This is a genomic window from Streptomyces sp. NPDC003379, from assembly GCF_053589195.1.
In genome coordinates this window covers 1-56,973 of the sequence record NZ_JBSFRK010000016.1, presented here as the reverse complement: position 1 = coordinate 56,973, position 56,973 = coordinate 1, and the positions used below count along the sequence as shown (strand labels likewise).

47 protein-coding genes and 4 pseudogenes are annotated in these 56,973 nt (G+C 69.8%); 22 read left to right on the top strand and 29 right to left on the bottom strand.

Features of this window, described 5'->3' with window-relative positions:
* Positions 1-223: 223 nt before the first annotated feature.
* A complete protein-coding gene (locus tag ACWDVB_RS17700; protein WP_451515980.1) occupies positions 224-904 on the top strand; it encodes an adenylate kinase in 681 nt (226 codons plus the stop codon).
* Between the two features lie 612 nt (positions 905-1,516).
* On the opposite strand, the gene ACWDVB_RS17695 is transcribed toward ACWDVB_RS17700, so the two are convergent.
* On the bottom strand, positions 1,517-2,179 hold the full coding sequence (locus ACWDVB_RS17695) for a TetR/AcrR family transcriptional regulator (protein ID WP_451515981.1): 663 nt from the start codon (positions 2,177-2,179) through the stop codon (positions 1,517-1,519).
* A 183-nt stretch (positions 2,180-2,362) separates the two neighbouring features.
* Between ACWDVB_RS17695 and ACWDVB_RS17690 the strand changes: the two genes are divergently transcribed.
* Complete coding sequence (locus ACWDVB_RS17690; protein ID WP_451515982.1) at positions 2,363-3,481, top strand: serine hydrolase domain-containing protein; 1,119 nt, start codon at positions 2,363-2,365, stop codon at positions 3,479-3,481.
* A gap of 28 nt (positions 3,482-3,509) precedes the next feature.
* Here ACWDVB_RS17690 and ACWDVB_RS17685 read toward each other — a convergent pair whose 3' ends face one another.
* Positions 3,510-3,746 carry a hypothetical protein gene (locus ACWDVB_RS17685; RefSeq protein ID WP_451515983.1) on the bottom strand — a complete coding sequence of 79 codons (237 nt, stop codon included), beginning with the start codon at positions 3,744-3,746 and terminating at the stop codon, positions 3,510-3,512.
* A 480-nt stretch (positions 3,747-4,226) separates the two neighbouring features.
* On the opposite strand from ACWDVB_RS17685, the gene ACWDVB_RS17680 reads away from it, so the two are divergent.
* The 4 genes from ACWDVB_RS17680 (at position 4,227) to ACWDVB_RS17665 (ending at position 10,505) form a co-directional block, all read left to right on the top strand.
* Positions 4,227-5,411, top strand: coding sequence for an FAD-dependent monooxygenase (locus ACWDVB_RS17680; protein WP_451515984.1), 1,185 nt, complete (start codon positions 4,227-4,229; stop codon positions 5,409-5,411).
* Positions 5,411-6,934, top strand: coding sequence for a hypothetical protein (locus tag ACWDVB_RS17675; RefSeq protein ID WP_451515985.1), 1,524 nt, complete (start codon positions 5,411-5,413; stop codon positions 6,932-6,934). The genes ACWDVB_RS17680 and ACWDVB_RS17675 overlap by 1 nt, the downstream gene beginning before the upstream one ends.
* 972 nt (positions 6,935-7,906) lie before the next feature.
* Complete coding sequence (locus ACWDVB_RS17670) at positions 7,907-9,148, top strand: cytochrome P450 family protein (protein WP_451515986.1); 1,242 nt, start codon at positions 7,907-7,909, stop codon at positions 9,146-9,148.
* 634 nt (positions 9,149-9,782) lie between these two features.
* Positions 9,783-10,505 carry a L,D-transpeptidase family protein gene (locus ACWDVB_RS17665; protein WP_451515987.1) on the top strand — a complete coding sequence of 241 codons (723 nt, stop codon included), beginning with the start codon at positions 9,783-9,785 and terminating at the stop codon, positions 10,503-10,505.
* A 139-nt stretch (positions 10,506-10,644) separates the two neighbouring features.
* Here ACWDVB_RS17665 and ACWDVB_RS17660 read toward each other — a convergent pair whose 3' ends face one another.
* Together ACWDVB_RS17660 and ACWDVB_RS17655 are read right to left on the bottom strand one after the other, a co-directional pair.
* Entirely contained in the window at positions 10,645-10,803 is a 159-nt protein-coding gene (locus tag ACWDVB_RS17660) for a hypothetical protein (protein ID WP_451515988.1), read from the bottom strand.
* Between the two features lie 618 nt (positions 10,804-11,421).
* The gene (locus ACWDVB_RS17655; RefSeq protein ID WP_451515989.1) at positions 11,422-12,645 is read right to left on the bottom strand and encodes a hypothetical protein; all 1,224 of its coding nucleotides are present in this window, start codon (positions 12,643-12,645) and stop codon (positions 11,422-11,424) included.
* A 546-nt stretch (positions 12,646-13,191) separates the two neighbouring features.
* Between ACWDVB_RS17655 and ACWDVB_RS17650 the strand changes: the two genes are divergently transcribed.
* The gene (locus ACWDVB_RS17650; RefSeq protein ID WP_451515990.1) at positions 13,192-14,439 is read left to right on the top strand and encodes a hypothetical protein; all 1,248 of its coding nucleotides are present in this window, start codon (positions 13,192-13,194) and stop codon (positions 14,437-14,439) included.
* Between the two features lie 54 nt (positions 14,440-14,493).
* Here ACWDVB_RS17650 and ACWDVB_RS17645 read toward each other — a convergent pair whose 3' ends face one another.
* Entirely contained in the window at positions 14,494-16,611 is a 2,118-nt protein-coding gene (locus tag ACWDVB_RS17645) for a transglycosylase domain-containing protein (protein WP_451515991.1), read from the bottom strand.
* A 203-nt stretch (positions 16,612-16,814) separates the two neighbouring features.
* Between ACWDVB_RS17645 and ACWDVB_RS17640 the strand changes: the two genes are divergently transcribed.
* Entirely contained in the window at positions 16,815-17,066 is a 252-nt protein-coding gene (locus tag ACWDVB_RS17640) for a hypothetical protein (protein ID WP_451515992.1), read from the top strand.
* Positions 17,067-17,356: 290 nt separating this feature from the next.
* Here the strand turns inward: ACWDVB_RS17640 and ACWDVB_RS17635 are convergent, their stop codons facing one another.
* The 3 genes from ACWDVB_RS17635 to ACWDVB_RS17625 all read right to left on the bottom strand — a co-directional run bounded on the left by ACWDVB_RS17635 (position 17,357) and on the right by ACWDVB_RS17625 (position 19,325).
* Positions 17,357-17,635, bottom strand: a complete 279-nt coding sequence (locus ACWDVB_RS17635; RefSeq protein WP_451516026.1) for a hypothetical protein — start codon at positions 17,633-17,635, stop codon at positions 17,357-17,359.
* Positions 17,636-18,358: 723 nt separating this feature from the next.
* The gene (locus ACWDVB_RS17630) at positions 18,359-18,760 is read right to left on the bottom strand and encodes a hypothetical protein (protein ID WP_451515993.1); all 402 of its coding nucleotides are present in this window, start codon (positions 18,758-18,760) and stop codon (positions 18,359-18,361) included.
* On the bottom strand, positions 18,717-19,325 hold the full coding sequence (locus ACWDVB_RS17625; protein WP_451515994.1) for a TetR/AcrR family transcriptional regulator: 609 nt from the start codon (positions 19,323-19,325) through the stop codon (positions 18,717-18,719). Before ACWDVB_RS17625 ends, ACWDVB_RS17630 begins: the two co-directional genes overlap by 44 nt.
* Before the next feature lie 171 nt (positions 19,326-19,496).
* Here ACWDVB_RS17625 and ACWDVB_RS17620 point away from each other — a divergent pair, with 171 nt between their 5' ends.
* The 4 genes and pseudogenes from ACWDVB_RS17620 to ACWDVB_RS17605 form a co-directional block, all read left to right on the top strand.
* Complete coding sequence (locus ACWDVB_RS17620; RefSeq protein WP_451515995.1) at positions 19,497-20,306, top strand: alpha/beta fold hydrolase; 810 nt, start codon at positions 19,497-19,499, stop codon at positions 20,304-20,306.
* Positions 20,303-21,013, top strand: a complete 711-nt coding sequence (locus tag ACWDVB_RS17615) for a dihydrofolate reductase family protein (protein ID WP_451515996.1) — start codon at positions 20,303-20,305, stop codon at positions 21,011-21,013. Before ACWDVB_RS17620 ends, ACWDVB_RS17615 begins: the two co-directional genes overlap by 4 nt.
* A complete protein-coding gene (locus tag ACWDVB_RS17610) occupies positions 21,010-21,222 on the top strand; it encodes a DUF4287 domain-containing protein (RefSeq protein ID WP_451515997.1) in 213 nt (70 codons plus the stop codon). The genes ACWDVB_RS17615 and ACWDVB_RS17610 overlap by 4 nt, the downstream gene beginning before the upstream one ends.
* A gap of 56 nt (positions 21,223-21,278) precedes the next feature.
* Positions 21,279-21,470, top strand: a pseudogene (locus ACWDVB_RS17605) (transposase); the annotation flags it as partial.
* 420 nt (positions 21,471-21,890) lie between these two features.
* On the opposite strand, the gene ACWDVB_RS17600 reads toward ACWDVB_RS17605, so the two are convergent.
* Positions 21,891-22,493 carry a CGNR zinc finger domain-containing protein gene (locus ACWDVB_RS17600; protein WP_451515998.1) on the bottom strand — a complete coding sequence of 201 codons (603 nt, stop codon included), beginning with the start codon at positions 22,491-22,493 and terminating at the stop codon, positions 21,891-21,893.
* 82 nt (positions 22,494-22,575) lie between these two features.
* On the opposite strand from ACWDVB_RS17600, the gene ACWDVB_RS17595 reads away from it, so the two are divergent.
* The 3 genes and pseudogenes from ACWDVB_RS17595 (at position 22,576) to ACWDVB_RS17585 (ending at position 24,626) form a co-directional block, all read left to right on the top strand.
* Positions 22,576-23,370 (top strand): MBL fold metallo-hydrolase, encoded by a 795-nt coding sequence (locus tag ACWDVB_RS17595; RefSeq protein WP_451515999.1) that lies wholly within the window; start codon positions 22,576-22,578, stop codon positions 23,368-23,370.
* A 273-nt stretch (positions 23,371-23,643) separates the two neighbouring features.
* A pseudogene (locus tag ACWDVB_RS17590) lies at positions 23,644-24,138 on the top strand (LLM class flavin-dependent oxidoreductase); the annotation flags it as partial.
* Positions 24,069-24,626 (top strand): LLM class flavin-dependent oxidoreductase, encoded by a 558-nt coding sequence (locus tag ACWDVB_RS17585; protein ID WP_451516000.1) that lies wholly within the window; start codon positions 24,069-24,071, stop codon positions 24,624-24,626. The pseudogene ACWDVB_RS17590 and the gene ACWDVB_RS17585, both read left to right, overlap by 70 nt.
* Positions 24,627-24,668: 42 nt before the next feature.
* Here ACWDVB_RS17585 and ACWDVB_RS17580 read toward each other — a convergent pair whose 3' ends face one another.
* A complete protein-coding gene (locus ACWDVB_RS17580; RefSeq protein WP_451516001.1) occupies positions 24,669-25,052 on the bottom strand; it encodes a hypothetical protein in 384 nt (127 codons plus the stop codon).
* Positions 25,053-25,066: 14 nt separating this feature from the next.
* Here ACWDVB_RS17580 and ACWDVB_RS17575 point away from each other — a divergent pair.
* A pseudogene (locus ACWDVB_RS17575) lies at positions 25,067-25,363 on the top strand (helix-turn-helix domain-containing protein); the annotation flags it as partial.
* Positions 25,364-25,695: 332 nt separating this feature from the next.
* On the opposite strand, the gene ACWDVB_RS17570 reads toward ACWDVB_RS17575, so the two are convergent.
* The 4 genes from ACWDVB_RS17570 to ACWDVB_RS17555 all read right to left on the bottom strand — a co-directional run bounded on the left by ACWDVB_RS17570 (position 25,696) and on the right by ACWDVB_RS17555 (position 31,940).
* Complete coding sequence (locus ACWDVB_RS17570) at positions 25,696-27,078, bottom strand: MFS transporter (protein WP_451516002.1); 1,383 nt, start codon at positions 27,076-27,078, stop codon at positions 25,696-25,698.
* 149 nt (positions 27,079-27,227) lie between these two features.
* Positions 27,228-28,910: a tannase/feruloyl esterase family alpha/beta hydrolase gene (locus ACWDVB_RS17565; protein ID WP_451516003.1), complete on the bottom strand. Its 1,683-nt coding sequence runs from the start codon at positions 28,908-28,910 to the stop codon at positions 27,228-27,230.
* Positions 28,911-29,060: 150 nt separating this feature from the next.
* Positions 29,061-30,938 carry a helix-turn-helix domain-containing protein gene (locus tag ACWDVB_RS17560; RefSeq protein ID WP_451516004.1) on the bottom strand — a complete coding sequence of 626 codons (1,878 nt, stop codon included), beginning with the start codon at positions 30,936-30,938 and terminating at the stop codon, positions 29,061-29,063.
* A 93-nt stretch (positions 30,939-31,031) separates the two neighbouring features.
* A complete protein-coding gene (locus ACWDVB_RS17555; RefSeq protein ID WP_451516005.1) occupies positions 31,032-31,940 on the bottom strand; it encodes a 3-hydroxyacyl-CoA dehydrogenase family protein in 909 nt (302 codons plus the stop codon).
* Between the two features lie 527 nt (positions 31,941-32,467).
* Between ACWDVB_RS17555 and ACWDVB_RS17550 the strand changes: the two genes are divergently transcribed.
* From ACWDVB_RS17550 to ACWDVB_RS17535, 4 genes are all read left to right on the top strand, one after another.
* Entirely contained in the window at positions 32,468-33,274 is an 807-nt protein-coding gene (locus tag ACWDVB_RS17550; protein ID WP_451516006.1) for an esterase/lipase family protein, read from the top strand.
* 96 nt (positions 33,275-33,370) lie between these two features.
* A complete protein-coding gene (locus ACWDVB_RS17545) occupies positions 33,371-34,126 on the top strand; it encodes a CoA transferase subunit A (RefSeq protein WP_451516007.1) in 756 nt (251 codons plus the stop codon).
* A complete protein-coding gene (locus tag ACWDVB_RS17540) occupies positions 34,126-34,776 on the top strand; it encodes a CoA transferase subunit B (RefSeq protein ID WP_451516008.1) in 651 nt (216 codons plus the stop codon). Before ACWDVB_RS17545 ends, ACWDVB_RS17540 begins: the two co-directional genes overlap by 1 nt.
* Before the next feature lie 85 nt (positions 34,777-34,861).
* The gene (locus ACWDVB_RS17535) at positions 34,862-35,737 is read left to right on the top strand and encodes a poly(ethylene terephthalate) hydrolase family protein (protein ID WP_451516009.1); all 876 of its coding nucleotides are present in this window, start codon (positions 34,862-34,864) and stop codon (positions 35,735-35,737) included.
* A gap of 146 nt (positions 35,738-35,883) precedes the next feature.
* On the opposite strand, the pseudogene ACWDVB_RS17530 reads toward ACWDVB_RS17535, so the two are convergent.
* The 7 genes and pseudogenes from ACWDVB_RS17530 to ACWDVB_RS17500 form a co-directional block, all read right to left on the bottom strand.
* Positions 35,884-36,927, bottom strand: a pseudogene (locus ACWDVB_RS17530) (endo-1,4-beta-xylanase); the annotation flags it as partial.
* A 170-nt stretch (positions 36,928-37,097) separates the two neighbouring features.
* Positions 37,098-39,329 carry a glycoside hydrolase family 3 N-terminal domain-containing protein gene (locus ACWDVB_RS17525; protein WP_451516010.1) on the bottom strand — a complete coding sequence of 744 codons (2,232 nt, stop codon included), beginning with the start codon at positions 39,327-39,329 and terminating at the stop codon, positions 37,098-37,100.
* Positions 39,330-39,378: 49 nt separating this feature from the next.
* Positions 39,379-40,167 (bottom strand): carbohydrate ABC transporter permease, encoded by a 789-nt coding sequence (locus tag ACWDVB_RS17520; protein ID WP_451516024.1) that lies wholly within the window; start codon positions 40,165-40,167, stop codon positions 39,379-39,381.
* 62 nt (positions 40,168-40,229) lie between these two features.
* On the bottom strand, positions 40,230-41,216 hold the full coding sequence (locus ACWDVB_RS17515) for a carbohydrate ABC transporter permease (RefSeq protein WP_451516011.1): 987 nt from the start codon (positions 41,214-41,216) through the stop codon (positions 40,230-40,232).
* A 5-nt stretch (positions 41,217-41,221) separates the two neighbouring features.
* On the bottom strand, positions 41,222-42,556 hold the full coding sequence (locus ACWDVB_RS17510; RefSeq protein ID WP_451516012.1) for an extracellular solute-binding protein: 1,335 nt from the start codon (positions 42,554-42,556) through the stop codon (positions 41,222-41,224).
* Positions 42,557-42,722: 166 nt separating this feature from the next.
* Positions 42,723-43,781 (bottom strand): LacI family DNA-binding transcriptional regulator, encoded by a 1,059-nt coding sequence (locus ACWDVB_RS17505; RefSeq protein WP_451516013.1) that lies wholly within the window; start codon positions 43,779-43,781, stop codon positions 42,723-42,725.
* 157 nt (positions 43,782-43,938) lie between these two features.
* Positions 43,939-45,486: a carboxylesterase/lipase family protein gene (locus ACWDVB_RS17500; RefSeq protein ID WP_451516014.1), complete on the bottom strand. Its 1,548-nt coding sequence runs from the start codon at positions 45,484-45,486 to the stop codon at positions 43,939-43,941.
* A 161-nt stretch (positions 45,487-45,647) separates the two neighbouring features.
* Between ACWDVB_RS17500 and ACWDVB_RS17495 the strand changes: the two genes are divergently transcribed.
* Positions 45,648-46,199 carry a PadR family transcriptional regulator gene (locus ACWDVB_RS17495; protein WP_451516015.1) on the top strand — a complete coding sequence of 184 codons (552 nt, stop codon included), beginning with the start codon at positions 45,648-45,650 and terminating at the stop codon, positions 46,197-46,199.
* A gap of 401 nt (positions 46,200-46,600) precedes the next feature.
* Here ACWDVB_RS17495 and ACWDVB_RS17490 read toward each other — a convergent pair whose 3' ends face one another.
* On the bottom strand, positions 46,601-46,972 hold the full coding sequence (locus ACWDVB_RS17490; RefSeq protein WP_451516016.1) for a hypothetical protein: 372 nt from the start codon (positions 46,970-46,972) through the stop codon (positions 46,601-46,603).
* A 214-nt stretch (positions 46,973-47,186) separates the two neighbouring features.
* Here ACWDVB_RS17490 and ACWDVB_RS17485 point away from each other — a divergent pair, with 214 nt between their 5' ends.
* Positions 47,187-47,405 (top strand): hypothetical protein, encoded by a 219-nt coding sequence (locus tag ACWDVB_RS17485; RefSeq protein WP_451516017.1) that lies wholly within the window; start codon positions 47,187-47,189, stop codon positions 47,403-47,405.
* Positions 47,406-47,780: 375 nt separating this feature from the next.
* Here the strand turns inward: ACWDVB_RS17485 and ACWDVB_RS17480 are convergent, their stop codons facing one another.
* From ACWDVB_RS17480 to ACWDVB_RS17450, 7 genes are all read right to left on the bottom strand, one after another.
* Positions 47,781-48,518 (bottom strand): VOC family protein, encoded by a 738-nt coding sequence (locus ACWDVB_RS17480; RefSeq protein WP_451516018.1) that lies wholly within the window; start codon positions 48,516-48,518, stop codon positions 47,781-47,783.
* A gap of 248 nt (positions 48,519-48,766) precedes the next feature.
* Entirely contained in the window at positions 48,767-51,025 is a 2,259-nt protein-coding gene (locus ACWDVB_RS17475) for an ATP-binding protein (RefSeq protein ID WP_451611971.1), read from the bottom strand.
* A gap of 271 nt (positions 51,026-51,296) precedes the next feature.
* Positions 51,297-51,755, bottom strand: a complete 459-nt coding sequence (locus ACWDVB_RS17470) for a hypothetical protein (RefSeq protein WP_451516521.1) — start codon at positions 51,753-51,755, stop codon at positions 51,297-51,299.
* Positions 51,727-51,915, bottom strand: a complete 189-nt coding sequence (locus ACWDVB_RS17465; protein WP_451516522.1) for a hypothetical protein — start codon at positions 51,913-51,915, stop codon at positions 51,727-51,729. Before ACWDVB_RS17465 ends, ACWDVB_RS17470 begins: the two co-directional genes overlap by 29 nt.
* A gap of 209 nt (positions 51,916-52,124) precedes the next feature.
* Positions 52,125-53,381, bottom strand: a complete 1,257-nt coding sequence (locus ACWDVB_RS17460) for a Kelch repeat-containing protein (protein WP_451516523.1) — start codon at positions 53,379-53,381, stop codon at positions 52,125-52,127.
* A 20-nt stretch (positions 53,382-53,401) separates the two neighbouring features.
* Positions 53,402-54,610 (bottom strand): Kelch repeat-containing protein, encoded by a 1,209-nt coding sequence (locus ACWDVB_RS17455; RefSeq protein WP_451516524.1) that lies wholly within the window; start codon positions 54,608-54,610, stop codon positions 53,402-53,404.
* Between the two features lie 16 nt (positions 54,611-54,626).
* The coding region (locus ACWDVB_RS17450) for a Tc toxin subunit A-related protein (protein WP_451611970.1) at positions 54,627-56,973 on the bottom strand (2,347 nt) is incomplete at its 5' end.

Here is a 56,973-nt window from a genome sequence, read left to right as displayed (position 1 = left end):
CGATCTCCTGCTCAGACAGTCACCCGTGACCAGCGTGAGCACCTCGAGAGCCGAACACACCAGCCCCTTGACCTGCGACTTCAAGTTGGCGGAGGCTCGGTGCATATCATCTGCTGGATGCCCAAGGGCCGTCTGCGCAAGGGCCCTCTGCGCAGTCACGACGCCCAGCTGCTTCGAATCCCGGGATTGACCCTGGCACGCATGACGAAGGGAAACCTCATCGATGCGCATCCTCCTGATCGGGCCGCCCGGAGCCGGCAAGGGCACGCAGGCAGTGCTCCTTGCCGCGCATCTGTCGATTCAGCACGTCTCCGCCGGTGACTTGTTCCGTGAGCACATCGACCGGGGCACCGAGCTCGGGCAGAATGCCCACACGCACATGCGCGCCGGCCTTCTGGTACCGGACGAGGTCACGATCGGGGTGACCAAAGAGCGCCTTGCCCGCCCGGACACCGAGCGCGGATTCCTACTGGACGGCTTCCCGCGCAATCGTGCCCAGGCGCAGGCGCTGGACGGCATCCTGGCCGACTCCGAGTCGAGGCTGGATGCCGTGCTCGACCTGGAGATTCCCGAGGCCGAAGTGGTCCGGCGGATCGCTGGGCGATGGCTGTGCCGTCAGGACCGCGAACACATCTTCCACGTCCACTACAGCCCGCCTGAAGTGGCAGGCGCCTGCGACGTCTGCGGCGGTGAGCTGTACCAGCGCGACGACGACCGCGAGGCAACCGTTCGTAGGCGGCTGGAGGTCTATCGCAGCCAGACGGCGCCGGTCATCGACCACTATCAGGCCCAGGGTCTGGTGACCACGATCTCGGCCCTCGGCCAGGTACAGGAGGTCCTGGACCGCGCGCTGGCCGCGATCGGCCAGGGCCAAGTCGAGGCCCCGGGCGCGTCGAGCTGTTGACCCTGCGCTGGGTGTGGTTATGAGGCGTCACCGGGAAACCGACGTCGCCGCCACCCTGCGATCCGATCTGTTCGGGCGGCCACCACACTGGCGGCTTGGCCCCCGCCAGGGCGCGGCGCGCGCGGAGCGAGCCGTTGGGCGAGCTTGGCCTGCTTGGGCCGGGCGCCCGCGCGCGTACAGCGGCTGCATCGGCGGACGCGGCTGGGTAGCGGTTCCGGCCACCATTGCGGGCGATCTCGCGGGAGACGGTCGAAGGGGACCTGCCCAGCCGCCTGGCCAACTGCCGAGCTGATTCTCCGGCCGCGATACCGCGGGATATCTCCTCGCGCTCGCTGCCGGTCGGATGCCGCTCGGGCGCTGCTGCGGGGTGAGGCGGATGCCGCCGCTCCGGTACAGGAACCGGCGGACGTGATGCATCGGCGCGCCCCCGGGCGCCCGATCAGTCCGGCTGAACGACTGCCCTCCGCGCCGACGGCTCCCAGCCTCGTCCTGCTGAGCCGACGAGAACCCATAGTCACGCACCTGCCCCTCCACGATCACGTGATCATCCGCGGGTGGTGCGTTGGTCACCTGAGGGTGCCATCGGCTGCCGGCACTTTCCGGGCCGGTCGGCTAGCTCGGACAGATCGCGGTCTCGATGTCGGCGAGTTGGGCGGCGAGGATCTCTTCGAACGCGGCGCGGCGATCCACCCCGAGGGGACGGATGTCGCGGGCGAAGTGGGCCAGGGCCGGGAAGCGTTCGGGGTCGGCGCCCAGAACCGCCACGCGGAACAGCTCCATGCCCTGTTCGTACTCCTCCGGGGTGACGGTGCTGACCCCGGCCTCGGAGGCGATCAACGCGGCGATGAGAACCACGATCCGGTGATAGCGCGCCGGGATCTGCTCGTCGGGCAGCCCCGACGCGCGCAGGGCCTGCAGCACCTCTTCCATGACCAGCCGGGAACCGGTGCCGCTTGATGCGTAGCGTCCCCAGACCGCGGCGAGCTGAGGCTGCCGCCCGAATGCCTCTCTCACATGCAGAGCCAGGGACGTGATGCGCTGCTTCCAGTCGCCCTCGGGGCGGTAGCCGTCCATCGCGGCCAGCAGAATCCGGTCGGCGACCGCGCGCAGCAGTTCGGTCTTGCTGCGGAAGTGCCGGTAGAGGCTGGAGGAATCGGTCCCGAGGGCCGCGGCCAGCTTGCGCACACTGAACGAATCCGCGTCGCTCGTGCGCAGCAGCTCCGCCGCCGCCGCATCCAGGATCTCTTCGGTCGTCCAACGCCTTCGACCTGCCATCTTGCTCCTCTCGCCAGCTCTCATCCTATCTGTGCACTTGGTGGTGCACGCACCGCGTGCATAATGGGGACATGAATGAGGACATGAAGGATGCCGGCGGGCCGGCATGCCACTCGTGCCCTGTTGTCCGGGTCAAGCGACCGATGCGGAGCTCACCCGGGAGACGACGAAAGGACGCATGTCGTGACGGACCCACTGGATCCCACTGAGCTGAATGCCGCCCTGGAAAACGTGCACCGCGCCGGGATACCGGGCCTGTTCGCCGAGGTACGCGACGGCGCCCACGTCTGGCGCGGCGCCGCCGGGGTCGCCGATGTCGACACCGGCCGCCCCGTCACCGCCGACATGCGCCACCGCGTCGGCAGCATCAACAAGACCTTCACCGCCGCCGCGGTTCTGCAGCAGGTCGAGAGCGGTCAGATCGGCCTGGACACACCGATCGGCCGGTACCTTCCGAAGCTGGTTCCAGGAGAACGCGGTGACGCGATCACGGTCCGGATGCTGATCAACCACACCAGCGGCCTCGCCGAGTACCTCCCGTACGCCTACCCCTCCCTCAAGGCGTTCCCCGCGCTCGCGGACACCAGGCCCCAGAGCCTGGACGACCACCGGCTCACGCGGTTCGATCCCGCTGAACTGATCGAGATGGGGGTCACCGCACCTGCCGTCGGCACCCCGGGCGGCACTCCGGGGGTGTACTCCAATACCAACTACATGCTCCTGGGCGAACTCCTGGAACAGGTGACCGGCACCACGGTCGAGCAGTACATCACCCGGAACGTCATCGAGCGCGCCGGGCTCCGTGACACCGAGCTCCCTCTCGGTCCGTACGTCAACGGGCCGCACTCGCAGCTCTACGAGGCATGGTTCGGCATGATCGACCCGCCGCGCGACTACAGCGTCTACGACATGTCATTCGCGGGGCCGGCGGCCTCGCTGATATCGACCGTCACGGACCTCAACCGCTTCTTCGGCATGCTGCTGGCCGGGGAGATCGTCAGTCCGTCGTCGCTGGCGCAGATGCAGCGCACCGTCCCGGTCATCTCGCAAGAGGGAAGGACGATCGACTACGGCCTCGGCCTGCACCCGATGGAGGGTCCCGGTCAGGGCACCTTCTGGGGCCATGGCGGCACGGTCTGGGGTGGTGGAGCGCTGGCCATGGTCCGCGCCGACGGCAAGCGGCAGATGTCCGTCGCGGTGAACCTGCAGAGGTGGAACAGGTTCGACTCCTCCGGCAAGCCGCAGCCCCATCCCATTGACGACGCGCTTGCGGCTCTCTACCGCGTGGCGATGTACGGCTGACCGGCCCCCGGGCCGGTGTTCTGCTGCATCAGGCGGCTGCACCGAAGCCGGAGGCGGTCGGCGCTTGTTCGCAGAGCTGGGTGAAGTCGACGTCGGGTTTCGGGTCCAACGCCTCTGGTCGGATGCCGAGTTCGTGGAGGCAGTACTGGCCGTTGTTGTCGGCGAGGACGCCCTGGTTGCCGCAGCCGACCCACTGGGAGTACCGGTTGAACGACTCGGCGTCGAGGAGGAGACGGCGCCCTCGATGATGTAGACGGCCTCCCACAAATCATCGCGTCGGCCAATGTGTGCACCGCCCTCTTCGCCGAACCGGGCCCGACCGGAACCGGACCCGACCGGAACCGGACCCGACCGTGATCAAGGGGGTACTGCATGCTTAGGAACGGATTCCCAGCCCCGCCGTCCGGATGCCCCTGGCGGCCGCCTCCCCGCCACGGTCCGAAGAGCAGCGCTCCTGGCCGACAGCCGCAGCCGCAGCCGCAGCCGCAGCCGCGCCAGGCGTCCCCGGCCTGACCGCGAGCCAACCGCTGCCAGTGAGAGGTCGTCATCCCTTGGCCACCATCAGCAGTTCCTGCGCCAACGGAACTCCGTGGCCCCGCCTCAAATTCTTTGACGGGCATCTGTCACCATGCTGCTCCCAGGCGTTACTCAGAGGGGGTCGCGCCGAGCATGTACGTCGCTGGAGTACCGGATCGAACGGCAACCGTTCCGGGGCGGCGCCCCTGGAACGTAAAGCGAGGACTTCATGCCGCACCGCGCAGCGACCGTCGTCGGCGGCGGGATCGGCGGTCTGGCGACAGCCATCGCCCTCCACCGGCGGGGGTGGCACGTCGAAGTCCTGGAACAGGCGCCTGAATTCACCGAGATCGGCGCCGGTATCTCCCTGTGGCCCAACGCGCTGCACGCACTCGACGCACTCGGACTGGCCGACACCGTACGGCTACTCGGTGCCGAAGAGGCCACCGGCGGCGTACGGGACCGCAAGGGCCGCTGGCTTTCCCGTACGGACAATGCGGAGCTGGCCCGGCGCTTCGGCTACCCGATGGTGGTCCTGCACCGGGCGGCACTGTTGCGGGCACTTCGGGAGGCCCTGCCCGCCGGGAGCCTGAAGCCGGGCAGCGAGGTGTCGGCAGTGCGTGAAGAGGGCGGCGGCCGCCCGGTCGTCGAGTATCGCGACGGCCAGTCGCGGCCGGACCTCGTGGTTGGCGCCGACGGGCTGCGCAGTACGGTCCGCCGGGCCCTGTGGCCAGCGGCCCCCGCTCCGCGTTACGCCGGTTACACCGCCTGGCGCGCGGTCACCGAGCCCCTCGCCGAGCCGCCCTCCGAGGGCGCGGTGACCTGGGGGCGCGGGGAAAGGATCGGTTTCACGGCGCTGCCGGGCGGCCGCATGTACTGCTTCGCCACCGCCACGCTGCCCGAGGCGGCGACCTTGGAGACCTCCCAGTACGCGGAGCTGCTGCGCCGGTTCGGGAACTGGCCCGATCCCGTCCCCGCCCTGCTGGCCGCCGTCCCCGCGGACGCGGTACTGCGACACGATCTGTACGACTTGCCACCACTGCCCACCTTCGTCCGCGGCCGGGTCGCGCTGCTGGGCGACGCGGCACACGCCATGACGCCCAACCTGGGCCAGGGCGCGTGCCAGGCGCTGGAGGACGCCGTCACCCTCGCCCACTGCCTCGACGCCACCCCCGACACCGGCGCGGCACTACGCTCGTACGACCACCTGCGCCGCCCCCGGACCCAGGCCATCACGCGCCGTTCCGCGCGTCTTGGCACGGTCGGCCAACTGTCCTGGCCGCCCGCCGCGCTGCTGCGCGACGCGGCCGCCCGGCTGGTCCCCGCGCGGGCCACACTGCGTTCCATGACGCCGGTGTTCGGCTGGAGCCCGCCCGGCGGCCACGGTCCCTCCACGGTTTCGGAGAGCCGCTGATGCCCGACTGGACTTACCACCCGCTGCGCGGTGCCGCCGCTGCCGTACTCGGTCGGCGCCGCTCCCAGCTGGCCGCACTGCGACTGCTGGCCTCCATCGGCTCACGCCCCGGCGGCGCGCGGCTCATCGCACGAGGCTTCGGCCACCGCCATCCTCCCGAGCAGCTCGCCGGAAAGGTCGCCGGCGCGCCCGTGGCCGTGCGCCTCGGCATATCCGTCCCGCCCTCACTCGCCCGTGACGTGATACGCGCCATGCCTCCGCTGGGAGCCGGGTTCGTCGAAGTGGCGCCCGTGTCGGCGGCCGACGTCGAGACCGTGCGCGAGGCGGCCGCCGACCGCTCGATCCCCGTGGTGGTGGGCGCCTGCGGCCCGGAAGCCGAGGCCGCCCTCGGTGCCCACGTCGACGGGTTCACCGGCGACGACGACCCACAGGTCGTGCGGGTCCATGACCCGTCGGTCACCGCGGCGGCGACCGTGCTGGCGAAGCCGGGCGCCGCGGTGCTCGCCCACCCCGAGGTGCTCGTCGCGGCCGGACCCGGCTGGTTCGCACGCGTCACCGAGGCGGCCACACCCACCACGCCCGCCCCGCGGTTGCGCGACGTCGGCCGCAACCCCCGGCGCTGGCCCGCTTGGTGGTGGGGACTGCTCGTCGGACTCGGCATGACCGGCGCAGGGTTCGGCGCCGCCGTCATCACGCTCGGGCCCGTGCTGCTCTGGTACGACCGTGACTACCTCGGTATGACGGTGCACGAACTGCACGCCGCCAACCACCACCTCGTGCACTTCCTCCAGCACGACCGCATCACCATGGCGGGCACGATGGTGGCCATCGGCTCGCTCTACACCGGTCTCGCCCTGGGCGGGATCAGACGCGGCCGGCCCTGGGCCCGCGAGGCGTATCTGCTCTCCGGGGCGATCGGCTTCCCCACTCTGCTGTACTTTCTGGCCACCGGGTTCGTGGAACCCCTGCATGCGGCCACCGCCGTCGTGCTGTTCCCGATGTACGTGGCCGCGGTCCGCCGTGTTCCGCACACACCGAGGTGGCGTCCGGTGCCCGAGGGGCCGGAGCGGGAGCGTCGAAGGGCGCTGGTCGGGCAGCTGCTGATGATTGTCACGGGGGCGGGCCTGTTCGCCGGCGGAGCGGTGATTTCCGTGATCGGCCTGACCGGTGTCTTCGTACCGACCGACCTGACCTTCATGGGCATCAGCACCGAATCCTTGGACGGCGTCAACCCTCGCCTCGTCCCCTTCATCGCGCACGACCGCGCCGGCTTCGGCGGTGCTCTGATGTCGGCCGCGGTGGCCATTGTGCTGCTCAGCGCGTGGGGCTGGCGGCGGGGCGAGGCCTGGGTCTTCTGGACCCTGGCCGCGGCGGCCGCCGCGGGCTTCCTGCCCGCCGTCGTGGTGCACGGCGCGATCCACTACACGGACTTCATCCACCTGGCACCGGTCTACTTCGGCATCGCCCTGACCGGAACGGCTCTCCTGCTGGCACGCCCCTATCTCTGCGCCAAGGTGCGGTGACGCCGACACGGTACGTCGAGCCGACCTTGTGCGCAGCCCCGGGCACGGCAGTGGGCCTGGCGCTCTGACAGTGGAGGTATGCCCACGTGAGCGCAGGCCGCCCGACCGACGAACCACGCGCCGAGCCCCACCAGCACGGCCACTGCGGACGCGCCAGCGCCGCCCGCGTTCGAGAACTCTCGTAGGAACCCAGCGCGTCACACCTGCCCCGGGTGCCCGGCATCGGAAACAGCCACGCCCAGCGCTGCAGCATGGGAGCCAGCGCGATCGCTGCACTCTGGCCGACGACCAGTGAATAGGCCGCGAGACTGCGTACGTACGCGGATTGGAGGCCGGGCGCCCACGTCGGCAGCCGGTAAGAGGAAGGGATCACCGCAAGCAGCGTCACCCCGATATAGGTGGCGAACCACTGCCACGAACCCTGCGCGAGTGCGAAGGCCAGTACGGCGGCGAGGCCGATGCCGATCATCCCCGCCTGACCGGGAGTGTCACGGCCCGCACCGGTGAACGCCGAACTAGGGCCTCGTGGAAGGCTGGGATTGTCCACGCTCACTTCTGCCTGGTCCGGGTGCCAGCCTCCAAGCGCCCAGCACCCGCAGCGCGGAGTCATGCCGTATCGGTCCGCAAGTCCGGCCCGATTGGCGGATCGACCACTTCCTCGGCAGCGTGACCACGCCTCGGACCCGGGCGCGGTGTCCGGGGCGGACGGGACGTGGGCCGCGGCCAGTGACCAGTGAGCAGCGGCCACTGGCCGAGAAGGTGAGGGTATCGCCCTGCACGGCACAGTCGTTGACGATCGGGAACAGCGCCCGCAGAGCGCCAACGCACCCATACACGGCAGAGGTTGGGGCCGGCGTCGTCCCATTCGGGACACATGCCGTGCCCCCGACGTCTGGCGCGCCAGCCCCCTCCTCAGCTGCCCGTATCGTTCTTCCCATCACCGCCCGCGTCTGTCTGAAGGGATCCATCACCGTGACGACGATTCCGCCCACCCCTCCGGTCGTCCTCGACCCCACCGGCGCCGATCCGCACGGCGAGCACCGGCACCTGCGTGCGCACGGACCCGCCGTCCGCGTCGACATCCTCGGCGTGACCGCCTGGTCCGTCACCGACCCCGCCCTTCTCAAGCAGTTACTGACCAGCGCGAGCGTCTCCAAGGACGCCCGCACGCACTGGCCCGATTTCGACAAGGTCATCCAGAGCTGGCCGCTCGCCCTATGGGTCGCGGTCGAGAACATGTTCACCGCCTACGGCGCCGATCACCGCCGTCTGCGCCGCCTGGTCGCCCCCGCCTTCAGTGCCCGCCGCATCGCCGCACTGGCGCAGGTCATCGAGACGACCGTCGCCGGCATCCTCGACACCCTCGCGACTCACCCGCCCGGGAAAGTCCTCGACCTGCGCGAGCACCTCGCCTACCCCTTGCCGATCTCCGTCATCAGCCACCTCATGGGCGTCCCCGCCGACCAGCGGACCGCTTTTCGTCACATGGTCGACGGCGTCTTCGACACCACGCTGACCGCCGAGCAGTCCCATGCGAACACCGGCCGACTGTATGAGGCACTCGACCAGCTCATCGCCACCAAACGCGCGGAACCGGGCGACGACATGACGTCCCTGCTCATCACCACGCGAGACACGGAAGGGGACGGCAGCAGCCTGTCCGCCCCCGAACTCCGCGACACCCTCCTGCTCATGATCAGCGCCGGCTACGAGACGACCGTCAACGTCATCGACCAGGCCGTCACCCAGTTGCTCAGCCACCCCGAACAGCTCGACCACATCCGCTCCGGCCGCGCCGACTGGGGCGACGCCGTCGAGGAAACCCTGCGCCACGAACCGGCCGTCAAGCACCTGCCCATGCGCTACGCCATCAGCGACATCGCACTCCCCGACGGGCAGGTCATCACCAAGGGCGAAGCGATCCTCGCCTCCTACGCCGCCGCCAACCGGCATCCCCACTGGCACGGAGCAACCGCGGACACCTTCGACCTCACTCGCGCGGCGAAGGACCACCTCGCCTTCGGTCACGGCATCCACTTCTGCCTCGGAGCCCCTCTGGCCCGGATCGAAGTCGCCACCGCCCTGCGCATGCTGTTCGACCGCTTCCCTCAGATCGAACTCGCCGTTCCCACCGGGGAATTGAAACCTCTCCCCTCCCTGATCAGCAACGGCCACCAGACCCTGCCCGTCCGCCTGCAGCCCTCCGCCGCCTAGTGCTGGGTTCCTCTTTGGTCGGGCATATGTCTTGGCGGCAGGGTAGTTGATGGTTCTCCGGGGCGGGTGCTGGGCGATGGGTTTACAGGCACGACCGAGTCTGGATGATCTGGACGGTCAGGGCGATCAGGGCCGCAAGCGACGCATCACCGAGGGGGAACGCTCAATGCTCATCGCCCTGGTCAAGACTGTGCCGCCTGGGGTCCGCCGACCAGAGCACCTATGTCGCCCTGACCAGCGTGAGTGGTCGCCGGGGCGTATCGGCTCCAGGTTGCCTCCGGCTTCGGTGATCGGTCGGGTGGCGGTCTCGTCGTGGTGGCCGAGCGCCTTTGCGATGACGGGTGCCGGGGCCTGGAGCACAGCCACGACGCCCACGCCCCGAACAGTTCCTCCAACGAAGATGGCGTGCGCGTGCGGATGTACGGCGACGCGGCACCTCTCCCCCACGAGGGCTGGCTCAACCGCTACGCCACAGCGCAGAAGCAGGTGTCCAGGCCCGGGAACGCATGGCCGGGCCCCGTCCGGACGGCCGATCCGGCGGCAAATCACCCCCTGTTACACGTCTGTGTCAATTCGTCCTGCAACGAACCCCGGGTCCACGTTGTCTAGCAGGTGGAAACCGACCCGCGGACGAATGACGAACGAGGAGCTGGCAGCAGTGGGGGAGAACATACGCAGACGAGGAGCCGTGGCCCTGGGGATCACCATGCTGGTGGCCCCGCTCACGGTGGCGCTCGGCACCGGCAGCGCACAGGCCGCGTCGTGCTCGACGCAGACCGGGCCGTACCAGGAGCAGGTCGAGAGGTTCCTCGGCCGACCGGTGGACGGCAGGCAGTCGGCGGCCGACTGCAAGGCCATCAAGGCCTTCCAGACCAAGCACAAGATCACCCCGAACGCCGGGTACGCGGGAAGCGTCACCTGGGGCGTCATGAACCTCATGAACAAGCAGAAGGCGGTGGGCAACGACCCCAACAAGGCGGGCAAGTGCCCGACCGACAAGGGGCGCATCGCCTGTGTCGACCTGACGCTCCAGCTCAGCTGGATCCAGGACGGCGAGAATCTCAAATACGGCCCGGTCCCGGTACGCACGGGCCGCAACGGCCACGAGACCCGCACGGGCCTCAAGAAGGTCTACTGGCGGGACATCGACCACGTCTCGAGTCTGTACGACGTGCCGATGCCGTACAGCCAGTTCTTCGACGGCGGCCAGGCCTTCCACTCGGTCGGCATCAGCGTCTGGGCCCCGCCGGGCTCCCACGGCTGCGTCAACATGACCAAGAAGGACGCCGTGAAGTACTGGAACCTGCTGCGCAAGGGCGACGACGTCTTCGTATACGGCCGCAAGCCGGGCACCTGAGCCGCGGCAGCCACCCTGCGCCCCGCCCGGTCCGGCGTTCGTCGGCACCGTAGATGCCGGCGGCCGCCTGGACCTGCACGGAGAAACGGGTCGCGCGGTCCGTCGTCGTAGATTCTGCGGGGCATACCGTAGTGCGCGGTCACCGCCGTGAGGTCCGCGGTGACCAGATGAGTGCGGTCTCCGGGGCGGTTGTGGCGAGCGTCCCGTCGGGCAGGCCCGGCGAGGAGTACCGCGAGTGGACGGTGGACGGCTGGACTGCACGCTCGCGCATCGCCTCCAGCTTCTGCGCGGCGGCCATGGTGGCCTCGATGGCGGCAACCTCGCCGAGTCAGCCCTGGTGTCTGGCCTCTTGGAGCCGGTCGACGAGGTCGGCGTGGATCTCCTGGAGGTGTGGCAGCGGGGGGCTGGCACGGGGTCGCGTAGTCGCGCGGCCGCAACCGCCGTGGTCAGGGCACAGGTCCTGCTCCAGGCGCTGAGCACGCTGCCGGGCGGCGAACGTGTCGGCGACGACTTGCTCGCACACAGCAGCAGCGCTCACCGTTCGGCGTTGTCGGTTACTCAAGGCCATCCTGGCTCAGTGCCCCGAGTTGGAGGCAGCCACCAGTCACGTCCGAGCCTTTGCCGGACCCGCCTCGCCAGCGACGAGGTCCGGGCCGAGGAGCTCTCGGTCGCCTCCGCCGTGCCGGGCACTGCCTGGCCCGGGCGGCCGAGAACGGCTGGGACCGGGCCGAGGGCCGGGCCGAGCCGACGCCCAGACCGAGGCGTTGCACGCCGTCACCCACGCACACGCACACGCCCTCGCTAAGACCGGACAGACGCAACGCGCCCTCGCCGGCGTGCGGACGAAGCCCACGAACGAGAGGCGGCCCCGGCCCGATAGGCAGCCAGATCCACGCGTGTGGCGGGAGCGGGGCGGTCAGCGACGGGAGCGGCCGCGGGTGATCAGCCAGGTGCCACCGACGATGACCAGGGCGAAGACGGTCAGCCCCGTGCCCAGGGCGATCAGCAGCCACAGCCGCTCGCGCAGCTGCAGGGTGCCGCTGAGGGTGACCTGGAGGGAGCCGACCGCGAAGGCGATCGCCGAAGTGAACACGGCGACGAGTTCGACGGCCCGTACGGAGGAGCGGTGCATGGCGCGCTCGAGGTCGGCGTTCGCGGCGTCCTGGCGCCGCCAGCGGGCCTCATGTTCTGCGTCGCGTGCCGCCCGTAGCCGGGCTTCCTGGATGGCGTCCCGCTTGACGAGGTACTGCTCCAGAAGCAGTTCGCGGCTGAAGGCCCCATGGTGGGCGAGCAGGGCCAGAGCGGCGTCGACGTGTGACAGGGCCTCGTCGTGGTCGGCGCACAGGTGGTGGGCGGTGGCGAGGCGGAAGCGGAACATGTGGTTGTCGGGGTGAGCGTCCACGGCCTCCCGTGCGAGCCGGCGCAGGAGTTCGCCTTGGCCGTCGAAGGGCACGGAGAACGCCAGCCCGTTCAGGCACACGTCCATTACATGCCGCGAGCGGTGCCGGGCCGCCCATGCCCGGTCAAGGAGGTCGCGGGCGTGTTCTGTGGTCAGAGTGCGGCTGCCGAACGCCGCGAATGAGCGCAGTGCCAGGACCACCGGCTCGTCGCGATGGGGGCTGGCTTTGATGGCGAGGGCAGAGGTGGTGAGGACGTTGTTCAGGTCGTCGACGGCGAAGTTCGCGCGGAGTTTTCCCGCGTGATAGAGCAGCAGAGTCAGGGCCAAGTCGGCGGCCTCAGGGACGCCGGCGATGCCTCGGGCGGCCTCGTCGAGCTGTTCGCGGGTCTCCATGTGGGACCGGTTGATGAAGCCGTTGCCAAGGGTCCACTGCTCGCGAACGGCGGAGCGGCACTCGGCCGTGGTGTGTACGGCGATCCAGCGTGCGCAGGCCAGGGCGGTGTCCGAGGACGGACTGACGGCGAAGCGCCGCCGCCAGTAGCGGTCGGCGCAGACGAAGTACGGATCGGTCGCGAAGTCCGCGGACCGGACCTCGAAGTCCGGTTCCTGTCCGACGTCGTGCAACTGGAGGGCGGCCTCCTCGGCGATGCGACCGAGGTCGGCGGCATCGGCGCCCACTGCCGCTGCCAGCCGGACCCGGATTTGCTCGTGCACCTGTTCCGGCACGGCCGACGTGTCCATCGCTCCCCTACCTGATCGTCTCCCCGTAGGGAACCCTACAGGTGCACGTCAACGCACCTCCGGAACGGGCGCATGCCCTGACGGTCGGCGGTGCCCGTCCATGCTCTGGGCCCTACGGTGCCCAGCGCTCGGCTGGCCAAGCCATGGGTGCCCGGTGGCCGCTGGGTCCCGAAGAGTTGGTTTCCAGGCGTCCATCTACGGTCTGTTCGCTGGTCGAGCGGGCGGCTCAGTTGCGGCTGGGCTCAGTTGCGGCTGGGCTGGGCTGGGCTGGAGCCAGGCAGGGGTCCCGCACAGGGAGGAGGGCGGGCGCCTTCGCCACAGGCGCTCCCTGGAGGCGATCGACGGCCCCGTAGCGGCGGTGTGAGCAACATGGGGTACTGAAGACGACCCCGTCGGTCCTATATTCATACAAACAATTCACGCGCGGCCCTGCTGCGATGAACAGGGGGTAGGACCGCAGTGATCGAACCTGACGGCACCGGGCCCATCCGGACCGAGTCCCGCGCTGCCCGCAAGACGCGAGAGAAGGCGCGAAAGCGCAAGCGCATGGCCGTCGTTGCGGCCGTGCTCGGCCTGGGCGGGGTGGCCACCACGGGCGTTCTCGCCCTCGGGGACTCCTCCGGGAGCCGAAGCGACGCGCGGCACACCACGTCCACATCTTCCGGCAACGCGGCGGAGAAGGCGCGTTCCGCGAAGCGCGCGAAGAAGGGCGAGGAGAAGTGGGACGGCAAGGTCCGGGTGCTGGGTGACGGCTCCACCTCGTACACCGGGCCGCAGCGCGGGCAACTCAAGGCCAAGAAGCTGAAGCCCGGTGAGAAGCCGCCCCAGTTCGTAGTCTTCTCCTGGGACGGCGCGCTGGAGGGCGACGACCGCCGCTTCTCCCACTTCCGCCAAGTGGCACGGGAGAGCAAGGCCCACATGACCTTCTTCCTCACCGGCATCTACCTCCTGCCGGAGAGCAAGAAGTCGCTCTACCGCCCGCCGCAGCACAACCCGGGGTCGGCCGCTATCTCGTACCCCACTGTCCCGCACATACAGACGACGCTGGAGCAGCTGCGCGGCGCCTGGAAGGACGGCAACGAGATCGGTTCGCACTTCAACGGGCACTTCTGCGGCCCCAAGGGCGGTGGGGACTGGAGCCCGGCGGAGTGGAAGAGCGAGATCGAGCAGACGTACTCGTTCATGAAGAAGTGGAAGACCAACGCCGGCTTCAGCCAAGAGGCGCCCCTGCCCTTCGACCCGGACCGGGAAGTGGTCGGTGGCCGCGCGCCCTGCCTGGAGGGGCAGAAGAACCTCCTGGCCGCGATCAAGCCGTTCGGCTGGCGCTACGACGCGAGTTCCTCGGGGGACTTCCAGATATGGCCGTCCAAGGTCGACGACATATGGAACTTTCCCCTGCAACTCCTGCCCATGGAGGGCAAAGAGGTGCAAGTCCTCTCCATGGACTTCAACTTCCTCTACCACCAGTCCGGTGACAGCACCCAGGGCGACCCGGAGAAGTTCGCGGCGTGGGAGGCGCAGGTCCGGAAGTCGTACATGAACGGCTTCAACCGCGTCTACAACGGCAGCCGGGCGCCGATGTTCATCGGCAACCACTTCGAGGACTGGAACGGCGGCATCTACATGAACGCCGTCGAGGACGTGATGCGGGACGTGTGCCCGCGCAAGGGCGTCCGCTGCGTGTCGTTCCGGGAGTTGGCGGACTGGCTCGACGTCCAGGACCCGAAGGTCCTGGCCCGGCTGCGCCTGCTCGACCCCGCGCAGGCGCCGGACTGGAAGTCGCTCGTCAAGTAGCGGGGCCGGGCCGTCGCCGCACCCTGCCGGAGCGCGGCGGCGGCCCCTCCCGCTTCACTGCCCCGGCGCCTGCTTCACCGCCTTGATGTAGTCGGCCCACAGGCCCACCGCCCGCTCGCTGCCCAGCTTTCCGGGGGCGTCGCCGCCCAGTCCCTTCAGCGGCAGCGGCACCAGGTCCTTCAGCGACATGCGGTAGACGACCACGGCCGTGGTCTCGTCCTCGGTGCCTCCCACGAACCAGCCCGCCGTGTTCGAGGCGGTCGTCCCGGTCTTGCCCGCGGCACCGGCGTGCGCCCCGCCCGCCGCCTTGGCCGACCCGTCGGTCATGGTGGCCCGCAGGGCGTCCGTGACCGCCTGGGCGGTCTCCTTCGACACCGCACGGGCGGGCTTCGGCTTGACGAGCGGCACCGCGTCCCCGGCCCGCGTGACCGAGCGCACCGAGTAGGGGTCGGTATGCATGCCGTCGGCGGCGAAGGTCTGGTACGCGCCGGCCATCCGGATGGCGCTGGGCGTCGAGTTCTCCCCGAGCGCGAAGGTGGGGATCCGCTCCCCGAGGCTCGATTCGAGCAGGCCCGCCCGCAGCGCGTACCTCTCCACCCGGTCGAGGCCGACGTCGAGGCCGAGTTGGAGCATGGGCGTGTTGACGGAGTCGGCGACGGCCTGCCGCAGGGTCACCTTGCCCCAGTCCCTGCCGCCCTCGTTGCGGCCCTTCACCACCTTTCCGCTGCGGTCCCAGTACGGCCCCTCCGGCGTCCGTACGGCGATCCGGTCGTCGCCGTCGTAGACGCTGGCCGGGGAGACGGGTGTGCGGCCCCCCTCACGGGTGCGCTGCACACCGTCCTCGAGCGCGGCGGCGTAGACGAAGGGGGTGAACGCCGAACCGGCCGGAATGGTCGTCGCGTTCGACTGGTTGAAGCCCTGCTTCAGGAAGTCGTGGCCGCCGTACACGGCGAGCAGCCGTCCGTCCGGGCCGACGCTCGCCGCACCGATCCTGGCGTGCTTGTCGGTGTCGGGCCGCCGCTTGGTGTCGAAGCCCTTGTCGACCTTCCGGACGGCGGCGGTCAGGGCCTTCGTGCGGTCCCGGTCGAAGGTCGTGCGGATCTGGTAGCCGCCGAGGTCGTAGTCGGCGGCCTTGATGTGCCCGGCCTTGATCGCGTGCCGCTTGGCCAGCTCCACCAGGTAGCCGGTCTGCGCGCCGGGGATCGTGCCGCCGGACCCCGGCTTCGTGGGATCCGGGAACTTCTTGTACGTGGCACGCTCGGCCTGCGTGAGATGGCCGGTCTCGACCATGCGGTCCAGGATCCAGTTCCACCGTTCGACGGCCCGCTCGCGGTTCTCCTTGCCGAGGGCCGGATCGTACAGACCGGCGCCCTTGAGGAGAGAAGCCAGGAAGGCGCCTTCACTGGGGTTGAGCCGCGAGACGTCCTTGCCGTAGTACGCGTGCGAGGCGCGCTGGATGCCGTAGGTGCCGCGTCCGAACCAGCTGGTGTTGAGATAGTCCTGGAAGATCTTGTCCTTGCTCGTCCGGTTGTCCAGCTTCACGGCGAGCAGGGCTTCGGTGAACTTCCGGGACAGGGTGCGGTCCTGGCTGAGGTAGACGTTCTTCACGTACTGCTGGGTGATGGTCGACCCGCCCTGGGTCTCCCCTCCGGTGACCGCGGCGGTCGCGGCACGCAGGAAGCCGGTCGGCGAGACCCCGGAATCCGAGTAGAAGCTCGCGTTCTCGGCCGAGAGGACGGCCCCCCGGACTTTCGGCGGCACCTTTTCCAGCGGTATCTCCTGCCGGATGACCCAGCCGGTGCGGGCCATGACGGTGCCGTCGGACCAGTAGTACACGTTGTCCTGTTGCGTGGCGAACGAGTTGAGATCGTCCGGTATGTCCGTAGCGGCGTACGCGATCGCGACGAAGCCGGTCAAGCCGATGAACGTGTACAGCAAGGCGCCCAGCCACTGACGCCACGAAGGTACCCACCGCCGCCATCCGCCGCGGCCCGGCCGGGGGTACGCGGGACGCAGCCGCCGCAGTTGCCTGCGCGCCCAGGCGAGGGCGCCGGGTATGCCGCCGTCCGACCGTGCCCTGCGCCGCTCCCCGGACTTCCTGCGCCGACCGGTCGCCGCGCGGCGGCCCCCCGGTGCCGCCCGCCGCCCCCCGGATCCCCCACCTGCGGCCATCCTGCGCCCACCCACCCCGTATGCCTCCTCTGCTGCGCTTTGCCGCACACCCTAGAGGTACGCGGGGCGGGGCCGCCGGGCCCTGACGCCCTGGTCCGGCGACCTCCGGGCCCCGCGTGAAGCGAACGGCCCAGTGATGGCACGGAGTTATGCGAAATTCCGTGTCCCGGTCGGGGCGATCAGGCGACAAAAGAGGAAACAGAGTGATACTCAAGAGATACAGACCCGCCGTCGCCGCCGCACGTCCGACCGCGGCCGATGACGTCCTCTCCTGGCGCGCCCAGGCCGTGGCGGAGGATCACGCGGGACGCGGCGGCTCCGGTGCCGGCGCTTCCACAACGCGCATGTCCGGTCGGCTGAAGAAGCACGAGGACGCCGCGCTGGGGTCGTTGCGCACCCGCAAGTCGCGGCTGGCGAAGCTCGGCGAGCGAGGCCAGCCGATGTTCGGGGCGTAGTAGCGCGCCGCGAAGTGGCTGACCTTGGTGCCCGACTCGTCGGCGAGCGCGATCACGGCCCAGAACGGGCGTCTTCGACAAACTGTCCTACGACGTCGAAGGCCACGAAACCGCGGGCGCGTATACCCCGGAGGGCACCCGGGCACCCGGGCACCCGGGCACGCGGGCCAGTCCGGCTCCACCGACCAGAGTGAGCGCATCAAGCTGGGCGACACCTGCTTCCACAACGGCCCGCTGGGCCTGTCGCGGCGCGGACTGATCATGCGGCCCAGCGCGTCGTCCGCGCAGGGTCAGGGAGGCGGCAGGATGCCCTCTTCCTGGGCGACATGGGAGCAGGCCATGGCCGCGGCCGTCATACCGAGCCGGTCGAGTACCTCGATCGACTCCAGCAGAATCCGGGTGTCGGCGTCGGCCATGGCGTTGCCGCAGCGGTCGCGCTCGGCCAGGTCTTCGGCGGCCGTGGCGGTGCGTAGCGCTGTCACCCGGGCGGCCAGCACGTCGCGGGAAGCCTCCATGGCGACGATGCAACGCACCGCTCGGACGATGTCTTCATCGGTCATGTCGTTCATGCCTTCCCAGACGGTGCCCACCTGCCTCTCGTCACGCCGTCGTCCCCGCCTATGAGGAAGAACACGTCGACGCCACGCCGGGCACTGCCCCGCTCCTCACCCGCCGTGGGAGGTCTGTGGGGCGGGCGGCCCGACCACAGGGAGGATGATGGCGGGGCCGTCGTGCTCGGAGGGGGAAGCCGAGCTGTTCGATGTGCTCTTGCCTGGATCTGAGGCGGTATGCCTCGATGCGGCGGGCGTCCGCCGGCCGTCGGCTCCGGCTGTGCCGGACATCTCGTGACCTGGGCGAAGAAGCGCCGCGGGCTGACCCTGAACACCGTCAGCCGGGCGAAGAACACTCGCGGGTCGGTCCTCCTGCCCCGGCGCCGGGCGGTCGGCTGCTCCGCGCCGCCCCGCCGCCGCGCCGCCCCGCCGCCCCGTCACCGACGACACGTGATGGCGGCCGGTTGGAATTCCCTACTGGCGGCCAGGTAGGGAACATCGGAGCGTGGCCGACCCTGTGCCGGCTCTATTCGGCCCTGCTGACGTCCATGGTCCAGTTGGTGCGCCGGGCGGCTCCATCGTCGTAGGAGAATGCCTGCTGCCACCGGGCAGAGTCAGGGCGAACTGGCGGCGCGTGAAGTCTTCGAAGCTGTCGGCCCAGATCCCGGCGACGTAGCCCAAGCCATAGCCGTCCACCGACGATCACTCGCAGGCGGCACACAGCAGGGGTGCCCACTACGGTCAGGCACTGACGTGCCCGCGGGCCGTACGCAGTGACCGGATAGCCGCTGCCAGACGCCCGTCGGTCCGTGGCTTCGGGGTCAGCGTGTGCCCGTCGGTCCGCCCGGTGAGCCAGCCCAGCACCTCCGCCGCCGGGCCGTTCACGCGCGGCCCCGGACCGTCGCCGATCACCCGTAGCGCTTGGTCCTCGTCGGCGCGTAGCGCCATGGGCGGGGTGTTGAGGTTGGCACGCAGCTTCGCGATGGTCGTCTCCAGTTCGCGCGCGACGAAGAAGGCGGGCCAGTGGGCCGGACGGTGACCGGTGGCCAGGTCGGGAGGGACGGCCCCGAGCCGCCCCGGTCGCGGCAGGTCGCGGCGGTCAGCGGTAGGCGGCGAGGAAGACGCGGGCGCCGGTGGCGGCATAGCGGTCGAGGTCGGCCTCGGTGTGCTGGGAACGGCCGGTGAACATGGCCTTGTTCACGGGAATCCACAACAGCAGGCCGGAGAAGTGGTTCGCGGCCAGGAGCGCGTCATCGATGCGGAGCAGCCCCTGGTCGGCCAGGCGCTGGAAGGTCGCCGCCAGCGTGGCGAGCCCTCGCTCGAAGCCCCGTTCGTACCAGGCGGCGCCCAAGTCGGGGAAGACGTCGGCGTTGGCAATGATCAAGCGCCGCAGTTGGATCACCTGAGGGTGGGTGAGGGCGGTCAGGAACTGGCGGGCGAGCCGGGTCAGGTTCTCTTCCAGGTCGGCGGCGTCGACCGGGGCGCCGGCGAGCAGGTCGATGGCGGTGTCGAGCCGGTCGGTGGTGGCCAGGACGATGTCGGCGAAGAGCTTCTCCTTGTCGGAGAAGTGCTTGTAGACAGTCTGCTTGGACACCGCGGCCCGTTTCGCGATGTCGTCCATGCTGGTGCCCGCGTAGCCCTTCTCCATGAACGCCGCGGTCGCGGCCTCCATGATCGCCTGATGCTTGCGGGCTGACCTGCTGTCCATCCTCGGCTCCTTCTCTCTCTGTCCTGTCCGGCGCGTCTCCCCTTTCGAAGAGTACTGGACTGACCAGTACTCATGTGGGTACTGTACCGTCCAGTTCCAAGCGCCGCGGGCTTCCGCTCCGCACTGCACCGCACTGCACTGCACTGCACTGCACTTCGATTGGGGTTTCACATGGACAAGGTGTTCTCGGCCGACGGCACGGACATCGCCTTCGAGCGGCAGGGCTCGGGCCCTGCGGTGGTGCTCGTCGGCGGCGCTTTCATGACCCGCGGCGACTGTGGCGAACTCGCCGCCCTGCTGGCCGAGCGCTTCACAGTGATCACGTATGACCGCAGAGGCCGCGGCGACAGCGGGGACGGGCAGACATACGAGGTACGGCGTGAGATCGAGGACCTCGATGCGTTGATCCAGGGGCCCGCCGACGGGTCGGCGATGGTGTTCGGCATGTCCTCGGGCGCCGTCCTCGCTCTGGAGGCGGCCGCCGCCCTGGGCGGCGCCGTTTCGCGTCTCGCGCTGTACGAGCCGCCGTTCGTCACCGACGGCAGCCGGCCGCCGCTGCCCGCCGACTACGTGGAGCACCTGACGGAGCTCGTGGGCCGCGAGGCGTACGGGGACGCCGCCGCCTACTTCATGACGGCGGCGGTCGGCCTGCCCGGCGAAGCCATCGCGGGCATGCGGCAGGCCCCGTTCTGGGCGGGCATGGAGGCCGTCGCCCGCACTCTTCCCTACGATGGCCTGATCATGGGCGACACCATGTCCGGCCGGCCCCTGCCGACCGGCCGCTGGGCGTCGGTGACCGTGCCCGTCCTGGTCGGCAGCGGGGACGCGGGCGCACCCCACATGCTGACCGGCGCGCGAGAACTCGCCGCCACGGGCGACAACTTCGCACTGCGGGTCTTCCCGGGCGAGGAGCACGCCATCGCGCCGAACACACTGGCCCCGGCCCTGGCCGCCTTCTTCTCCGGGGAGCACGCGGCATGAGCACGGTTTTCGCGAGCCTGGGCATGTCCCTCGACGGCTTCGTGGCGGGGCCGAACGCCCACCCCGGGAACCCCCTGGGCGACGGCGGGCTGCGCATCCACGAGTGGGCCGAGGAAGCCGAGACCTGGCGGGAACGTCAGAGCATGACCGGCGGGACCGGCGGGACCGGCGGCAATCAGGACGATGACGTCGTGCGGGAGATCTTCGAGCGGGCCGGGGCCTACATCATGGGCCGCCGCATGTTCGCCGAGGGGGAGGCCTGCTGGCCCGACCCGCCACCGTTTCGCGCCCCTGTGTTCGTCGTCACCCATGCCCCGCGCGAGCCGTGGGTACGGCAGGGGGGCACCACCTTCCACTTCGTCACGGAAGGCCCCGAGGCCGCCCTGGCTCTGGCCCGCGAGGCCGCCGGGGAGAAGGATGTCCAGGTCTCCGGGGGCGCCGACACCGTGCGGCAGTTCCTTGCCGCCGGGCTCCTGGACGAGCTGCAGATCCATCTTGCCCCCATGGTCCTCGGCGCGGGCATACGTCTCCTCGACGGCGTCTCCCCCGAACTCCGCCTGGAGCCCGTACGCGTGGTCGGCTCGCCGAAGGTGACCGACGTGACGTACGAAATTACCTCCTCCCGGGTAAGTGCCCGACCGGGCGACACAATCCAGGCAATCCAGCCAATCCAGGATCACGAACACGGAACGGGAGCGGCAGCATGACAACATCGGTGAAGGGTCCTGCCAGCTACTTTCCTTCGATCGAGAAGAAGTACGGCCGCCCGGTCACGGAGTGGAAAGACGTCATCCGGTCCTCTCCCCTGACCAAGCACATGGAACTCGTCTCCTGGCTCAGGACCGAGCACGGCCTGGGCCACGGCCACGCCAACGCTCTCGTCGCGCACACCCTCGCTGAAGACAACGGCAAATGAACCGCACGTGATCCCGTACAGGGAGCAGACCAGCGGCTTCTCCCGGAAGCAGGCGCGGGAGCGCGATCCTGTACGTGGACCGCACCGGCATCCCCTGACGCTATCTGCCGCACGACTTCCCGCCCTGCCCCCACCACCTACCACTACTTCGCCTGCTGGCAGGAGGACGGCATCTTCGCCCAGCTCACCGGCCTCCTGCGGCACCTGCTCGGGAGGCCGAAGAACGCGACGGCGAACCGTCGGCCTGCGCGCCGATCGCCGCATCGAGGCCCATTGGCTCGCGCCCGTCCCGGCGCACCGTACGGAGGACCCGCGGCCTCGACTTCGGGCCGCCGCCGTTCTTCCGCGCCGCCTCCATCGTTGGCCCGCAGCGCAACCCGGGCGGTTGGAAGGGGCGCCGCGCATACCCTGGCCGCCGCAAGCGGGCCCGAATGAGTCGGGTCGAGTGGTGCTTCACCCCGGCCAACGCGCCCTGGGCGAACCCCATCGAGGCCCCGTCCAGAATCGTGCACTGCACGGCTACCCGCGCTGGCGCAGCGCCACTCTCATCATCCGGGCCAAACCGAATATATGCCCCAGTCGACCGAGCTCGCCGAACGTGGCGCCTCTCCCCGCGAACGAACTGGAGCACTGACTCACTGCGTAATGCGCTCAGCCCCTCCCACCCGTCACTCCATCGCGGTGCGGCGGGCGTAGGCGCGGGCGGCGCGGGCGCGGTCGCCGCAGCGGGTGGAGCACCACTGGCGGCGGCCGTGCTTGAGCAGGAAGCGGTTGCAGGGAGGGGAGGCGCAGGCGGTCAGGCGGGCGGCGTCGGGGGACGTGAGCAGGTCGGCGGCGTCGGCGGCGATGACCGCCAGGGCGTGCTCGACGATCGCGGTGGTGGGGTGGGGCGTGGCGCGGTAGGGGCCGGTCTTCTCGTCCCACAGCAGCAGGGATGCGGTGGGGACGCGGGTCATCGCGTTGTTGATCGCCGTGACAGCGGCGGGCAGAGCGGGGTGCCCGGCGACACGGGAGGCCAGCAGTGACCTGATCTGTTCGCGCAGTGAGCGCAGCTGTGTCGCGCAGATCTCCGCCAAGCCGGTGCCGACGGGGGCGAGGTCGCGCCGCGTCAGCCACTGCTCGGCCTGCGCCGGGGTGCCCAGGAGGTCGGCCGTGTGCCCGCCGGGTAGCGCGACGGCGCTGTTGGCCAGGCCCAGCGCGGGGTGCTCCGCCTCGCCCGGCGCCGACGGGAGGGCTGCTTCTTCCATCACGAACTCTTCCACGCTTCTCATGGTACGGGTTGCAATCATCCGTGAGGCAGGCCTACAGTCACCTCACGGTTAATACGTAATCTATCCGTGAGGAACTCCTTTCGTGTCTTCCCCGACCTTGCAGACCGCCCCGTTTCCCGTCCGCGTCTTCGGCGGCCCGACCGCCTTCTTCGAGTACGGCGGCCTGCGCTTTCTCACCGACCCGACCTTCGACGGCCCCGGCGACCACTCGGCACCGGCCGTCGTGCTGACCAAGACGGCGGCGGCCGACGGCAGCCCGGCCGATCTCGGCCGCGTCGACGTGGTCCTGCTCTCGCACGACGAACACGCCGACAACCTCGACACCTCCGGCCGGGCCCTGCTCGCCGACGTCCCGCTGACGCTCACCACCCCCGGCGGTGGGGAGCGTCTCGGCGCGGCGGCCACCGGCCTCGCCGACTGGCAGCCGGTCGAGCTTGAGCGCCGGGACGGCGGACCCGGCACGGTCACCGTGACCGGCGTGCCCGCCATCCACGGCCCCGGCAAGCGCGAGGAGGTCGAGCCGATCTGCGGCGAGGTCGTCGGATTCGTTCTGACCGGCGAGGGCCTGCCCACCGTCTACGTCAGCGGCGACAACGCCTCTCTCGACGCGGTCAAGGAGATCGCCGAGCGCTTCGCCCCGGTGGACACGGTCCTGCTCTTCGCCGGAGCGCCCCGCTTCTCCGAGGTCTTCGACGGCGGGCTGATCGTCCTGGACAGCGCCCAGGCCGCACAGGCCGCGAAGATCCTCGACGCCGGCCGCGTGGTCCCCGTCCACTACGACAGCTGGGCCCACTTCACCGAGGGCCGCGACGAGCTCACCGCCGCCTTCGCCGCCGCCGGTCTCGCCGACCGCGTCGACTTCGGCGTCCGCGGCTGACCCCTCGTACGTCGGACCCGGACGCCGGACACGGCCGGGCGCCGCCCGACAGAGACCGGCCGCGACTGTCGGCCGGCGCCCTCCCACCTCGCGGGACGCCGCACACCTTGAAGCCGAAGGACCGCACGAGCATGACCGACCCCATCCGCGGCACCCGCCATGGCGCTCCGCCCCCGCCGCCCTGTCCGTACTGGACTCCGCCATGACCGGCACCGGCCAGAGCGCCGCAGAGGCGTTGGCTAGCAGCATCGAACTCGCCCGGCTCGCCGACGCGGCTTCACCCGCTACTGGATGAACGAGCACCACGCCATGCCCGGCGTCTCCAACTCCAGCCCGCCCGTCCTGCTGTCCCGGCTCACCGCGGAGACCAGCAGGCTGCGGCTCGGCGCGGGCGGAATCATGCTGCCCAACCACCCGCCACTGGTCGTCGCCGGACAGTTCGGCATGCTCGACGCCCTCGCCCCCGGCCGCATCGACCTGGGCCTGGGCCGCGCCCCGGGCGCCGATCACGCCACGGCCGACGCCCTGCGCCGCGGCGCGAGCGGCGCCGAGGACTTCCCCACAGGTCCTCGAACTCCTGCACTTCCTCGGCGACGACTTCCCGGCCGAGCACCCCTACGCCGACCGCGTGTACGCCGTGCCGGGGCCCGCCCAGGCACCGGCTCAACGGCGTCACCCCGCCCACCGGCCGCCTGCCGGTGTGGCTGCTCGGCTCGTCCGGCCACTCGGCACAGCTCGCCGCCCGGCACGGCCTGCCGTTCGCCTTAGCCGCGCACTTCAACCCGCGCGATGTCGTGGCCGCCCTGCGCCCGTACCGCGAGCGGTTCACTCCGTCCGAGACCCTGGCCGAGCCGTACGCGCTGGCCAGCTTCACCGTCGCGGCGTCCGATGACGAGCGTGAGGCCCGCCGTCAGGCCGGCACCCTCGCGCACGCCATGCACCGCATGTTCCAGCGCAAGTCCTACCTGCTGCCGTCCCCCGAGGCAGTGGACGCCTACACCTACGATCATCAGGAACGCCAAGCCGTCGACAGCTGGTGTCGAGTCCCTCGCCGATGCCTGCTATCAGGGCCGGGCCTGGGCGCCTGCCCAGACCGGCGGACGCGTAGCGGCACCACCGCACCGCGAGTGCAAGAAGAACGCCCCAGGCTGGTGCGAGGGCACATGAGCGACACCGTTCAAGTGATCGTCGGCCAGCTGTCTCGCCAGCAGATCTCACCGCCAACCATGCACGAGCTCGTGAGCGTTGTCCCGTAACTACTGGTCGTCTCCGGCGGGGAGCCGCTCTGCGTCCGGCGGTCAGCCGAAGACGAGCTCGACGTCCTTGTCCAGGCAGAGCCTCATGACGGCGACCAACTGGCGGGCGTCATCGATGCGCCGTTGGAGAACGGGATCGCTGCCATCGTGTTGCCACCGGTCGACGATTGCTTCCAGTCGGGGCAGCATGGCCGCGCATTGCTCGGGCGTGAGGTCGGGGCCGTCGTCGTCTGGGTGGTCGAGCAGCGGTGCCAGCGTGGTGGAGACGCTGCTCCACGGGCGGTCTCCGCCGAAGCCGTACATCTCGGCCAGGGTGAATCCCTCAACCTGGGCCAGCCACTCCCTGAACATGTTGAAGCCGCTGTAGGACCAGGAGATGTCCGGGCTGGTCACGTCGCCATCTCCGGGGAAGAGCATAAGCCCCATCCAGTCCTCCTTGGTTGCCCGGTGCCCAGGATCAGTCATGGGGAGGAGTGTCGGCAACTGAAAGGCTGAGCCCGCGACAGTTCGGCAAGCTGATCACCGCGTCGTGGCGCGAAGGCGCGGAGCCCGTCCGCAAGTGCCGACCTTGGAGCCTGCTGCTGGAAGACCGGGTCCCGCTGGTCGCCGCGTACTGGCGCACCAACCTGACGCCGCGACAACTCGCCCCGCTTTTCGGGGTCCCTAAGTCGGCCGCCAACCGCATCATCGACCACCTCGGGCGGACGGTAGACCATCACCCGGACCGCAGAATCACGTTGCTCTACCGGCAGCCTCGAGCGGAAGGGTCGGGGAGACGGCGAACCGTGCGAGCAGGAGAACGCGACATGAAAGGTCGGTGACATTGAACCTGGTCGCGCCATCATCGGAGGTGAACGAGCTTGCCAGGAGGCGCTCAGCCGGCGTGCGAGCCACCCGGGTTCGGCGATCGGACCGCCCTCCCCGCCGCGACTGAGTCGGGCCGGCTGCCTGTCGAGCTCCCTGGCCGTCCAGACGCCGGAGCGGGCGGGGCGGCTGGGGCGGGCGGCTTTTGAAGGGCAGGGCCTACGGCGGTTTCCGCCTGTACGACCGTCAGCTGCCCGCAGGAGTTTCAAGCCGTACGGACCGGTTGGTCATCGGTCGATGCCGGCTCGGTTTCGTAGGCTTCTGTGTCCGAGAGATCTCGGTGACGGGTCTCGGTGGCGCAGCCGAGGGCGATGACGGTGAGCAGGACGGCGGCCATGACGTAGAGGGCGATGGGCGCGGCGCTGTTGTACTCGGCGAGCAGGGCGGTGGCGATGAGCGGGGCCGGGGCGCCGGCGGCCACGGAGGAGAACTGGGCGCCGATCGACGCTCCGGAGTAGCGCATGCGGGTGGCGAACATCTCGGAGAAGAACGCCGCCTGTGGGGCGTACATCGCGCCGTGGAAGAGCAGGGCCACGGTGACGGCTGTGATCATTGCCGCGAAGGACTGCCGGTCGACCAGGGTGAAGAACGGGTAGATCCACACTCCTATGCCGAGGGCGCCGACGAGGTAGACGGGGCGGCGTCCGATCTTGTCGGAGAGGGCACCCCACAGGGGGATGGTCACGAAGTGGACGGCGGATGCGATCAGGACGGCGTTGAGTGCGGTCTGTTTGCTCGTGTCGGCGTGCTCGGTCGCGTATACGAGGATGAATGCGGTGACGACGTAGTAGGAGATGTTCTCCGCCATGCGGGTGCCCATGGCGATGAGGACGTCGCGCCAGTGGTCGCGCAGGACGGCGAGTATGGGCGGCTTCTCGCGGGTGGCTCGTTCGGCCTTGCGGCGTTCGGCTGCTGCGAGGGCGGCTTTGAACACGGGCGACTCATCGACGGAGAGCCGGATCCACAGACCGACGACTACCAGCACGCCGGAGAGCAGGAACGGCACCCGCCATCCCCAGGAGTTGAACGCCGCGTCCGACAGTGTTGCGGTCAGCGTGGCCAGGGCGCCTGTGGCCAGCAACTGCCCTGCCGGCGCTCCCGTTTGGGGCCACGAGGCCCAGAAGCCTCGCCGTCCGGCGTCTCCGTGCTCCGCCACCAGCAGCACCGCGCCGCCCCATTCGCCGCCCAGGGCGAATCCCTGGACCAGGCGCAGGACGGTGAGCAGGACCGGGGCGGCCGAGCCGACGGTGGCGTGGGTGGGGAGCAGGCCGATCAGGAAGGTCGCGCCACCCATCATCAGCAGGCTGTACACCAGGAGTTTCTTGCGGCCCAGCCGGTCGCCGAAGTGGCCGAAGACGAGGGCGCCGATGGGGCGGGCGGCGAAGCCGACGGCGTAGGTCACGAAGGACAGGAGCGTGCCGACCAGGGGATCTGAGTCGGGGAAGAAGAGTTTGTTGAACACGAGTGCGGCGGCTGCGCCGTAGAGGAAGAAGTCGTACCACTCGATGGTGGTGCCGATGAGGCTGGCCGCCACGATCTTCTTGAGGTTGCTGGGCGCCTGGAGTTGTGCTGAGGGTGGGGACGGCATGCGAAGCACCACTTTCGGGACGGTGGCTGAAGTTGTGTGCGGTCTTGCACCAGAGTGGGATCGCCGGCCCGCTCTCCGTTATGTGCGGGGCGGACACTGATCCTGCGGGGATGTCCTCGCCGCGGACATACCGGGGTGCGCCTGCCGGGTCAGGTTCGTGGTCGGTCGCTGTGGCAGGTGAAGCTGTGTACGGCGGCGGGGCTGCCGTGGCCTCGGTATTTCGGCCAGGCGGGGTATGCGCACAGCGGCCGGGTGCGGGCGTTGCCTGTGGGGCTGGTGTCGGTGACGACCGGCCGTGAGGGCGCCTTGCCTTCTTCCGTCCAGCTCTCCAGGGCGCTCAGTGAGTCGTAGCTCGCGGCGAAGGACGCGTCGATGTTGACGTGGTTGGCGCCGGGGATGAGGTAGAGCCGGGCGAAGGCGCCGGTGGCGTGCCGGCCCATGCGTTTTTGGACGCGCTGGAAGTACTCGATGGTGGAGCGGTGGCTGACGAGTTCGTCGGCGGTGCCGTGCAGGAGGAGGAGCTTTCCGCCTGCCTCGGCGAAGCGGCGCAGGTCGGGGTCGTTGACGTCCTGGAGGGCGGAGAGGCGGCTGATGCGTTGCTGCCAGGCGCCGGGGCGGCGGGGGTCCACGGCCAGTGAGTCGTGTGCCGGGTCGCGGGTGATGAAGTACCGCACCCACTGGTCCCAGAACTGGACGCCGTAGCCGCTGTCCTTCGGCATCGGGTGGTCCGGGACGCGGGTGCCCATGCCCAGCAGGGGGGTGGTCATGTCGGCGCCGGAGAGGAAGGGGAATCCTGGGTAGCCGGTTTCCCTGCTGGCGAGGTGGTACTTCCATCGCAGTGGCGAGGAGAGTGCCTTCACGGCGTGGATCTGGTGGTCCGACAGGCAGGTGTCCGCGGTGTCCTGTCCGTCCGGGCAGCGTAGGGTGCGGGGCTGGAAGCGGCAGCCTGGTTCGTTGGAGATGACGCCGTCGCTCAGGCCGTCGTCACCGTCACAGGACTTGATGACGCTGCGGTACAGCAGGTTCTGTTCGGCCGGGTTGAGGAACGCCCCTGGCCGGGAGAGGAGTTGGGCTTCGTAGCCGAAGAAGAGGTTGAGGGAGGCGGCGTTCCAGGCGGGGTAGGCGGCGATGACGCCGTCGAAGTCGGTGGGCCATCGCTGGGCGACGGCGAGTGCTTCGCGTCCGCCGCTGGAGCCGCCGGCGAAGTAGCTGTGGGCGGGGGCGGCGCCCTGGTAGTGCGTGCGGATGATGTGGTGGGCGGCGTCGTGGGTCTTTTTCAATGCGTCGCCGGAGAAGTTGCGCACGGCTTCGTCGTTGACGCCGAAGGAGCCGTCGAGGGAGGTGGTCGGTTTGAAGTCCGGCGCCGCCTGGTGGCCGGAGTCGCCGGCGTAGGTGGCGTAGCCGTGGCTGAGCGGGCGTGGCCGGCCGGTCGGGCCGAAGGGGACGTTGCCCGTGACATCGGGGATGGTGCCGTCGTAGCCTCCGCCGCCGAACATCATCGTCTTTGCGTTCCACTGCTGGGGCAGGGCGACGCGCAGTTTGATGTCGGGAGCCTGGGGGTCCACGGGGTGGATGACGGCCTCGACACGGCAGTACGCGCCGGTCGCCGAAGTTCCGCTGCCGGTCGGCGCGATGGCGTTCGCCGCGCTCACCTCGCCGCCCGTGGTGGGCAGCCCCATCACCGAGGCGGGTATCTTCAGGCCGCGCAGGCTGCCGCAGTCGGCCGGTGTCCGGGCGGCGTGTGCCGGTGTCCGTGCGGCGTGTGCCGGGGGCAGGAGCGTGCTGCTGACCAGAGCGCAGACGAGCCCTGTCCCGGCGATGGTCTTCTTCATGGCGTCTCCGTCGCTCCGTCGCTTCGTCACTTCGTCGCTCATACCTCGTGTCACGAGACGCAAAGGTTACGAAGCGTGCCGCCGAGGGCGGTATGGGCTGGACGCACACATGGGCTGCCTGTGAGGTGTGCCGGTCGACGGGTGGGCGTGCTAGGGCTTGCTGACTTTCAGCAGCCGCAGGGCGACCTGGATCTCCAGGAGCCGTTCCGGGTCGCGCCAGGTGGCACCGAGGAGCCGGTTCATCCGGCCCAGGCGTTGGGAGACGGTGTTCACGTGCAGGTGGAGCAGGTGCGCCGTGTTGCGAGCGTGCCGGCCGGTGCGGCAGTACGTGTCGAGTGTGTGGACCAGATCGGAGTGGTGGGTGCGGTCGTATGCGATGACCGGGCCGATGACGGATTCGATGAAGGAGGCAGTGGCCGGTTCGCCGCTGAAGAGGGCTCCGACGAATCCGAGTCCGCGGGTGTCGGCGATCTCGCCGGTCCTGCCGAGGGCGACCAGGGCGTGCAGACAGTTGTCGGCCTCGCGGAAGGCGTCGCCGATGTGGGTGATGTCAGCGGCCTGCGCGGTCCCGGCGGTGAGGGGATGGCGTGAGGTCCGCGCGAGTTCGTCGACGGCGCGGCGCGCCAGGGCCTGGGGGTCGTCTCCTGGCAGCAGCAGGATGACGGTGTCGCGCCGGAAGGTCGCAAGGCCGTGGGAGCGTCGGGCGATGGCCGCGGCGGCGGCGTAGACCCGCTCGCGTGGTTCGTCATCGACCCGGGCCACCACCACGGTGCGGCAGGTGGCGAGGTCGACGCCCAGCAGAGCGGCCCGGTGCCGCAGGAGGTCGTAGTCCTTGCTGTGCGCGGCGAGCAGGTCCCCCAGCAGTTCTCCGCGTACGCGGGCCTCGGCCTCCGCCATGCGTCTGCGGGTGACGAGCACCAGGGAGGCCACGAGTGCGGCCCTCTCCAGGATGCGCCGGTCCGTGGCGTCGACCTGCGCCGTGGCGCTCAGGACGATGGTGCCCAGGGGCTCGGACTCGGTGATCAGAGGAACGGCGCACCTCGTCGCGCGGATCACGGTGTGCCCCGCCTGCCAGGCGTCCGCGCTGAGCCGGCCGAGTTCGTCGGCAGGCACCGTGTCATGACCGCAGGACCGGGCCACGATGTTGCCTTCCTCGTCGAGGACGACCACCGTGCCGGCGACGGCGGTCGCGGTCGCCTGTACGACTTCGTCGACGCCGTTGCCCTGGATGACCAGGCGGGTGAGGCGTTCGTGGACCTCCGCGGTGCGTTCCAGGTCCGCCATGTGGGAGCTGATCGTGTCGTTGGCGACCCGCAGCTCCGATATGGCCTGCTGGGCGGCGCTCAGCAGGCGGCTGTTCTCGATGGCCACAGCCGCGTGCGAGCCGAGCATCATCAGCACACCGATGTCACGGCTGCTGAACTCCTGCCGGCTGCGGTGTGCGGCCAGCAGGACTCCGATCACCTCTTGGTTGAGTTTGACCGGTACCCCCAGCAGGGACTCGATCCGTTCCGCGGCGACGGTTCTGTCGATCTCGGTGGTGTGGGTGAAGGATGTGTCGGGGAGGTAGGCGGCGACGGCGTAGGGTTCCCCGGTCCGCGCGACGATCCCGCCTACGCCGGTCCCGACGGGCAGCCGAAGTTCGCGCAGCAGGCCGGAGATGTTGCCCGCGGCCGCTTTGATGTAGCTGTCGCCGCGGCCGCGGTCGCTGAGGCTGATGTAGGCGAGGTCGCAGTCCAGCAGCCGCCGTGCGCGGTCGGCGATCGCTTGCAGGATGGGGTCCAGGTCCCGCAGAGAGGCCAGGTCGCTCGCGGTGTCGTTGAGCAGCTGGAGCTCCGCCTCGTTGCGGCGGTGGCGCAGAAGCCTTTCCCGCAGACGCAGCGCGATCGTTCGCTCCTCCTCCAGCGCGTCGAGCTGGTCGGCCGGCTCTCCCGCGGCTCGGGCCAGTGTCAGCACCTCGTCGAAGGCGTCGATGTCGGCGTCCTTGAGCAGCAGTTTCAGGAAAGACATGCCGTTCGTGTGTGCCATCGATCCTCCGTCGAGCCGTGCTCTTGGCGCCCGGCAAGTATGGCGCCGCGTCGCGGCTGAAGCACCGTAGTGAACATGAAAGGCGTGGGAGCTTCACGGGTCGATGAGATTGCGGCGGATTCCGTTGTCGAGGCGTTGTGCCACTTCTTCGTCCCGACCGGTCGGCCAGGTCAGCAGCCCGTCTCCGGAGGCGCGGCCTCGATGCCCGGCGTCGAGCAGCTTGTCGAGCGTGGGAAAGGTGATCTCGGTCGACAAGTGGGGCGCCAGGCTGTCGAGGATGTTTTTGGTCAGGTCCAGTCCGACGAAATCCGCGTTCTCCATGGGGCCCACGGCCGACCAGCGCAGGCCCAGGCTGGCCCGCATGACCGCGTCGATCGTCACCGGGTCACAGACTCCTTGCTCCAACAGATGCAGTGCCTCCCGTACCAGCGCGAACTGCAGCCGGTTGCCGATGAACCCCGGGACGTCACGGTGCAGGCGCACCGTCGTCTTGCCCATCCCGTTCAGCAAGTCGCACGCTTCCTGCACGAACCGGTGATCCGTCTCCGCGCCCGGGGCGACCTCGACCAGCGGAATGACATAGGGCGGATTCCACCAGTGCACTCCCACCAGCCGCTGCGGATGCCGCATGCCTCTGGCCACTTCGGTGAGCGAGAGCACCGAGGTGTTCGACCACACCGGCATCACGGCCGGAATCTTCGCTTCCAGTGCCTCCAGGACCAGATGCTTGACATCGAGGCGCTCGGGGACGGCTTCGATCACGACATCCACGCGCAGCACCAGGTCCGACAGGGTTTTCGCCGTTGCGATGCGTGCGGTGACCAGCCCGATGTCGCCCGGCAGCATGTCGCAGCGTTCGAGGGCCCGCACGATGCGCTCATCGAGCGATGCCAGCACCGCGGGTTCCGCGTCGTACACGATGGCACGGTGCCCCGCTTGAGCCAGAGCGACAGCGATTCCGTGTCCCATGAGCCCGCCGCCGATGATTCCGAACCGGGTCATTGTTCTGTCCTCCAAGAGCTGGGCGGATGTATGCGGTGACATGCGCCCTCGCGGCACCTGAGAGCCGGAGACGCGGGGCGAGCGAGGTGCGCAGCAGGCGGAGACTGAAACCGCGGAACGTGGTGCATGCGTCGGCGCCCGGGACAACCTGCCCATCGATGGCAGCCCCCGCCCGAGTCGCTCTGACGGTATGCCGCCTCCATAGAGCTCTACGAGGGGAGCAGCGCACATACACACGGCGTCAGACGTGTGCCGCGTACATACCCGATGTACCCACGCGGTCCACGCGGCAGGGCGTCAACGGTCGCGCGCATCCCGGCCGGTGCGGCCGAGACGTAATGGTCGAAGTGGACACTGTCAGGGGCGAAAGACGTGCGCCGCACCCATCTGACCGCTGCGGCAGGCGGTTCTAGCGTGCTCTGTGTCACATCACCCCACACCCCCTGTCGGCGTCCTGCTGAGCGCGAGCCGCACGTCAGCGCTCGGTGACCGCACGACGGGCAACCCGACGGGTAAGGAGCACCCCCATGCTGTTTGCATCCACGAGGCCCAGCGGGACGGCATCGCCGCACACAGGCAGTTGGCGGACAGCCCGTGCGCGACGGCTGCTCAGCACCTCGGTCGCGGCCCTGCTCACCACGAGCCTGCTGGGCCTGGCCACCCAGGCATCCAGCGCGGCGCCCCAGTCGGCGCCCGCCCCCGCCGCTGCCGGACACGACCCCGTGATCATGATCCCGGGCATGACCGGCTCACCGGCCAACATGAACACGATGAAGTCCAACCTGCAGACCAACGGCTGGCCCGCGAACCGGCTGTTCACCTGGACCGACAGCAGCTCGATGACGCAGGACCTGGCCAAGGCCGCCGAGCAGCTCTCGGCCAAGGTCGACCAGGTGCGCAGCCAGACCGGGGCCGACAAGGTCGTCCTCGCCACGTGGTCCGCCTCCACCCTGGCCGCCCGGTACTACATCAAGAACCTCGACGGCGCCGACAAGGTCTCCCAGTACATCGGCTTCGCCGGACCACAGCACGGCACCACCAACAACGGCTGCCAGTGGTACGTGTCCTGCCAGCAGTTCGCCTCCGGAAACACCCCCTTCCTCAAGGCGCTGAACAACCCCACCGAGGTCCCCTTCAACGACAAGGTCGACTACCTCACGATCAGGTCGACCGCGGACTACAACGCCACACCGACCGACACCGCGAAACTGGCCGGCGCCGACGAGAACTACCTGATGAGCGGGCCGATGGCGCCCAGCCACCTCTCGATCATCTCCAACGCCACGGCGCTGGCGAAGATGCGTTCCTTCATCACCGCGCACGAAGGCGACTGACTCCCACGGGTTCGACGAGCACGTCCCCCAGCCGTGCCGGGCGCCGTACTTGGCAGCGTCCGGCACTGTCGGCACACGAAGGGCCTTTTCTCCTCCATGAACAAGACGATGCCTTCGGCCGGGCAAGCAGTGGCCGACATCCCTGCCGGAGCGACTCTGGCCGTCGGCGGGTTCGGGCTCAGCGGCGTACCCGACACACTCATCCGGGCACTCCATGAGCAGGGCGCCGATGACCTCGAAGTGGTGTCCAACAACTGCGGCGTGGACGGGCGCGGCCTGGGGGTCCTTCTGGGCTCGGGCCGCATATCCCGCGTCACCGGCTCCTATGTCGGTGAGAACAAGGAGTTCGCCCGCCAGTACCTGAGCGGGGAACTGGAGGTGGAACTGGTGCCCCAGGGCACGCTCGCCGAACGGCTGCGGGCCGGCGGCGCGGGTGTCCCCGCCTTCTACACCCCGGCGGGTGTCGGCACGCAGGTCGCCGCCGGCGGACTGCCCTGGCGCCACGCGCCCGACGGAACGGTCGCCATCGCCTCTCCGCCCAAGGAAACCCGGGTCTTCGACGGACGCACGTACGTCTTGGAGCACGCCATCACCACCGACTACGCCCTCGTCCGGGCCTGGCGTGGCGACCGGCACGGCAACCTCGCCTTCCGCCGGGCCGCCGCCAACTTCAACCCGCTCGCGGCCATGGCCGGCCGGACCACCATCGCCGAGGTCGAGGAACTGGTCGAACCCGGCGAACTGGCCCCCGACCACATCCACGTACCTGGCATCTTCGTCCAGCGCGTCGTACAGCTCACCCCGGATCAGGCGGCCGACAAGCCGATCGAGAAGAGGACGGTACGTTCCTGATGTCCTGGACCCGCGACCAGATGGCCGCCCGCGCCGCCGCCGAACTCACCGACGGCTCCTACGTCAACCTCGGCATCGGCCTGCCCACCCTCATCCCCGGCCACCTCCCACCCGGCGTGCACGTCGTCCTCCACTCCGAGAACGGCATTCTGGGCACCGGCCCCTACCCGTACGAAGACGAGGTCGACCCCGACCTGATCAACGCAGGCAAGGAGACCGTCACCGTCCTGCCCGGAGCCGCCTTCTTCGACTCGGCCCTGTCCTTCGGCATGATCCGCGGCGGCCACATCGACACCGCGGTCCTCGGCGCCATGCAGGTCTCCGCCCACGGTGACCTCGCCAACTGGATGATCCCCGGCAAGATGGTCAAGGGCATGGGAGGCGCCATGGACCTCGTCCACGGCGCCCGCCGCGTCATCGTCCTCATGGACCACACCGCCAAGGACGGCAGCCCGAAAATCCTCGAATCGTGCGAGCTGCCCCTCACCGGCGAACGGTGCGTCCACCGCGTCATCACCGACCTCGGTGTCCTCGACGTGACGCCCGACGGCCTGGCCCTGGTGGAAACCGCCCCGGACACCACCGTCGAAGACGTCATCAGCTGCACGGCCGCACCCGTACTCCTCGACCACATGTCGGCTGCCTGCTGAAGCAGACAGGCCGGTTGCCCCGCCGATCAGGCACGGACTCACCCAACTCCCCCACAGGCAGAACTTTTCCAAGCAGAGGAGAATCATGGCTTCCCTACCCCGCACCCTGAAACGTCATCGCGCGAGCCGCACCATCGGGACCGTGCTCGCAGCCCTGGCCCTGCTGGCGGCGGGCGGCGTCACGGGCACAACCGCGGCCGGGGCGACGGCCTCGACCTGCCCGTCGGTCAACGGCCAGTGGGCCGCTCCCGGCCCGTTCACCGTCGCCTCCGCGTCCAACGGCCGAGGCACGACCGTCTTCCGGCCGACCGACCTGGGTACTTTGGGCTGCGCCACACACCCGGTCGTCCTGTGGAACAACGGAGCCCGCTCCGGCCTCGACCGGTACGCCCCCCTGCTGAACCACCTCGCCTCGCACGGCTTCATCGTCGCCGCGGCGGAGGGCAACGCGGGCACCGGAGGGCCCATGCTGCAAGGACTGAACTACCTGACAACCGAGAACGGCCGAGCGGGCAGCGCCTACCAGGGCAAGGTAGACCTGGCCAACGTGGGTGCCACCGGCCACTCCTTCGGCGGCGGGGCGGCGGTCGACGCCGGGGCCGATCCCCGGGTGGACACGATCGCGCCGATCTACCCCCTCGCGTTCAGCAGCGGTAGCCGGGTGCGGGGCCCCGCGGTGTTCTACGCCGGTCAGAACGACACCATCGTGCCGCCCTCGACGGTCCGCAGGACCTACAGCCAGGCCACCCAGGTGCCCGCCGTCTACGCCGAACAACGCGGCGCCGACCACTACGGCATCCCCGGCCTGCACGGCCCCGTCACCGCGTGGTTCCGCTTCCACCTCATGCGCGACGAGCAGGCTCGCGGCCTGTACTTCGGCCCCAACTGCACCTACTGCTCGTCTTCGTCCTGGTCGGTCTTCGAGCGCAACCCCCGCGCCAAGGCCGTCCCTGGCACCTGACCACGGCTCACCGTAAATCATCGAGAATCCGTGGGCCTGTCGGAGGCCGGCCGATGGCGGTGTGCATGAACCCGTTCGGGAATGGCCGCCGGATGCTGTCCGGCATCGACGAGTCGGCGTTACGCGCCGCGCTCCACGCGTCCGGGGGCCGTGCCGGTGGTGGCGGGTGTGCCACCCAGCGTCGTCAGCACCGCGTTGTACGCCGGCTTCTTGTTGCCGTTGCGGTCGAACAGCAGCGGGTTCTCCCCGCTGCGCCAGGAGTCGCTGTCGCGGATGCCCCAGACGGTGATGCCGGTGCAGCGCGTGACGTTCATGCAGGCCCTGACCGTGTTCGCGTACGCGGTCGGCGACGCCTGCGCGATGTCCAGTTCGGTGATCTGGACGTCCACGCCGAGGGCGGCGAAGTTCGACAGCGTCGTCTGGAAACTGGCGGGCGGACCACTGGAGCCGAAGTGGGCCTGGAGGCCCACGCAGTCGATGGGTACGCCCCGCGCCTTGAAGTCGCGCACCATGCGGTAGACGCCCTGGGTCTTGGCGTCATTCCAGTTCTCGATGTTGTAGTCGTTGTAGCAGAGCTTGGCCGCCGGGTCGGTGGACCGGGCGGTCCGGAACGCCTGCTCGATGAAGCCGTCGCCGAGCACGTCCCGGAAGACCGAGCTGCGGAGCCCGCCGCTGGTGCCGTCGGCGAAGGCCTCGTTGACCACGTCCCAGGAGTGGATCCGGCCCTTGTAGCGGTTCATCACGGTGGTGATGTGGTGGTTCATCACGCCGCGCAGGGTGTTCGCGTCCCTGATGGAGCTGACCCAGCCGGGCAGTTGGGAGTGCCAGACCAGGGTGTGGCCGCGCACACGCTGACCGCGGGACGTCGCGCCGTTGACGATCTGGTCGGCGGGGCCGAAGTTGAACGAGCCACGGGACGGTTCCGTGGCGTCCCACTTCATCTCGTTCTCCGGCGTGACACTGTTGAACTCACGGCCCAGGATCCCGGTGTACGTGCCGTCCCCCAGCTTTCCGGCGGCCACGGCGGTTCCGAAGTAGCGGCCGGACTGGGCGGCTTGGTCACCCAGCGTGGATGCCTGAGTCGTGGCGTCGGGCACGGCGGCAGCGGTACCGGTGACCACCAGGGCCGCCGCGGCCAGCAGGGACAACACCGAGGCTCGGCGATGGCCGAGCCGCTTCAGTGGATTCATGGTTCTCCTCGTACGGTTGGCGTTGGGGTCGGAGTTGGGGTTGGGTGCAGGTGGGTGGTGCGGGCCTCGTAGCGGCGGTGGCCGTGGAGACGTACGTCCTGGCGAAGTCGGTCTGGCGAGCCAGTAGGGTCACCGGCGCTCCGATAGTTTTGGAGTGGCTCACGAAACGTCTACTTGACACGCACCTCGCACCACATCCGGCGCTCGTGCCCGACCTCGCGTACCGGCCCGGTCAGGGTGAGCGGCACAGTGTGGTGCACTTGGGCGCTGGAGGCGGCTATGCGCAGTTCGAGGGCGCCGGGTTCGACGACGCGGCGGCCGTCGGCGCCGGTGTACGCGGCGAGGTCGGCGGGGAACGTGGCGTGTACCTCGGCCGATGCCCCGGCCTCCAGCGGCACCCGGGCATAGCCGACGAGCCGGACCTCGGGGCGGGCGACGGTGCCGACCGGGTCGTGCAGGTAGAGCTGGACGACTTCGGTTCCGGGACGGTCACCGGTGTTGCGGACGGTCAGCCTGAGCGCGGTCTCGCCGCCGGTGGGGAACTCCGTGGCGTCGCACAGCGGTTGCTCCCAGCCGAACGTGGTGTACGACAGGCCGTGCCCGAACGGGTACAGGGGCGTCGGGTCCACGGTGCTGGGGAAGCCGTGCCGGCCCAGTGGAGGAGCGAGGTACGGCGCGGGCTGGCCGCCAGGGCCGCGCGGCACCTCGATGGGCAGGCGTCCGGAGGGGTCGACACGGCCGGAGAGGACGCCCGCGACAGCGCCGCCGCCTTCCTGCCCGGGGAAGAACGCCTGGACGACGGCGGCGGCCTTCTCGGCCCAGCGGCCGAGCGCATAGGGCCTTCCGCTGAGTACGACGATGACGACTGGTGGGCCGTACGCCATCGCCTCGTCGAGCACCTCGCCCTGCCCATAGGGAAGTTGGAGGTCCTCGGCATCACAGCCCTCGCCCGACGAGCCGCGCCCGAACAGACCCGACCGGTCCCCGACCACAGCCAGGCAGACGTCGGCCGCTGCCGGATCGTCGACGAACACGGTGTCAGGGAACTCGATGCGCAACGCCTCGGCCAGCGTCGACACCCCGACGCCCGTGGGCAGTTCGGGATGGTGCACGCCCACGTGCCGGGGGAACGTGTAGCAGCCGAGCATGGCGGCCCGCTCGTCGGCGAGCGGCCCGACGACGGCGATGCGCAGCCCGTCACTCAGGGGCAGCGCCCCGGAGTCGTTGGCGAGCAGGACGACCGACTCCTCGGCGACCTTCCGCGCCAGGTCCCGCATGTGCGGGGGGTTCAGGTCGACGGGCGCCCCGCCCGTGACGGGCTCCCAGTCGGGGTCGAGCAGCCCCAGTTCGCACTTCTGCGTGAGGACGCGCAGCGCGGCCCGGTCGAGCAGGTCCTCGGGGGGCGGGTCCGCGGGGTTGAAGCAGCGGGCCGCCGGCAGCTCCACGTCGACACCGGCCACGAGGGCGAGCCGTGCGGCACAGCCCTCCCCGTCGGCGATCCGGTGCGCCTCTTCAAGGAGTGAGACGCCGTAGTAGTCCGAGACCACGGTTCCGGCGAAGTGCCATCGCGCGCGCAGGAGTTGAGTGAGTAGTTCGGCGTGGGCGTGGGCGGGCAGGCCGTCGACGTCGTTGTAGGCGGGCATTACGGAGCGGGCACCGCCGTCGCGCACCGCCATCTCGAACGGCGGCAGGATCACGTCCGCGAGCTCCCTCGGGCCGAGCGAGGCGGGCGCGTGGTTGCGGGCGGCACGCGAGGCCGAGTAGCCGGCGAAGTGCTTGAGCGTGGCGACGATCCCAGCCGACTCCAGGCCCCGCACGTAGGCGGTGCCGATGGTGCCGACGAGGTACGGATCCTCACCGATCGCCTCCTCGGTCCGGCCCCAGCGCGGATCCCGTACGACGTCCAGGACCGGAGCGAGCCCCTGGTGGACGCCGACGGCCCGCATCGACCTTCCGATGGCCTGTGCCATCTCGGTGATCAGCTCAGGGTCGTAGGTGGCGCCCCAGGCCAGCGGGGTCGGGAAGACGGTGGCCTGCCAGGCGGTGAATCCGGTCAGGCACTCCTCGTGGGCGATCGCGGGCAGGGCGAATCGATTGCCGGCGCGGATCGTTCGCTGCAGTCCGGCGAGGCGGGCGACGCCCTTGGCAGGTTCGACGGGCACGGTGCCGAAGGGTCGGGTGAGATGGCCGAGGCCGTGGGGCAGCAGGGCGTCGAGAGCGGCGCTGCGGCCCGCATACGTATGCTGACCGGGGGCGACGTCGGAGGCCCCGCCATCGGTGGACTCGGCGCCGATCCATACGCTGGACAGCTGAGCGGTCTTCTCCTCGGCGGTCATCCGGGCAAGCAGGTCCGCCGCCCGGGCGTGTGCGGGCAGGGTGGTGTCCTGCCATGGCTCGACCATGGAACTCCTCATGTGTGGTGCGTATAAGGGGCCGTTGACGCCTTGAGGGTCAGCCCTTGGTGGCGCCCATGGTGATTCCCCCGATCAACTGCCGTTCGGCGACGGCGTAGAAAGCGAGGGCGGGCACCATGGCGAGGACGAGATAGGCGAAGACGCGGGCGATGTCGGTGCCGTACTGGCCCTGGAACTGCTGGACGCCGATGGGGATCGTCCACCAGGTCTGCGCACTGAACACCAGCATCGGGAGCAGGAAGTTGTTCCAGCTGCCGACGACGGCGAGGATGGACACGGTGCCGAGCGCGGGCCGCGCCATGGGCAGCAGGATCCGCCAGAAGAAGCCGAACGCCGAGCAGCCGTCGAGGGTGGCGGCCTCCTCCAGTTCGCCGGGAATCTCCCGGAAGAAGCCGCGCAGGATGACGATGGTCATGGGCAGTCCGAACGCGGCCTGCGGCAGGATCACACCCCAGGGGTTGTCGAGCAGCCCGAAGGTGCGCAGCAGGACGAACAGCGGCAGGATCGCCACGGCGAACGGGAACATCAGCCCCACGGTGAAGAGGGTGAAGAGCAACTCCCGGCCGCGGAAGGCGAAACGGGCGAGTGCGAAGGCGGCGAGGGCCGCGGCGCCCACCGTCAGCACGGTCGTGCCGACGGCGATCAGTGTGGAGGCGCCCAGCATGCGCCAGAACGATCCGGAGGCGAGTATGTCGGTGTAGTTGGACGTCACCCACGGCGAGGGCAGGCCGAACGTGTTGCGGGAGAGCTGGTCGGTGGACTTGAACCCGGACACGAGCGCGTACAGCAGGGGCGTGACCATGACGACGCCGACCAGCCACACCATCACGTACAACGGCACGGAGCGCAGCTTTCCGCGCGCGCCCGCGTTTCCGCGTGCGCTCGCGCTCATCGGGAGGCTCGCATGGCGGTGAGGGCTCCTTGGGTGTCGCGGCGCAGCACGGAGCGCTGGTAGATGAGGGCGAAGACGAGGCTGATGAGGAACATGGCGATGCTGATCGCGCCGGCGTAGCCGATCTGGTAGCGCTGGAAGCCGAACTGGAACATGGTCACGGCCATGGTCTCGGAGTGGTGGTCGGGGCCGCCCTGCGTGACCACCCACACCAGGTCGAAGAGCTGGATGGCGCCGATCACGGAGAGGAAGACGCTGATGCGGACCGTCGGCCCGAGCAGTGGCAGGGTGATGTGACGGAAGCGCTGCCAGGGGCTCGCGCCGTCGATGCGGGCCGCCTCGTGCAGTTCGGCGGGGATCCCTTGCAGCCCGGCCAGGTACAGCATCATGTGGAAGCCGAAGTACTTCCATGTCATGACGAGGAACAGGGTCGGCAGCACATGGTTCTGGTCGGCGAACCACAGCCCGCCGAGGCCGTCGAGGCCGACCGAGCCGAGCACCTTGTCGGCGAGCCCGTCGTCCGGCGCGAAGATCATGGAGAAGAGGACGCCGGTGATGACCTCGGACAGGACGTAGGGGGCGAAGAACAGCATCCGGTACAGGGCCCGCCCGCGCAGCCTCTGATTGAGCAGCACGGCCATGGCGAGCGCGAACGGCAGCTGCACGCACACCGAGAACAGCACGAGCAGCAGGCCGCGCCAGAGGTCGCCGAGGAAGACCGGGTCGTGGATGAGGCGGCTGTAGTTGTCGAGGCCGACGTAGTCCGAAGGGGCCCCGAATCCGCCCCAGTTGAAGAGGCTGACGTAGAGGGCGTACAGGATCGGGGCGAGCACGAGCGCGCCGAACAGAAGCAGGGCGGGCAGGGTGAAGCAGAAGGCGGTCAGCCAGTCGGCGGCCCGCCGGGCCCACGGGCGGCTCGCCCTGGGGCCCGGCTGCCGCGGTGGAGCGGCGGGCGCGGGGTCTTTCACGTACGTGGAGGTCATGTCGGTCACTGGCTCTTCGCGACCTGGGTGACCGAACGGGTCACCTGCTCGGGCGACTTGGACCCGGCGATCAGGGCGGCCACCGAGTCGTTGATCTCCTGGCCGACGGCGGGCGGGTACGCCTGGTCGAGGTAGAGCTGGAAGCCGGTCGCCTTGTCTACGGCCTCGGAGACGAGCTTGAGATTGCGGTCGGTCAGGGCGCTCATCGCGTCCTTGACGACGGGCATGATCGAGGCCTTCGTCACCAGGATGCGGTCGGACTCCGCCGTCATGAAGAACTTCAGGAAGTCGACGGCCGCCTTGGGCGCACCCTTGCGCACCGCGTAGCCACCTCCTCCGCCGAAAACGTCAGTGACGGCGCCCTTGCCACCGGCGACCGCGGGGAACGGGAAGAACCCGAGGTCCTTGCCGATGCCCTTGCCCGCGTCGGCCTGCGCGACGGGCGCCCACTGGCCCATCAGCTCCATCGCCGCCTTGCCGTTGCCCATGGTGGCCGCCTCGCCGTTGGGCGTGGAGTACGCGGCACCGAGGTGGCCCTTCTGGAACGGCTGGAGCGCGACGAGCTCCTCCAGGTGCTCACCCGCCTTGACGAAGTCGTCGCCGGTGAAGTCCTCGGTGTCAGCGGCTTTCCGCATGCCTTCGACCCCGGCGATCCGCAGGGACAGGTAGGCCCAGTAGTACATGCCGGGCCACTTCTCCTTGCCCGCGAGGGCGATCGGGGTGATATCGGCGCTCTTCAGCTTCTTGACCGCGTCGAGGTAATCCGCCCAGGTGGCGGGCGGCGTCTTGACGCCGGCCCTGGCGAACAGCGCCTTGTTGTACCAGAAGCCCACCGCCCCGATCTCGAAAGGCACGGCGTACGTCTCGCCGTCGACCTGGTACGGCTGCAACGAAGCCGAGATGAGAGTGTCCGTCCAGGGCTGGATCGAGGGGGTCAGGTCCTCGACAAGACCGGCGTCGATCTGCTGCTCCAGCACACCACCGCCCCACGTGTGGTAGATGTCCGGCAGCTTTCCGGAACTGGTCAGCGCCGTCATCTTCGACTTGTAGGCGTCGTTCTCCATCGTGACGAGCTCGATGCGCGTATCAGGATGCTCGGCCTCGAACGCCTTGGCCCGCTCGGGCCAGACGGACTTCGACGGCTCCGTGGTCTGGATGTTCCACCATTCCACGACGGTCCGGCCCTTGCTGTCGGTGGTGGTGGACCCGGAGTCCGAACAGGCGGAGAGACCGGCCGCACCCAGTCCCGCCGCCGACGCGGAACCCAGAAACCGGCGGCGGGAGAGAGCTGAGGACGCGGTGCCGGACGCGGACGTGACGGCTCGGTCGAAGGCTGGCATGGCGCACCTTCCGGAAGAGTTCCGAGAATTATCGAGCGATGGCCATGGAAGTTACGGGCATACGTCGGAGGCGTCAACGCCCCCGACGGGTACGGGCGTTGACGCCTCCGAAATGTGCTGTTCCGTTATGCGTGGCGTGGCGGTTATGCGTGGCGCGGCGCGGCGGTCATGCCTGGCGCGGCGGCGCGGTGCTCGCGCGGACCACCAGCTCGGTCGCCAATTCCACCCGTGGTGACGCCAGAGCGACGTTCCGCGCCAGGTCCAGCAGCATCCGCGCTGCCAGCTTGCCCATGTCCGACAGAGGTTGACGGACCGTCGTGAGGGGAGGCGAGGACCAGCGCACCTCCGGCAGGTCGTCGAAGCCGACGACGCTCATGTCCTCCGGCACGCGCAGCCCGCGACGGCGCAGCGCTTCGATGGCGCCGAGCGCCATCTGGTCGCTCGCGGCGAAGATCGCGGTCGGCGGTTCACCGAGGTCCAACAGCCGCCCCGCGCCGATGAATCCGGACTCGTGATAGAAGTCACCGGCTACTACGAGCGCGTCGTCGACGGCGACCCCGGCCACGTCCAGCGCGGCCCGATAGCCGTCGAGCCGGGCACGTGAGCACAGCAGCCGCGGCGGGCCCTGGATGAACCCGATGCGCCGGTGTCCGAGCTGGAGCACATGCTCGGTCGCCGCCATCCCGCCCGCCCAGTTCGTGGCACCGACGGTCGGCACCTCGGTGGCGGGGGTTCCGGCCGGGTCGATCACCACCAACGGCACGCCAAGGCGCCGCAGTTCGTCGTGGAGTCCCGGTTCGAGCACCGACGTCACGAGGATCACTCCGTCGGAGGCGCGCGCCCGCAGATTGGTCATCCACTGTCGCGCGGCGCCCGCCCGGTCATGGATCGCGGAGACCACCGTACCGACGCCCGCCTCGTGTGCGACCTCCTCCACACCCCGGATGATCTCGACGGCCCACGGACTGTCCAGGTCGTTGAAGACAAGGTCGAGCAGGGCCGCCCGGGCCCCGGGCGCGGTCGCCCGACGCCGGTAGCCGTGCCGGTGCAACAGGTCCTCGATTCGGGCGCGGGTCGCGGGCGAGACGTCCGAGCGTCCGTTGACGACGCGCGAAACGGTCGGCACGGACACCCCGGCCTCCCGCGCGATCTCGGCGATCGTCACCTTCGCCGCCCCATCCGGACTCCGCGTGCCCGCCTTGCGCTGAACGCTTTCCCCGGCCACCGTCCCCACCTCCGTAGCTGTACGCCTGGAAACTCCGGGCGCCTTCCGGAAACCGTAAGACATGTCTCCCGGTACACGGCGAGGCAGGCGGCGATCTCGCCGTAGGGCCCGAGTCGCGTCCACAGGGGTACGCGGCGGGACGGCCGGAGAAAGCCGGTCAGCGTGGATCGGCCGCGGTGTCCCACAGGTCGCAGTGGTGCTCGGCCCGCAGTGACGTCGTGGTCGCGTTGCCACCCGCGGAAGCGGTGCGCAGCTGGAGTACCCGGCCGGGCCGGGTCCCCTGCTCCGGCATCGCCTGTTGCCCGTTGGCGCGCGGCGGCGAGCCGTGGAGGAAGGAGCCCCAGTACGCGGTCATCTGCGCGGCCAGGGCGCGCTGCTCGGCGTTGAGGTCCGCGGGACGGCCGTACGGCTTGAACAGGTAGTTCAGCTCGGCCGCGTGCGTGGCGCCGAAGTCGAAGTCGGCGTCCTGGGGCAGGGAGGCGAAGAGCGGCGAGGTGCGGTCGGCGAACTCGTACGCGTAGACCCGGCCGCGCTCGGCCAAGCGCGGGTTGGCCCGCAGGGCCGGGCAGGCGAAGCGGTCGTCGCCGACGGCGGCGCCATAGGCGTAGCCGGGCCGGTCGTAGGCGCGGAGAGGATAGCGGTCCAGCGCTCGGCGGCCGGTGTCCTCGCCGAAGGCGGCGGTGAGGGCCTCCGGGTAGGCCTCGGCCGTCAGCGGGGTTCCCCAGCGGTCGTGGCTGTCGTAGGCGAAGACCAGGCCCTCCTTGCTGTTGGCCCCGTTCATGACGGGGACGCGGGAGGCACGGCCGGTGGCGAAGGCGGTGGCGGGCTGGAGCGGCAGTTCACGGTCGCCGACGGTGGGGCCCCAGAGGTCGGGGCCGGTGCCGTTCTGGGCGTCGAGGATCGCCTTGGCGGGTTTGCGGCGAAGACAGTCGGCCGCGGTCGCGGGCTCGGTGCAGCCCAGCTTCGCGGCGAAGGCGAGGCCGTTCGCGACGGCCTTCTCACGGGGGCTGCCCGCGCAGTCCCCGTAGGTGCCGCTTTGGATGATGGCCGCCCGGTACAGGCCGCGGCTGCCCGGAGACGCGAGCTGGGCGCAGACCGCGCTGCCGCCCGCCGACTCGCCGGCGAGGGTGACCCGGGTGCGGTCGCCGCCGAAGCGGCCGATGTTGGCCTGTACCCAGCGCAGCGCCTGCTGCTGGTCGAGCAGGGCGAAGTTGCCGGTGGTGCCGGGGAGGGTGAGGAAACCCAGGGCGCCGAGGCGGTAGTTGAGGGTGACGACGACGGCGCCGGTGCGGCGGGCGAACGCGTTGGGGACGATGTCGCGGCCCGCGCCACCGATGTTGGCGCCGCCGTGGATCCACACCATGACGGGGCGCTTGCCGCCGTGGTGGCGGGGCGGCGGGGCGTAGACGTTGACGTCGAGGCAGTCCTCGGTGGCGCGCTGTTTCTCGGAACCGGGGGCCCAGTAGGGGTTCTGGGCGCAGGAGTCGCCGTACCGGGTGGCGTCCTTTACGCCGCTCCCGTCGGCGGCAGGCCGTGGCGCCTGCCAGCGCAGGTCGCCGGTGGGCGGCTGGGCATAGGGAATGCCGAGGAACTGCCGCCCCTCGGAGGTGGCCTCGCCGCGCACCCAGCCGTTCTCGGTACGGACCAGGACAGGATCCCCGGCGGGCTCGCCGGCCTGGGCCGCCGGCAAGGGGGCGACGGCCATGGCGGTCATGGTGAGGGGCAGCACAATCCGACGCGCTCGGCGCAGGAGTGTCGGGGGCAGCGGCATAGGGTCTCCTCACGAAAGGGGCACACCCGGATGCGGGTCCGGGGGTCGAGAGCATAGGTGCCTAGTGTCATAACCCGAGAGGTGGCGAGACAGAGATGAAGTTCGAGCATGTGCTGCTCGGATTTGTAGCGATGCGTCCCTGTACGGGCTACGACCTGAAGCGCTGGCTGGACAGCGAGATGGGCCGGATGATCCGGCTACGCACCCAGCAGAGCCAGATCTACCGAACGTTGAGCCGCATGTGCGCCGACGGCTGGATCGACTACACCGTGGAGCGCAACGAAGGGCGCCCCGACGCGAAGGTGTACCGCGTCACGGAAGCGGGTGAGGAAGTGCTGTTGGACCGCCTCGCCGAGCCGTACACGCCCTCACCCGATTTCGGCGACCCCGAGTTCATGATCCGCTACACCTTCGCGATCTTCCTGAGCCCCGAGGAACAGAAGCATCTCCTCCACACCGAGCTGAAGGCGCGGCGTGCGCAGGCGGAACGGTTCCGTGCCCGGGAGATCCGTGAGGAGCCGTGGCTCCCAGGGGTGGACCGCACACGCATGGTGCGGATCCTCGACCACGTCCACGGCTACAAGAGCCGCACCCTGGATGCGCACGTGCGCTGGCTGGAGGAGACCCTGGCCGAACTCACCGGCTGACGCGTTCAGGCAACGTGAATCGCCGAGGGTACAACACCGCCTTCGCACCGGACTACAGGGGACATCCGTGCGTCGAACACGTGGTACCAGGAGTTCGTCGCGCGCCCTGCGAGTCGCCCCCTCCGGGCAGCAGTTGCCAGGCTGCGTCGGCCTGGGGTTGCGGAATGCCGACGGCATTCGTCAGCTCCTCGTACGGTCCCCACTCGGGATGCTCGGTAGGCCTCGTGGCGTAACGCTCGTTCACGTCGCCCTACTGGCGCTGCAGCCAGCGCGTCACCGCCGCGTCCCCCGCGCGCTGCTGAAGCGCGGCCAGGTTTGTGAGGCGCGCTGCCTCGGGTCCGTCCGGCGGCGGCCTGCGCCGTCGTCTGCCGCTACCGTCCATGACGGGCGGCAATGTCGGATCACGGCACGTAGAGCACGACCGAGTTGACCGGTGTGAAGTCGGCCCACCAGCCCTCCTGCGGCGCCATGTAGGCGTGGCAGGTGCCGGTCCCGTTGTAGCCGTTGCACAGCTTCGCGTGTGCACCGCCGTACTGGTTGTTGAGGATCCAGTGCCAGTTGTACTGGCCGCTCAGATTGTGAGCGCCGTAGCTCCAGAACACGTGGCTGGGTGACCGTGCGGGGTCCTGACCCTCGGGGTACAGGCAGACAGCTCCGTCCGGACAATTGGCCCACGGGTCGGCGGCCTTCGCCTGGGCGGGGCCGACCGCCATCACGGCCGCCGTCGCGACCCCCAGCGCCACCACAAGGGCCCTTCGGATGTTGCCTCTCATGAGCTCCCCCTTTGATCCTTGTCATGTTCCCGGTGGGCACGGGGTCAGCCAGCAGCCTCCCTGGAGGGGCGCAACGTACACCAGTACAGGACCGGCCATATCGGGGCACAGATGTCCCCGGGGGGCCTGGGTGGACATCGGCAAGGAACAACACCACTGCGTGGCACTTGACGCCCGGAGTGGATAACGATGATCGAATTCTGCTCAGCCATCGGTGGCAGAGCTCGCTCGTCACCGGTTCGAAGAGTTCGGGCGTGGAGGTCTCGAAGAGGAACTGTGTCAGCAGGTCTTCGTGGCCGTCTTCGACGTCCAGGCCGTCGACGAAGTGCAGCGTCTGGGCCCAGGTCGTGAGCTCGTCGAGTCCCACTTGGCCGTCGGCGGCCTTCTCCAGTACGACTGCGATAGCGGCGCGGTCCACGAGGGCGGTGGCTGACGCATCCACGTGGCGGGCGGCTTTGATGAGGTCAGCGAGTTCGCCACGCCAGTGGACGAGGTCTTCAAGGGCATGGCTTCCGTTCGTATCCACGCCGTCCATCCTCCTGGACGGCGTGGAAACACCCGCGAGCGGTCTCTGTCAGGCAGGGCCCGACCACCACAGCCGGACGGGCTTGGCGCGTCCGCGCTCCGTTAAGCAGACGGTCGACCTGGCGCGACGTGAGAGTGAAGGGCCGTGCCGCCTGCGGGGCGAGGCTCTTGTACGCGCCAAATCGAGCCCGGGTGACAACTGGAGCGGAAATCGGCTCTCCCGGCCGCGTGCGTGGGCCAGGGTGTCGTGAACGAGGGCGCGGACGAAGTTCCGCGGCGCGCGTCAGCCCCGGCCGAGGACGCAGAACTCGTTGCCCGCCGGGTCGGCCAGGACGACCCAGGAGACGTCACCCTGTCCCACGGCGGTCCGTACCGCGCCGAGGCCTTCGAGCCGGGCGACCTCCCTCGCCTGGTCCTCGACGGGGTCGGACATCAGGTCGAGATGGACGCGGTTCCATACGACCTCGTCGTCGGGTGTGCGGCGGAACTCCAGGTACGGCCCGACGCCCTTGACGGAGCGCAGCAGGGCGCGGTCGTCGGTCAGCTCGTGGACGGTCCAGTCGATCGCCTCGCCCCAGAACCCGACCATGGCCCGTGGGTCGGCGCAGTCGACGACCACGGCGGCTATCGGCCCGGTGTCCCGGTAGAGCTCCCGGGGCTCCAGGACGCTGAACACGTTGCCTTCCGGGTCGGCCATCACGGTCCACGGCACGTCGCCCCGGCCCACATCGGCGGGCGTCGCCCCGAGCTCCTTCAGACGTGCGACCAACTCCGCCTGATGGGCGTCGGAGGTGGTGGCGAGCTCGAGGTGTACGCGGTACTTCACCGTCTCCGGGTCCGGGACGCGGACGAGATCGATGCAGACGGCGGACGGGTCCGGCCAGTCGAAACCCACGGGTTCCAGGTTGGTGACGCCAGGTCCTTCGCTGGAAACACCCCAGCCGAGCACCTCCGCCCAGAACTGACCGAGCGCCGAGTCGTCTCGGGCCTTGAAGTTCACCTGTACAAGTTGCAGCGTCATGCCGCATACCTTAGGTGACTCCCCATCGGTGTAGGCGAGACAGGTGTCGCAGACGCTGCGGGGCCTCTGCGTGCGCCGGCGGCAAGCCGTAGGAGTCGGAGAAGCACCGGCTCACGGCTGGGACAGCAGTAGTGAACGACGGCCTGTCCGCCTTCCGTTACCACCCCGATCTTCTACGTCAGTAAATATCGAGGTCGCCATTGCTGATCAGCGCGCGGACCGTCTCCGCGCCGCGGGTCACCGCCTGCTCACCGTCCCGGGGGCCCGCTGTGACCGGCCTCCAGGGCGTCGAGGTGTTCTTGGACGTCTTCGGCCTCTCCGGTGCGGTGCTGGATTCGGTACAGCTCCAGGGCTCCTTGCCAGGCCCGGCGGGCTTCCGTGAGCCGGCCCAGAGCCTGGTAGGTCTCCCCCAGGTGCTTCAGGGCACCGGCTTCGCTCCAGGCGTCACCGGTCTCTCGGCACAGGGTGAGAGCCTGGTGGTAGTAGTCCAGGGCTTGGTGGCGCCGACCGCTATGGTGGGCGATATAGCCCAGGCTATCTAAGTTCGCGGCTTCGCTGACGGGGTCGCCTGTGGTGCGGATCAGAGCCAGGGCCTGCTCACAGAAGCTGCGGGCTTGCTCGTACTGTCCCAGCAGGGCGTGGTCCCACCCGACTGCGTTGAGGCTTCTGGCCTCCCTCGCGGTGTTGCCGAGGGCTTGGTACAGGCGCAGGGCACGCTCGTCGTGGACGAGCGCCTGCTGGAGGTTGCCTTGCTGTTCCCAGGTCCAGCTGAGCATGTAGTGGGTGTCGGCCTGGCCTGAGAGATGGTCGGCGTTTCCGAACAGGGTCAGGGCCTGGTGGAGATACGCCTGAGCCCGGGCGTACTGATCCGCATGGGCGCAAGCAATTCCGCCTCCATAGCGGGCCATGGCCCGGGTGAGCGGGCCGCGCAGTTGTTCGGCGGCTTCCAGGGCCGCCCGCCACATGCGCAGGTCTTCGGCGCTGTGGCCCTGCAGGAAACGGAAGTTGAGCAGGACCGCGGGCAGTTGCCAGGTGTGGGTGTGCCAGCCCTGGTCGTAGGCGAACTGGTGGGTGGCCCGCACGCAGGCGTCCTCGGCCGCGAACCACTCCCGTGCCGTTGCCGCATCCGCAACCCGGTGCGGGGTGCATCCGGCGGCGGGCGGGTCCAGTCCCAGCTCCAGCGTCCCATGCGGATCGAGCAGTTGACTGGCGTGGTGAGCGGTGTGCAGGTAGAAGTCGGCCAGGCGCCGCAGTGCAGCTGTGCATCGTGGCTGGTCCAGGTCGTGGTGGCCGCGTTCGGCGGCGTAAAGGCGGACCAGGTCATGGAGTTGGTAGCGGCTCGGGGTGTGCTGACGGATCAGGTGGGCGGCCTCCACGGTGCGCAGCAGCACCCGGGCGCGGGGGACGGTGTGGCCCATCAGGCCGGCGGCCGCCCGCAGGCTGATGTCGGGGCCCGGGGCCAGGCCCAGCAGGACGAACGCTCGGGCCGCTGCGGGTTCCAGAGCCCGGTAGGAGCAGGCGAACACCGCGCGCAGGTCCGCGCTCAAGTCCCCGGCGTCCAGCGCGTCCAGGCGAGTGCTGGTCTCGGCCAACTCCTCGGCCAGGTGAGCCAGGGGGAAGCCGGGTTGGGTGGCGGCGCGGGCCGCGACGATGCTCAAGGCCAGGGGGAGCCCGGCGCAGCGCTCCAGGATGGCGGTGGCCGCCTGCGGTTCGGCGGCCAGCCGGTCTTCGCCAAGTTGGCGGGCCAGCAGCTGGCGGGCCTCTGCTTCGGACAGCGCGTCCAAGGTCAGGGGCTTGGCCATGTAGGCGGTGACCAGGCCGCCGAGTTGGTGGCGGCTGGTGACCACCACCGTACAACTCGGACTGCCCGGCAGGAGCGGAACCACCTGCGCGGTATCCCGGGCGTTGTCCAGCACCACCAATATCCGCTTGCCCACCACCAGGCTGCGGTACAACCCGACCTGCGCCTCCGCATCCCCCGGGACGGCCGCCGACTCCACCCCCAGCGCATCCAGGAAACCCCTTAGGGCCACCGTTGAGGCCATGGGCTCCCCGGACGGGTCGAAGCCGCGCAGATCCACATACAACTGCCCATCCGGAAACCGCTCCGTGTGGTGGTGAGCCCAGTGCAGGGCGAGGTAGGTCTTGCCGATGCCACCGGTGCCGCCGATCGCCGAGATCACCACCGTGCCGCCCCGATCGCCTTGCCCCTCCAGCGTCGCGGACAGCGCGTTCAGTTCCCGGGTACGGCCAGTGAACAGCGCCGGAGGAGCCGGCAGCTGCCGCAGCACCGGCGCGGCCGGGGCTGTCACTTCAGGAGGGGAGGGTGACGGTGACTGCCCCAGAACCTCGGAGTAACTCGCGGCCAGCACCGCCACCGCGAGGGACACGTACAGCCAAGCCCAGCTCAGTCCGTTGTCCGTGATGATCTGGCTTGTGGTCACCGCGAGTAAGACACCGAGTGCCGCAACGCCTACCAGGCGGGCGAGCCGCCTCAGACCCCTCACGCCCTATCTCTTCCCCGGAACTTCGGCGTGAAGTCGCCCTTGTCTGTTTTATATGCCGACGCCCACGAGTTGACGGCGGGTGCGTCCGACATCGCGCCGACCGGTCGGCAACGCGATCACCGGGCCGGATTACGCACCTCGCATCCGTGCACACCGTTCAGTCGTGAGACTTGGGTCTTCACATGGACTCCAGGGGTGAGTTCCGTATTGATGGGGCCGATCACCGGGCGTCCGCGGTATCCGGCGACGACCCTGTCAAGGCGTATGCCCGTCACGGTGCGTCGAAGAGGGTGCGGTGCTGCTCGGCCGTCAGCTCGCTCTCGTCGACGCGACGGAGCAGCGACAGATGTCGGCCTGCCTTGCACATGCCCAGTCGGCGCGGACCGAGCCGGATGGTGGTCACTGAGGCTCCGTGGACCCAGCTTCCCCAGAAGACGTGGCCCTTGCCGCACGCGATGATGGTGTCCGAAACCATGTGTCTCTCCTTCAGTCGAGGTGGGGGGATGGCCGTCGGTTCTCTGTCGGCTTCAGTGAGCTCCACGCGGTCCGGCGTCGCCGCGACCGCGGCAGAACCGATCATGATCAGACTGAAACTCCACAGGCCGATGGTCGCGATGATGGCCCCGTGCAGAAGCGCATCCATCCGGAAGGTTAGTTTCCGCCAGCGCTGCGGTGCGATCAGCAACGCGGCGATCACCAGCTCAATGATGATCGCGCCCCAGATCATCACACTTACCAGCAGACCATTTCCGGACATCGTCAGCAGCGGTGCCCGCGAAGGGCTCGGCGACACCGAAGACCGGGTTGCGCAACACGTAGTACTCGGCCGAACCGTTCAGCCAGTCCGCGACGCCGAACTTGCCGATGCCGGACTGCAGATGGAGGATCACCAGTTGTACGCGCAGGGCCCAGAGTGCCAACGCCGGTCGTCGGCCAGGCCCATGAGGATCAGGAGCAGGCAGACGCTCCGCGCGCTGGCCTCGCCACCGTCGGGCAGCGCGGTGCTGACGCCGATCGAGTACGCGATCCAGGCGTGTGTCCACGCCGACCAGCGGGGCCGGTATCTCGCGGAGATCGAGACGACGCTCGCCGTGGGAACTCAGATCCAGAAGACCTCAGTCGTCGCGGTGACCAGGTCCTCGCCCGATGCGGGGTTCGCGCTGCCGGCGCGGACCGTGCCGCCCGTGGCGAGTACCGAGCCGTCCGGCAGCGGTGTCGCGGCGCAGAAGTAGCGGCCCGTGCTCATGCCGCCGGTGGGGGTCCAGGTTCGCATGAGGGGGTCGAACAGTGTCGCGGCGGCGTATCCGGCATCCCGGGTGGCGCTGTCGGTGCCGCCCAGCACGAGCACCTTTCCGGAGGGCAGGGCAACGGCGTGGTGACAGGTGCGGCCGGTCGGCATGTTCTGGGCGACGGTCCAGGCGCCGGTCGCCGGGTCATAGCGTTCGGTGCGCCACAGCCCGAACGGTACGAAGCCCCGCTCGTGGCGGACAGTGAGGCCGTCGCCGCCGGTGACCAGGACCGTGCCGTCGTGCAGCAGCGTCGCCTGGTGGTTGCAGCGGGGGGTGTACAGGCTGCCCGTCGGGGTCCAGGTGTCGTCCGCCGGGTCGTAGAGCTCGCAGAACCCCTGTCCGATGCCGGTGGTACGACCGGTGCCGCGCAGGCCGCCGACGGCCAGGACCCGGCCGTCCTGAAGCAGTACGGCCGGGTGAGCGATCCGTGCGTCGGTCATCGCCGCGGCGGCGGTCCACTCGCCGGTTGTGGGGTCGAAGAGCTCGGCGGAGTACAGCCCGCGTCCGCTCGCTCGCGGGACACGGTCGCCCTGCCCGCCGCTCACCAGGACCCGCCCGTCGGCCAGTACGGTCGCCGCGTGCAACGACCGTGCGGTGGTCATCTTGCCGGTGGTCGGGGTCCAGGTGCGGGTGACGGGGTCGTAGAGCTCGGCCGTGTCCAGACGCCCGATCGTGTCCGGCCCGGTGGGGCCTGTGCCCCCGGCGGCCAGGACGCGGCCGTCGGCCAGGGGGGTCAGGCTGTGGCTGTGGCGTGCGGTGCCGAGGGTGCCGGTGACGGTCCACACGGTGGCGACAGGGTCGAACACAAGGGCCTCGTCGGTGGGCGCCCCACCCACAAGCGCCCCGCCCACGAGCGCCCCACCCACGAGCTCCCCGCCCACGAGCGCCCCACCCGCGATCAGAGCCGTGCCGTCCGCCAGCGGCACCGCTCCGTCGGCGGGGCCGAACCAGCGGCGCGGCGCGGGCAGTTCTCCGGCGGCGAACCAGGCGCCCGGCGCCGAGGCGGCCGTGCCCCCGGCCGGTGTGGCCCCGAAGCTCCCCGCGGTGAGGGATGTCCGTCGTGTCATCGCTGCGACTCCGTATCCGGTCAGGCCGTGAAGAGCTCTGAGGCGTCGGTGAGCACATCGGTACTGTCCGGGACGGCGGATCCGGACCGCACGAGCCCGCCCGCCACCAGGATCCTGCCGTCGAGCAGTTCGGCCGTCGTGAAGGCCCATCGGCCCTCGACCATCCCGCCCGTCGGTGTCCAGGTCTTGGCCTGCGGATCGTAGACCTCCGCGTTCTGGTAGCCGACGTCGAACGTCGAGTCGTCGGTGCCGCCGATCACCAGGAGGCGTCCTGAGCGCAGCAGGACCGCCCGGTGGTGGCTGCGGCCTGTGGACATGCTCTCGACGGGGGTCCAGGCCCCGGTGGCCGGGTCGTAGCGCTCGGCCGTCCATTGGCTGTACGGGTTGTAGGTCCAGTCGTCCTGGAGTCCTGGGCTGTCGCCGCCGGTGACCAGAACGGTGCCGTCGCGCAGCAGCGTCGCCTGGTGGCTCTTGCGCACGGAGGCCAGGTCCGCCGTGGGGGTCCAGCGGCCGGTGACGGGATCGAAGAGCTCGCAGAAGGACTGACCCGCGTACTGCCCTCGGCCGATCGGGCACATGCCTCCGGCGACCAGGACGCGGCCGGTGCGCAGCAGCACCGCCGGGTGGCCGCAGCGCACGTCGTTCATCGGTTCGGCGGTCCGGGTCCACTCCTGGCTGACCGGGTCGTAGATCTCCGCCGAGCCCAGTGCCCTCTGCGACGACGCCGACCGGGGTGTCAGCCCGCCCGCGACGAGGACCTTGCCGTCGGCGAGCAGCGTCGCGGAGTGCGCGTATCTCCCCTCGTGGAGCGCGCCGGTGGAGATCCAGCCGCGGGCGGCCGGGTCGTAGATCTCGGCGGAGGTGACTCCGGACTGCGACACACCTCCGTACGGGCCGCTCAGCCCTCCGACGGCCAGGACTCGTCCGTCGCTCAGCTTGGTCAGGGTGTGCAGGCGGCGGCTCACCGAGAGCTTGGCCGCGGGTGTCCACTTCTTGGTGGCCGGGTCGAACAGGGCGGCGCTGTCCTGTGCGTTGCGGCGCACGTCGTCGCCGCCGGCGATCAGGACCGTCCCGTCGTTCAGGGTGGCGGCCCCGGCGTCCGCGCCGGCCCAGTAGCCGGGGGCGGGCAGGGGGCCGGCCGCGGCCCAGCTGCCGGTGGCCATGACGGCATCGGCGGCCGTCTCGGGGGCCGGGACGCGCCCCGCGGCCAGGGAACGGTGGGTGTTCACGCGTGGTCTCCTCATGTCATTCGGGGGTGGGCGGGGCTTCGGCGAGGCGGTAGGGGCACACCAGGAGCAGGTCGGTCACCGCCCGGGGGTTGAGCCGGTCTCCGGTACGCAGCTGCTCGGGCAGTGCCCGGATGGCGTCGCGGGACACGGTGACGGTCACCGTGGCGTCGTCGCGCGCCCGCAGCGTCACCCCGGTGAGCCGGGCGTGCGGCTGGCCGTCGAGGGCCGGGTCCGCGGTGAGGGCGGCGTCGGCCCGGCCGCCCGCCGAGGTGGTGACCCGGAGCGGCAGCGGGTCGCGGAACGAGCGCAGATACGGGGTGCCGGCGTCCGGCGCGGTCTCCCTCGACAGCACCAGTACCACTTCGGCGGCGCCGACGTCGATGCCGAAGTCACGGAAAAGGTAGGGGAAGCGGTCCTTGGTGATGCCGAACTCCAGTGCGGCGGGCTCGGTCCCGGCGGGGGCGAGGAACCTGCTCCAGCGGTCCGCGTACTCCCGGCGCGCGCTGAAGGCGCGGATCAGGCCCTTGCCGCCGCCCGCGTGCACCCATCGGGCCAGTGCGTCGCGCAGGTCGTTCTCGGCCGCGGCGGCGAGCATCGGTCCACCGTCGCGCGCGGTGTAGCGGATGTGGAACACCACGTCGGTGATGGAGGCGTAGTCGAACTGCCGGTAGGTGGTGGGCAGTTCGAGCTGCCACTCACTGATGGCCCCCTCACCCTCGAAGGGCAGGTACCGCTCATCGTTCAGGTTGGTCTCGAACAGGCCGCTGTCGTCCTGGCCGGTGCTGGTCACGATGGACTGGACGGGGCCGCTGTAGTCACGGAACCGCGGGTCGGCCGCCTTGTCCCGGCCGTACGCCTCCCCCTCGGTGATCCGCGGGTCGGCCCGGACGCTGCTGTGCAGCAGCCGGGCCGTCAGGTTGACCGAGGTGTACGGTCCCGCGACGCACGGCACGGTCAGGGCGACGCTCTTGATCCGCCGCTGGTAGTGGCCCGGTCCGTCCAGGTCGAAGACCGCCTCGGGCAGCGAGACGTAGCAGCGACCGGTCTCCTTCAGCCGCAGCAGCGCGTTGGCATCGAGTTGGGCGAGGGAGACGCGTTTGGTCAGCTCGTACTCCCGGGCGTTCACGTCGAGGTAGGCCGCGTCCATGCGGTTCACGTCGGCCGCCAGCCGCTCCCCGGCCAGCAGCCCCTTGTGCAGGCTGTCCCAGTAGCCGAAGGTGATGAAGTCCGAGTCGGCGACGGCGAGTTCGTGCCGCCACGAGCGCTCGGCGCGCTTGGCCGCGTCGTAGGCGAGCTGGTACGCCTGGAAGTACACGGTGGACAGTTGTCCGGCCATCCAGTCGTAGAGCTCCGTGCTGGAGAACTTGCCCGTGAGGAAGCTCGCGACCTCCCGGGCCTGTTCCCGCTGTCTGTCGTGGTTGGCCAGCTCCCGCTCGGCGATGGCCTGCCGGATCTCGGCCGCGGCGATCTGCTTGTCCAGCTGGGCGCTGTCCAGCCGTGCCTGCCCGGCCTGGAAGGTCCACTCCTCGGCCCGGCGCTGGTAGCCGCCGAGGGTCTGCGCCGCGCCGCCCTGCGTCGTCAGGGCGCCGATGAGGCTGCCGAGCGAGCCGGCAAGGCTGTTGAGGGCACTGGTGAGGTTGTTGCCGCCGAACTGGAGCCCCACCGTGAACGGGGAGCCCACCTTGGCCTCCGGGAAGAGGCTGGTGATCGCGGCCGCCCCCTGGAAGCCCGCCGCGATGTACTGGAGCGTCTTGGCCTCGCCCGACAGGTCGGCGTGCGAGGTCTCGGACGCGTTCATGAACTCGCGGCTCGCGTAGTACTCCTTGCGGTGCTCGGCAACCGCCTTGGAGCGCTGCGCCGCGTTGTACGCCTCGGCGGCCTCTGTCACCTGCTGCCGGCGCACTTCGCGGGCCGCGTCGAGCAGGGCGACCTCGTGTCCGGCGCGCAGCCGGGCGAGCGCCTCGGCGTCCCGCTTCTCCAGAGCGTCCAGCACCCTGGCTCCGAACCCGGCCACCGCACCGGCGAGTTCCTTCGCCTTCGCGACCATGCCGGTGAAGCGGTAGTGCGGCAAGGGTGCGCCGATATCGCCGAGCACCTCGCTCAGATCGACGCCCGCGGCGATGGCCCGGACCAGCAGCGAGGGGTCGATCGGCGGGCCGAACAGGGCCACGTCGCGGCGTACGCCCTCGATGTCCAGCGAATTGCGGATCTTGAACAGCCGGTCGGCCACGGTGTCCCAGTAGCCGACGAGTTTGTCGTTGCGGGGCAGGCAGAAGTAGTACAGCCAGTTCAGGTTCACTCCGGGCAGCTGAGCCGGTACGGCGACGGCGCGGCCTTCGTGCGCCGCTGCGCCGAGGCGGGGG

Bases quoted from the DNA above. Each gene is read 5' to 3' on its own strand.
- ACWDVB_RS17700 (WP_451515980.1), top strand. From the start codon at position 224: ATGCGCATCCTCCTGATCGGGCCGCCCGGAGCCGGCAAGGGCACGCAG.
- ACWDVB_RS17695 (WP_451515981.1), bottom strand. From the start codon at position 2,179: ATGGCAGGTCGAAGGCGTTGGACGACCGAAGAGATCCTGGATGCGGCG.
- ACWDVB_RS17680 (WP_451515984.1), top strand. From the start codon at position 4,227: ATGCCGCACCGCGCAGCGACCGTCGTCGGCGGCGGGATCGGCGGTCTG.
- ACWDVB_RS17675 (WP_451515985.1), top strand. From the start codon at position 5,411: ATGCCCGACTGGACTTACCACCCGCTGCGCGGTGCCGCCGCTGCCGTA.
- ACWDVB_RS17665 (WP_451515987.1), top strand. From the start codon at position 9,783: ATGACGAACGAGGAGCTGGCAGCAGTGGGGGAGAACATACGCAGACGA.
- ACWDVB_RS17660 (WP_451515988.1), bottom strand. From the start codon at position 10,803: ATGGCCGCCGCGCAGAAGCTGGAGGCGATGCGCGAGCGTGCAGTCCAG.
- ACWDVB_RS17655 (WP_451515989.1), bottom strand. From the start codon at position 12,645: ATGGACACGTCGGCCGTGCCGGAACAGGTGCACGAGCAAATCCGGGTC.
- ACWDVB_RS17650 (WP_451515990.1), top strand. From the start codon at position 13,192: ATGGCCGTCGTTGCGGCCGTGCTCGGCCTGGGCGGGGTGGCCACCACG.
- ACWDVB_RS17645 (WP_451515991.1), bottom strand. From the start codon at position 16,611: ATGGCCGCAGGTGGGGGATCCGGGGGGCGGCGGGCGGCACCGGGGGGC.
- ACWDVB_RS17635 (WP_451516026.1), bottom strand. From the start codon at position 17,635: ATGAACGACATGACCGATGAAGACATCGTCCGAGCGGTGCGTTGCATC.
- ACWDVB_RS17630 (WP_451515993.1), bottom strand. From the start codon at position 18,760: ATGCCGCCACCGGCGCCCGCGTCTTCCTCGCCGCCTACCGCTGACCGC.
- ACWDVB_RS17625 (WP_451515994.1), bottom strand. From the start codon at position 19,325: ATGGACAGCAGGTCAGCCCGCAAGCATCAGGCGATCATGGAGGCCGCG.
- ACWDVB_RS17620 (WP_451515995.1), top strand. From the start codon at position 19,497: ATGGACAAGGTGTTCTCGGCCGACGGCACGGACATCGCCTTCGAGCGG.
- ACWDVB_RS17615 (WP_451515996.1), top strand. From the start codon at position 20,303: ATGAGCACGGTTTTCGCGAGCCTGGGCATGTCCCTCGACGGCTTCGTG.
- ACWDVB_RS17610 (WP_451515997.1), top strand. From the start codon at position 21,010: ATGACAACATCGGTGAAGGGTCCTGCCAGCTACTTTCCTTCGATCGAG.
- ACWDVB_RS17600 (WP_451515998.1), bottom strand. From the start codon at position 22,493: ATGAGAAGCGTGGAAGAGTTCGTGATGGAAGAAGCAGCCCTCCCGTCG.
- ACWDVB_RS17580 (WP_451516001.1), bottom strand. From the start codon at position 25,052: ATGGGGCTTATGCTCTTCCCCGGAGATGGCGACGTGACCAGCCCGGAC.
- ACWDVB_RS17570 (WP_451516002.1), bottom strand. From the start codon at position 27,078: ATGCCGTCCCCACCCTCAGCACAACTCCAGGCGCCCAGCAACCTCAAG.
- ACWDVB_RS17565 (WP_451516003.1), bottom strand. From the start codon at position 28,910: ATGAAGAAGACCATCGCCGGGACAGGGCTCGTCTGCGCTCTGGTCAGC.
- ACWDVB_RS17560 (WP_451516004.1), bottom strand. From the start codon at position 30,938: ATGGCACACACGAACGGCATGTCTTTCCTGAAACTGCTGCTCAAGGAC.
- ACWDVB_RS17555 (WP_451516005.1), bottom strand. From the start codon at position 31,940: ATGACCCGGTTCGGAATCATCGGCGGCGGGCTCATGGGACACGGAATC.
- ACWDVB_RS17550 (WP_451516006.1), top strand. From the start codon at position 32,468: ATGCTGTTTGCATCCACGAGGCCCAGCGGGACGGCATCGCCGCACACA.
- ACWDVB_RS17545 (WP_451516007.1), top strand. From the start codon at position 33,371: ATGAACAAGACGATGCCTTCGGCCGGGCAAGCAGTGGCCGACATCCCT.
- ACWDVB_RS17540 (WP_451516008.1), top strand. From the start codon at position 34,126: ATGTCCTGGACCCGCGACCAGATGGCCGCCCGCGCCGCCGCCGAACTC.
- ACWDVB_RS17535 (WP_451516009.1), top strand. From the start codon at position 34,862: ATGGCTTCCCTACCCCGCACCCTGAAACGTCATCGCGCGAGCCGCACC.
- ACWDVB_RS17525 (WP_451516010.1), bottom strand. From the start codon at position 39,329: ATGGTCGAGCCATGGCAGGACACCACCCTGCCCGCACACGCCCGGGCG.
- ACWDVB_RS17520 (WP_451516024.1), bottom strand. From the start codon at position 40,167: ATGGTGTGGCTGGTCGGCGTCGTCATGGTCACGCCCCTGCTGTACGCG.
- ACWDVB_RS17515 (WP_451516011.1), bottom strand. From the start codon at position 41,216: ATGACCTCCACGTACGTGAAAGACCCCGCGCCCGCCGCTCCACCGCGG.
- ACWDVB_RS17510 (WP_451516012.1), bottom strand. From the start codon at position 42,556: ATGCCAGCCTTCGACCGAGCCGTCACGTCCGCGTCCGGCACCGCGTCC.
- ACWDVB_RS17500 (WP_451516014.1), bottom strand. From the start codon at position 45,486: ATGGCCGTCGCCCCCTTGCCGGCGGCCCAGGCCGGCGAGCCCGCCGGG.
- ACWDVB_RS17495 (WP_451516015.1), top strand. From the start codon at position 45,648: ATGAAGTTCGAGCATGTGCTGCTCGGATTTGTAGCGATGCGTCCCTGT.
- ACWDVB_RS17490 (WP_451516016.1), bottom strand. From the start codon at position 46,972: ATGAGAGGCAACATCCGAAGGGCCCTTGTGGTGGCGCTGGGGGTCGCG.
- ACWDVB_RS17480 (WP_451516018.1), bottom strand. From the start codon at position 48,518: ATGACGCTGCAACTTGTACAGGTGAACTTCAAGGCCCGAGACGACTCG.
- ACWDVB_RS17460 (WP_451516523.1), bottom strand. From the start codon at position 53,381: ATGACACGACGGACATCCCTCACCGCGGGGAGCTTCGGGGCCACACCG.